Source organism: Trinickia sp. (genome assembly GCF_051953405.1).
Classification (GTDB): Bacteria; Pseudomonadota; Gammaproteobacteria; order Burkholderiales; family Burkholderiaceae; genus Trinickia.
This window is the reverse complement of sequence record NZ_JBQCIV010000123.1, coordinates 1-43,580: the sequence shown is the minus strand read 5'-3', so window position 1 is coordinate 43,580 and position 43,580 is coordinate 1. Positions and strand designations below refer to the sequence as shown.

Annotated in this window: 42 protein-coding genes and 4 pseudogenes; 23 read left to right on the top strand and 23 right to left on the bottom strand. The window is 65.3% G+C overall.

The features are described 5' to 3' along the window. Window positions 1-112 precede the first annotated feature (112 nt). Window positions 113-310 (bottom strand): hypothetical protein, encoded by a 198-nt coding sequence (locus ACTHN9_RS21595; RefSeq protein ID WP_440538813.1) that lies wholly within the window; start codon window positions 308-310, stop codon window positions 113-115. A gap of 368 nt (window positions 311-678) precedes the next feature. On the opposite strand from ACTHN9_RS21595, the gene ACTHN9_RS21590 reads away from it, so the two are divergent. Both ACTHN9_RS21590 and ACTHN9_RS21585 read left to right on the top strand, forming a co-directional pair. Further along, window positions 679-1,161 carry a hypothetical protein gene (locus ACTHN9_RS21590; protein ID WP_440538812.1) on the top strand — a complete coding sequence of 161 codons (483 nt, stop codon included), beginning with the start codon at window positions 679-681 and terminating at the stop codon, window positions 1,159-1,161. Window positions 1,162-1,246: 85 nt separating this feature from the next. Further along, complete coding sequence (locus tag ACTHN9_RS21585) at window positions 1,247-2,305, top strand: DUF1963 domain-containing protein (protein WP_440538811.1); 1,059 nt, start codon at window positions 1,247-1,249, stop codon at window positions 2,303-2,305. 103 nt (window positions 2,306-2,408) lie between these two features. Here ACTHN9_RS21585 and ACTHN9_RS21580 read toward each other — a convergent pair whose 3' ends face one another. After that, window positions 2,409-2,930, bottom strand: a complete 522-nt coding sequence (locus tag ACTHN9_RS21580; RefSeq protein WP_440538810.1) for a hypothetical protein — start codon at window positions 2,928-2,930, stop codon at window positions 2,409-2,411. 175 nt (window positions 2,931-3,105) lie between these two features. Between ACTHN9_RS21580 and ACTHN9_RS21575 the strand changes: the two genes are divergently transcribed. Next, on the top strand, window positions 3,106-3,699 hold the full coding sequence (locus ACTHN9_RS21575) for a putative colanic acid biosynthesis acetyltransferase (RefSeq protein WP_440538809.1): 594 nt from the start codon (window positions 3,106-3,108) through the stop codon (window positions 3,697-3,699). A gap of 159 nt (window positions 3,700-3,858) precedes the next feature. Next, window positions 3,859-5,574 (top strand): FAD-dependent oxidoreductase, encoded by a 1,716-nt coding sequence (locus ACTHN9_RS21570; RefSeq protein WP_440538808.1) that lies wholly within the window; start codon window positions 3,859-3,861, stop codon window positions 5,572-5,574. A gap of 12 nt (window positions 5,575-5,586) precedes the next feature. Here ACTHN9_RS21570 and ACTHN9_RS21565 read toward each other — a convergent pair. Continuing rightward, window positions 5,587-6,603: pseudogene (locus tag ACTHN9_RS21565) on the bottom strand (glycosyltransferase); the annotation flags it as partial. Between the two features lie 10 nt (window positions 6,604-6,613). Further along, complete coding sequence (locus ACTHN9_RS21560; RefSeq protein WP_440538818.1) at window positions 6,614-7,903, bottom strand: hypothetical protein; 1,290 nt, start codon at window positions 7,901-7,903, stop codon at window positions 6,614-6,616. Between the two features lie 468 nt (window positions 7,904-8,371). Here ACTHN9_RS21560 and ACTHN9_RS21555 point away from each other — a divergent pair. Then, window positions 8,372-9,475, top strand: a pseudogene (locus ACTHN9_RS21555) (acyltransferase family protein); the annotation flags it as partial. Window positions 9,476-9,486: 11 nt separating this feature from the next. On the opposite strand, the gene ACTHN9_RS21550 reads toward ACTHN9_RS21555, so the two are convergent. Further along, window positions 9,487-10,737 carry a glycosyltransferase gene (locus tag ACTHN9_RS21550; protein ID WP_440538807.1) on the bottom strand — a complete coding sequence of 417 codons (1,251 nt, stop codon included), beginning with the start codon at window positions 10,735-10,737 and terminating at the stop codon, window positions 9,487-9,489. A 265-nt stretch (window positions 10,738-11,002) separates the two neighbouring features. On the opposite strand from ACTHN9_RS21550, the gene ACTHN9_RS21545 reads away from it, so the two are divergent. Then, window positions 11,003-12,244 (top strand): oligosaccharide flippase family protein, encoded by a 1,242-nt coding sequence (locus ACTHN9_RS21545; protein WP_440538817.1) that lies wholly within the window; start codon window positions 11,003-11,005, stop codon window positions 12,242-12,244. A 650-nt stretch (window positions 12,245-12,894) separates the two neighbouring features. Further along, window positions 12,895-14,634 carry a S10 family peptidase gene (locus tag ACTHN9_RS21540; protein ID WP_440538816.1) on the top strand — a complete coding sequence of 580 codons (1,740 nt, stop codon included), beginning with the start codon at window positions 12,895-12,897 and terminating at the stop codon, window positions 14,632-14,634. A 90-nt stretch (window positions 14,635-14,724) separates the two neighbouring features. Here ACTHN9_RS21540 and ACTHN9_RS21535 read toward each other — a convergent pair whose 3' ends face one another. Then, window positions 14,725-15,513: a sulfite exporter TauE/SafE family protein gene (locus tag ACTHN9_RS21535; RefSeq protein WP_440538806.1), complete on the bottom strand. Its 789-nt coding sequence runs from the start codon at window positions 15,511-15,513 to the stop codon at window positions 14,725-14,727. Between the two features lie 394 nt (window positions 15,514-15,907). Between ACTHN9_RS21535 and ACTHN9_RS21530 the strand changes: the two genes are divergently transcribed. Continuing rightward, on the top strand, window positions 15,908-17,038 hold the full coding sequence (locus tag ACTHN9_RS21530) for a glycosyltransferase family 4 protein (protein WP_440538815.1): 1,131 nt from the start codon (window positions 15,908-15,910) through the stop codon (window positions 17,036-17,038). A 3-nt stretch (window positions 17,039-17,041) separates the two neighbouring features. Here the strand turns inward: ACTHN9_RS21530 and ACTHN9_RS21525 are convergent, their stop codons facing one another. Together ACTHN9_RS21525 and ACTHN9_RS21520 are read right to left on the bottom strand one after the other, a co-directional pair. After that, window positions 17,042-18,517: a sodium:solute symporter family protein gene (locus ACTHN9_RS21525; RefSeq protein ID WP_440538805.1), complete on the bottom strand. Its 1,476-nt coding sequence runs from the start codon at window positions 18,515-18,517 to the stop codon at window positions 17,042-17,044. Beyond that, window positions 18,514-18,729: a DUF3311 domain-containing protein gene (locus ACTHN9_RS21520; RefSeq protein ID WP_440538804.1), complete on the bottom strand. Its 216-nt coding sequence runs from the start codon at window positions 18,727-18,729 to the stop codon at window positions 18,514-18,516. The genes ACTHN9_RS21525 and ACTHN9_RS21520 overlap by 4 nt, the downstream gene beginning before the upstream one ends. Window positions 18,730-19,194: 465 nt before the next feature. On the opposite strand from ACTHN9_RS21520, the gene ACTHN9_RS21515 reads away from it, so the two are divergent. Genes ACTHN9_RS21515 through ACTHN9_RS21505 form a run of 3 tightly spaced genes read left to right on the top strand, consistent with a single transcriptional unit; the run spans window position 19,195 to window position 20,812 of the window. Continuing rightward, window positions 19,195-19,824: an RNA polymerase sigma factor gene (locus ACTHN9_RS21515; RefSeq protein WP_440538803.1), complete on the top strand. Its 630-nt coding sequence runs from the start codon at window positions 19,195-19,197 to the stop codon at window positions 19,822-19,824. Window positions 19,825-19,850: 26 nt separating this feature from the next. Further along, window positions 19,851-20,291, top strand: a complete 441-nt coding sequence (locus ACTHN9_RS21510; protein ID WP_440538814.1) for a hypothetical protein — start codon at window positions 19,851-19,853, stop codon at window positions 20,289-20,291. Beyond that, a complete protein-coding gene (locus ACTHN9_RS21505) occupies window positions 20,288-20,812 on the top strand; it encodes a periplasmic heavy metal sensor (protein ID WP_440538802.1) in 525 nt (174 codons plus the stop codon). Before ACTHN9_RS21510 ends, ACTHN9_RS21505 begins: the two co-directional genes overlap by 4 nt. A gap of 32 nt (window positions 20,813-20,844) precedes the next feature. Here the strand turns inward: ACTHN9_RS21505 and ACTHN9_RS21500 are convergent, their stop codons facing one another. Then, window positions 20,845-21,330, bottom strand: a complete 486-nt coding sequence (locus tag ACTHN9_RS21500; protein ID WP_440538801.1) for an aminoacyl-tRNA deacylase — start codon at window positions 21,328-21,330, stop codon at window positions 20,845-20,847. A 236-nt stretch (window positions 21,331-21,566) separates the two neighbouring features. On the opposite strand from ACTHN9_RS21500, the gene ACTHN9_RS21495 reads away from it, so the two are divergent. Continuing rightward, window positions 21,567-21,941: a YbjQ family protein gene (locus tag ACTHN9_RS21495; RefSeq protein ID WP_440538800.1), complete on the top strand. Its 375-nt coding sequence runs from the start codon at window positions 21,567-21,569 to the stop codon at window positions 21,939-21,941. A 7-nt stretch (window positions 21,942-21,948) separates the two neighbouring features. On the opposite strand, the pseudogene ACTHN9_RS21490 reads toward ACTHN9_RS21495, so the two are convergent. After that, window positions 21,949-22,104, bottom strand: a pseudogene (locus ACTHN9_RS21490) (VapC toxin family PIN domain ribonuclease); the annotation flags it as partial. 145 nt (window positions 22,105-22,249) lie between these two features. On the opposite strand from ACTHN9_RS21490, the gene ACTHN9_RS21485 reads away from it, so the two are divergent. Together ACTHN9_RS21485 and ACTHN9_RS21480 are read left to right on the top strand one after the other, a co-directional pair. Continuing rightward, on the top strand, window positions 22,250-23,638 hold the full coding sequence (locus ACTHN9_RS21485; RefSeq protein WP_440538799.1) for a DUF1800 domain-containing protein: 1,389 nt from the start codon (window positions 22,250-22,252) through the stop codon (window positions 23,636-23,638). Window positions 23,639-23,641: 3 nt separating this feature from the next. Beyond that, a complete protein-coding gene (locus ACTHN9_RS21480) occupies window positions 23,642-24,790 on the top strand; it encodes a DUF1501 domain-containing protein (protein ID WP_440538798.1) in 1,149 nt (382 codons plus the stop codon). 5 nt (window positions 24,791-24,795) lie between these two features. Here ACTHN9_RS21480 and ACTHN9_RS21475 read toward each other — a convergent pair whose 3' ends face one another. The 4 genes and pseudogenes from ACTHN9_RS21475 to ACTHN9_RS21460 form a co-directional block, all read right to left on the bottom strand. After that, on the bottom strand, window positions 24,796-25,515 hold the full coding sequence (locus ACTHN9_RS21475; RefSeq protein WP_440538797.1) for a Crp/Fnr family transcriptional regulator: 720 nt from the start codon (window positions 25,513-25,515) through the stop codon (window positions 24,796-24,798). A 74-nt stretch (window positions 25,516-25,589) separates the two neighbouring features. Further along, window positions 25,590-26,234: pseudogene (locus ACTHN9_RS21470) on the bottom strand (2-hydroxychromene-2-carboxylate isomerase); the annotation flags it as partial. A gap of 198 nt (window positions 26,235-26,432) precedes the next feature. Further along, window positions 26,433-27,113: a 3-oxoacid CoA-transferase subunit B gene (locus tag ACTHN9_RS21465; protein WP_440538796.1), complete on the bottom strand. Its 681-nt coding sequence runs from the start codon at window positions 27,111-27,113 to the stop codon at window positions 26,433-26,435. 94 nt (window positions 27,114-27,207) lie between these two features. Beyond that, window positions 27,208-27,972, bottom strand: a complete 765-nt coding sequence (locus tag ACTHN9_RS21460; RefSeq protein WP_440538795.1) for a CoA transferase subunit A — start codon at window positions 27,970-27,972, stop codon at window positions 27,208-27,210. Between the two features lie 270 nt (window positions 27,973-28,242). On the opposite strand from ACTHN9_RS21460, the gene ACTHN9_RS21455 reads away from it, so the two are divergent. From ACTHN9_RS21455 to ACTHN9_RS21440, 4 genes are all read left to right on the top strand, one after another. Further along, window positions 28,243-29,448: a paraquat-inducible protein A gene (locus ACTHN9_RS21455; protein ID WP_440538794.1), complete on the top strand. Its 1,206-nt coding sequence runs from the start codon at window positions 28,243-28,245 to the stop codon at window positions 29,446-29,448. Next, a complete protein-coding gene (locus ACTHN9_RS21450) occupies window positions 29,445-30,755 on the top strand; it encodes an MlaD family protein (protein WP_440538793.1) in 1,311 nt (436 codons plus the stop codon). The genes ACTHN9_RS21455 and ACTHN9_RS21450 overlap by 4 nt, the downstream gene beginning before the upstream one ends. Next, window positions 30,752-31,357 (top strand): PqiC family protein, encoded by a 606-nt coding sequence (locus tag ACTHN9_RS21445; protein WP_440538792.1) that lies wholly within the window; start codon window positions 30,752-30,754, stop codon window positions 31,355-31,357. The genes ACTHN9_RS21450 and ACTHN9_RS21445 overlap by 4 nt, the downstream gene beginning before the upstream one ends. A gap of 156 nt (window positions 31,358-31,513) precedes the next feature. Then, on the top strand, window positions 31,514-34,159 hold the full coding sequence (locus tag ACTHN9_RS21440; RefSeq protein ID WP_440538791.1) for an ATP-binding protein: 2,646 nt from the start codon (window positions 31,514-31,516) through the stop codon (window positions 34,157-34,159). Between the two features lie 18 nt (window positions 34,160-34,177). On the opposite strand, the gene ACTHN9_RS21435 is transcribed toward ACTHN9_RS21440, so the two are convergent. From ACTHN9_RS21435 to ACTHN9_RS21420, 4 genes are all read right to left on the bottom strand, one after another. After that, window positions 34,178-35,092: an anti-sigma factor family protein gene (locus tag ACTHN9_RS21435; protein WP_440538790.1), complete on the bottom strand. Its 915-nt coding sequence runs from the start codon at window positions 35,090-35,092 to the stop codon at window positions 34,178-34,180. After that, window positions 35,079-35,756 (bottom strand): RNA polymerase sigma factor, encoded by a 678-nt coding sequence (locus ACTHN9_RS21430; protein WP_440538789.1) that lies wholly within the window; start codon window positions 35,754-35,756, stop codon window positions 35,079-35,081. The genes ACTHN9_RS21435 and ACTHN9_RS21430 overlap by 14 nt, the downstream gene beginning before the upstream one ends. A 194-nt stretch (window positions 35,757-35,950) precedes the next feature. Next, window positions 35,951-36,352: a cupredoxin domain-containing protein gene (locus ACTHN9_RS21425; protein WP_440538788.1), complete on the bottom strand. Its 402-nt coding sequence runs from the start codon at window positions 36,350-36,352 to the stop codon at window positions 35,951-35,953. Beyond that, complete coding sequence (locus tag ACTHN9_RS21420; RefSeq protein WP_440538787.1) at window positions 36,349-37,320, bottom strand: metallophosphoesterase family protein; 972 nt, start codon at window positions 37,318-37,320, stop codon at window positions 36,349-36,351. Before ACTHN9_RS21420 ends, ACTHN9_RS21425 begins: the two co-directional genes overlap by 4 nt. Window positions 37,321-37,552: 232 nt before the next feature. On the opposite strand from ACTHN9_RS21420, the gene ACTHN9_RS21415 reads away from it, so the two are divergent. After that, on the top strand, window positions 37,553-38,233 hold the full coding sequence (locus ACTHN9_RS21415) for a DUF2239 family protein (RefSeq protein ID WP_440538786.1): 681 nt from the start codon (window positions 37,553-37,555) through the stop codon (window positions 38,231-38,233). Between the two features lie 23 nt (window positions 38,234-38,256). Here the strand turns inward: ACTHN9_RS21415 and ACTHN9_RS21410 are convergent, their stop codons facing one another. Together ACTHN9_RS21410 and ACTHN9_RS21405 are read right to left on the bottom strand one after the other, a co-directional pair. Further along, window positions 38,257-38,550: a hypothetical protein gene (locus ACTHN9_RS21410; RefSeq protein ID WP_440538785.1), complete on the bottom strand. Its 294-nt coding sequence runs from the start codon at window positions 38,548-38,550 to the stop codon at window positions 38,257-38,259. A gap of 181 nt (window positions 38,551-38,731) precedes the next feature. Continuing rightward, window positions 38,732-39,733 carry an LLM class flavin-dependent oxidoreductase gene (locus tag ACTHN9_RS21405; RefSeq protein ID WP_440538784.1) on the bottom strand — a complete coding sequence of 334 codons (1,002 nt, stop codon included), beginning with the start codon at window positions 39,731-39,733 and terminating at the stop codon, window positions 38,732-38,734. A 311-nt stretch (window positions 39,734-40,044) separates the two neighbouring features. Here ACTHN9_RS21405 and ACTHN9_RS21400 point away from each other — a divergent pair, with 311 nt between their 5' ends. Both ACTHN9_RS21400 and ACTHN9_RS21395 read left to right on the top strand, forming a co-directional pair. Beyond that, a complete protein-coding gene (locus ACTHN9_RS21400; protein ID WP_440538783.1) occupies window positions 40,045-40,419 on the top strand; it encodes a type II toxin-antitoxin system RelE/ParE family toxin in 375 nt (124 codons plus the stop codon). Next, on the top strand, window positions 40,403-40,732 hold the full coding sequence (locus tag ACTHN9_RS21395) for an XRE family transcriptional regulator (RefSeq protein WP_440538782.1): 330 nt from the start codon (window positions 40,403-40,405) through the stop codon (window positions 40,730-40,732). The genes ACTHN9_RS21400 and ACTHN9_RS21395 overlap by 17 nt, the downstream gene beginning before the upstream one ends. 63 nt (window positions 40,733-40,795) lie before the next feature. Here the strand turns inward: ACTHN9_RS21395 and ACTHN9_RS21390 are convergent, their stop codons facing one another. The 3 genes from ACTHN9_RS21390 to ACTHN9_RS21380 form a co-directional block, all read right to left on the bottom strand. Next, on the bottom strand, window positions 40,796-41,161 hold the full coding sequence (locus tag ACTHN9_RS21390) for a hypothetical protein (protein ID WP_440538781.1): 366 nt from the start codon (window positions 41,159-41,161) through the stop codon (window positions 40,796-40,798). Between the two features lie 79 nt (window positions 41,162-41,240). Next, window positions 41,241-41,519, bottom strand: coding sequence for a hypothetical protein (locus ACTHN9_RS21385; protein WP_440538780.1), 279 nt, complete (start codon window positions 41,517-41,519; stop codon window positions 41,241-41,243). Beyond that, window positions 41,519-42,004 carry a DUF2778 domain-containing protein gene (locus ACTHN9_RS21380; protein ID WP_440538779.1) on the bottom strand — a complete coding sequence of 162 codons (486 nt, stop codon included), beginning with the start codon at window positions 42,002-42,004 and terminating at the stop codon, window positions 41,519-41,521. The genes ACTHN9_RS21385 and ACTHN9_RS21380 overlap by 1 nt, the downstream gene beginning before the upstream one ends. Before the next feature lie 347 nt (window positions 42,005-42,351). Between ACTHN9_RS21380 and groES the strand changes: the two genes are divergently transcribed. Both groES and groEL read left to right on the top strand, forming a co-directional pair. Continuing rightward, entirely contained in the window at window positions 42,352-42,642 is a 291-nt protein-coding gene (gene groES / locus ACTHN9_RS21375) for a co-chaperone GroES (RefSeq protein WP_102648303.1), read from the top strand. Between the two features lie 47 nt (window positions 42,643-42,689). Further along, the coding region (groEL, locus tag ACTHN9_RS21370; protein WP_440538778.1) for a chaperonin GroEL at window positions 42,690-43,580 on the top strand (891 nt) is incomplete at its 3' end.

Genomic DNA, 43,580 nt, shown 5'->3' with positions numbered 1-43,580 from the left:
GGACGTCGGCAGGATGCAGCTTGTAGAGCGGCGACACGAACACGTCGGTCGGTTTGGGGATTAAGACGCCCGAATCGGCCATGATGGGGTTCTTCTTTGTTCTGTTTGTGTTTTAGGTGGCTTGCGCGATGAAAGGCTCGTCGGCGCGATGGGTCACAGCGATCTCGGTATCGTGACCAACGCGCGGCCGTTTTGCATCGGCTGCTGCGCGTTCCATTGCGTAAAGCCGCGGACTCTCAGGCGCAATCCGGTTCGATGGAATCGGATTACCGATTGCGCTGCCACCGTACGATGTCGCGTCGTAGAGCATCGTGGCCCTCATCTCGCCTTTCCATTTATTGCAAGCTTGTTCTTTTAACGCAAAGGCGAGATTCTAATCGATGGTTGCCGAGCGGCAAATCGGTGCATCGAAAAACAACTTCGTTTTCGTGCAACGACCGGACACAACGATTTGCGTGAGGCAAAAAATTCCGCGATCTAAGATTTCCAGGATGAATGCGGCGGCATTTTTTGCCGATATCGCCGCCCCTCGGCGCGAAACTGCCTTTCGTCGGTTACCAATGGCGCCTCGTTCCTTGCAGGAGCGATTCCCATTCGAACGGCGTTCGTTGGGCGGTGGCGGATATCGTTGATTGATAAAATCGCGCGGATCGCGTGCCGAGGGTATGAAAAGACAAAATGACGATGACGATACAAACTGCAGAGTTCACGAATGCGATTGGCAAACAGGCCGACACCGAAGTCGTCAAGAGCCTTTTGCGCAAGCTGGGCGTTGAACGCAGGATAACCATCGGGGTCGATGAAACCGACATCTATATCAACCATACCGATGCCGGGGTGTCATTGCTATTCGAAAGCGAAAGCTATGTGAGCGCGAAGCACCCTGTCGGCTTTCCTAGCGACGCACCGGTACTTACCGCAATCTTTCTCTACGGTCTCGACCACGATGAGTTCTCGGCATACGAGGGAGACCTTCCAGGCGGACTGCTGCTCTCCGACAGCAGGGAGCAGGCGAGGTCGAAGCTCGGTACCTCCGCAAAATTCAATGCGGATAGAAATTCGGAGTTTTGGGAATTCGCTGGCAACATTCGTTTTTTCGTTCATTATGCACAGGGCCAGGGGCTGATCCGGCTGGCCCAGTTTGGAATTTTGTGGCGATGACCGCGGATACCGCCCCTGCCTTGGGGACGGTGACGATGGCAACGAGGACGGGCTCTGACAACCGGAAACGGAAAGCGATTGAACGATGAGCAAACCCCTGCCGCGCACCCGTGACGCGCTCCTTCGCTCTCTTCGAGAGACCGATCTACCGGAGGACTGGGTGTTGCATCTCGCGGCCCACGCGCGGCCGGCCCTGCTATTGACCACCGAGCCGACCGAGCCGCGCACGGAACCCGCGGGAACGAGCCGGCTCGGCGGCGCACCCGACCTGGCCGCCGGAGCGATATGGCCGCCGTGCCCGCCCTATCCGGACGCGGCGAAGCGCAGCGCCGCGCACCGGCGCCGCGCCGAGCAACTGTTGAAGGATTCGCAGCGGCCAAAGTCGTGGATGACGCCCGAACAGGGCGAGCGGTTCAGCCAGGATGAATGGGCGCGTGCAAATGCGATGAACCAGCCATTCCCGCTAGCCTTCTTCGGGCAATTCGACCTCGCGGCGCTATCGCGGTTCGAGGGGTTCGATCCGATGTTGCCCAAAGAGGGGCGACTCCTTGTCTTCTACGATTACTGGGAGCTGCCTGAAGACTTTACGCCCGAAGCGAGTGTCGGCTGGCGAGTCATCTGGGACAACACCCCAGCCGAATCGCTGGTGCCGGCGGTCATCCCCGACACCCTCGCGGCTATCTCTTGCGACGACTGGGCCGCTATCTTTAAGCCGGCGCCCCTTTTCGCCGTACCGGTGGTGACGCCGATTCCGCCGAACGATGCGCTCTGGGACGCCTTCGATCTTAGCGACGAGGGGCTGTGCGACATCTACTGCGACTGGCTGTCGGAATTCGGCATGCCTGACGAACCAGGCGGAGAAAACCACCAGCTTGGCGGTTACCCGCGCGCGCTGCAAAACGGCTTGCAGGCGCGCAGCCAGCTTGCCGCTAACGGCATCTATTGCGGAAATAGCGAGGCTTGGCGCACCCCCGAGGCGACGGCGCTGCTTCCCGGCGCCAAATCCTGGCGGCTTCTGCTCCAAATCGGCGTCGACGCGAACGCGGGGATGCAAGGGCCCGGCGCCTTTTTCGTTGTGATGCAAGAAGAAGATCTTGCGGCTCGCCGCTTCGATCGAGCGCGGGTGACTTATCAATGCGATTAAGCCGGTCCTCCGTTCGAAGACGTGGCATTCGCCGGCAAGTAGCAGCACACGTGCTCCTATCCTATGGGCTGGCGCCGACACGGACGCCGTACTCGCGGCATCTCTACCACGGCATCCTATAGATTTGCCCCGCAGCCTTGCCGACATCGCCCGAGCCGCGATAGATCGAAAGCGCCGATTCCGTTGGCGAATGCGTGCCAGGGTCGGCTTTGTCGACCCTTAGGTTTGCCGCCGGTTCTTCGGTGTGCGCGCCCGGTCGCGTTGCTCGATGCGCGAGCGCTGGCCCAGGCCCATCGTCCTGGTTCGCCAGCGCGCCGCGCGGCACACGTTCCGTGTGCCTCAGCGCGCGTTCGTCGCTCCGTGTGGCATCGAAGGCCGCATCGTATGGATCGCCGGCGGCGGCGGGCGCACCCAGCAGCGCTTCGGGCTCTCCGCCCAGTCCTTCGAGTCGGTCCGCCTCGGCGCGCGCGGCCGCATCTCGGTCTTCCGGTGCCAATCGTTGCGCGCGCGTATCCGGTTCGCCGCGCACGTTTGCCGGCTGTTGCGCGCGAACCGTACGCGTCTCCGATACGAGCATGAAAGCGCCGAACGCGGCGACGAGGATCCATCGAGTACCGATACGCATGGGCGCCTCTCGCGCATTGACCCGCATGTCGTCCATCCTCCCGCATGAACCACCGCATGCGCCGCCAAAAGATCGTCAGTCGCCGCCACCGGAGCCTGTCGGTGCACGCAGCGCACCGAGCCGCGCCCGATAATCGTCGATGACCTCCATCCGATTGCCAGCAATACGAACCGATATGAACCACCCAATCGAACCCGTCGCGTGCGCGAGCGCTCCTCCCGTCATCGACCTGAGCCGGGCCGGCAAAGGCAATTTCGTCGCGAAACGAGGCCCGCTCGTGCAAGCGCTGTGGTTCGTCGTCGAAGCCTGCGTCATCAATAACAAACTCAACCCCAGTTCGACCTTGCGCGTCGCGCTGCTGCGGCTATTCGGCGCGAAGATCGGCAAAGGCTGCCGCTTCGTTCATCCGCTGCGCGTGAAAGCCCCTTGGAATCTCGAGGTGGGCGAGCACTGTTGGTTCGGTGTCGACGTATGGCTCTACAACCAAGCATCGATTCGCATCGGCTCGCATGTCTGTCTCTCGCAAGGCACATTCTTGACGACCGGCTCGCATGACGCGAGCAAGACCATGGATTTGCGCGTCGCGCCGATTGTCATCGAAGACGGGGTTTGGATCACTTCCCGATGCGTCGTTCAAATGGGCGTGCGCATCGGCCGCTCGGCGCTCGTCACGCCGCTCTCGGTCGTCCATCGCTCGCTCGAACCGGGCGGCGTATTCGGCGGCAATCCTTGCCGCTATCTACGCCCTCGCTTTCCCGCCGAAGGTTGAAGCGCGCTGCGTAGGCCTGGCCGTGCGTCCGATGCACGCGATGCGATTGCGCGTTCGCAAGCTCGATGCGCGTCGTTGCCGCGGTGGCGGTCGTCGCCGAACTCTTGTCGGGAAGACGCAGCCGGTTGACCTGAAGATTGAGGAAACGATGGAGCAACCATGTTTATCGATACGCGCGGCATCGACGAGGGCCGGGAGATCGAAGCGACGGTATGTATTGTCGGCGCGGGCGTGGCCGGCATCACACTCGCACTCGAACTCGATCGCTGCGGGATCGATACCTGTCTGCTCGAAAGCGGCGGGTTCAAGCCCGACGACGACACGCGCGATTTGTATCGCGGCGAGAACGTGGGCCTGCCGTATGCGTTCGCCGACGGCAGCCGCAGCCGCTACCTAGGCGGCAGCAGCACTTGCTGGGGCGGCTGGTGCCGGCCGCTCGATCCGTGGGATTTCGAGGCGCGCGACTGGGTGCCGGGCAGCGGCTGGCCTTTCGGAATCGACGAACTCGTGCCGTATTACGCGCGCACGCACGCGCTGCTCAAGCTCGGGCCGAACAACTTCGATCCGGCCTTCTGGGTGCCAGCCATCGGACGTGCCGACGTCAAGCGGATTCCCCTCGTCACGGGCAACGTGCGCGATACGATCGCGCAATTCAGTCCGCCCGCGCGCTTCGGCAAACTCTATCGCTCGGACCTCGAACGCTCGCCCCATATCCGCGTCTTCCTGTACGCGAACGTCGTGCACATCGATACCGACGTCGACGCGTCCCACGTCACGCGCGTCGAAGTCGCGACGCTGTCCGGCCGGCGCGTGACCGTCGCGGCGAAGCGTTTCGTCCTGGCCGCCGGCGGCATCGAAAACGCGCGCCTGCTGCTGGCGTCGAATCGCGTACAAGCGGCGGGTCTCGGCAACGCGCGCGACAACGTCGGCCGATACTTCATGGATCACCCGCGCATCCTGTCCGCGAGCGTGCGCTTTGCCCCCGCCTGGGCGCGCAACAAGCTCTACGACATCAAGTACCACTATCAAAACGCGGCCGTCTCCGCCTACGGGACACCCGTCTCGTCGCAGTTCGCGTTGACGCCCGCGATGCTGCGTCGAGAACGATTGCTGAACGCGCGCGTCTGGTTTTTCTCGCTCTTTCATGGCGAAGGCAGCGAAGGCGCGGAGGCGCTGATCCGCTGCAAGCAGGCATTGCTGCACAAGGATCAGCCCGGTTGGCGCTGGACCGACGATCTCGCGACGATGCTTAGGCATCCTATCGATACGGCTGGCTTCGGGTTGACGCGACTGTTGCAGCCGCGCGCGCTGATCCGCGACGTCAAGCTGCAAGCGATCGTCGAAGCGCAGCCGAATCGCGAGAGCCGCGTCACGCTCGGCGATCGGTGCGATCGCCTCGGCATGCCGCGGGTGAAAGTCGCATGGCGGCTCACCGAACTCGAGCAACGCACGTTCGATCGCGCGTTCGCATGCTTGGCGCAGGAACTGCGCGCGAGCGGCGTGGCGCAGGTGGCGCTCGATCCGCCGCTCGAGGGTCGCGCGTGGCCCGCGACGCTCGAAGGCACGTGGCATCACATGGGCACGACGCGGATGCACGATTCGGCGAGCGAAGGCGTCGTCGATCGGCATGGCAAGGTGTTCGGTATCGACAATCTGTTCGTGGCCGGGAGTTCCGTTTTCCCCACCGTGGGGGCGAATTTCCCGACGATCACGATCGTCGCGCTCGCCTTGCGCCTGTCCGAACACCTAGTGCAATCGCTCTTGCGCGAGCACGTCGAGCAATCGCCTCACATGCGCGTCGATGGTGAAGCGCGTGTCGAAGGCCATCCTTGCACGCTCGCGCATGCGGGCGGCACCCTGCGCGTCGAGCGCTAGCCAGCGGCGCAGATTGGCGATCGTGCCTTCGACGGTATCGGTCGCGACGAAACCCGCTTCGTCCGCGTCTATTTCGCGACAGATGTTGATCTTGTCGGAGATGAGGACAGGGGTTCCGCTGGCCAGCGCTTCGGTGACCGCCACGCCGAAGTTTTCTTGATGCGACGGCAGCACGAACGCATCGCTCGCGCCGAGCGCTCCCCACTTCAGCTCTCCCTGAACGAGGCCCGTCCAGGTCATTCGCTCTTCGATGCGCAGTGCGCGGGCCAGCGTGTGCAAGTCGCGAACGGTCGCCGCATCGCCGGTGCCGGCCACGACGAGATGCAATCGTGGCTCGCTTGCCGCAACCTGCGCGAACGCGCGAAGCAGGAGGTCGCACCCCTTCTTCGGATGCAGGCGCCCGAGAAAGAGGAGCACCCGCCGCGCAGCCAGCGCCGGATAGGCGCATAAGAACCCCTCGCGCAAACGTGCGAGGTCGCCCGGGGGCGAGGCCGCGCCGAATGACACGACCCGTTCGCGCGCCCGATAGAGCCAAAACGATTCGCGTGCGAGACGGCGCTCTTGCTCCGTCGTAAAGAAGACAGCGCGCGCATCGCGCAGCACGCGATACTCGCCCCAGGGCCAATAGAGCCATTTCTTCGCGTGCTTCAGCGGAAACGAGCGCTTGAACCACGGGTCGAGCATCCCATGCGTGAAGACGTAGTAGGGAATGGGCAAGCCGCGCAAGGCATGGCGTGTCGCGAGGCCGTGGTATTGCCACAGGCCGTGCACGAGAACGGCATCGAAGCGCGGGGCATGCTCGCGTAACCACATCGGCGCTCTGGGCGCGAGACCGTAAGTCCCGCGCCCCGGGCCGAGCGCTGCGACGGGCACGGGTGCGTTCGATACCGCCGCAGCGCCTGGGGCATCGAGCGTGGCGATTTCGACGTCGTGCCCGAGTCGTGCGAGCGCCAGCGAGGTCTGACGCACGCCTTCCACGGGGCCCCCGGCGGCGGGATCGAGCGTGGGCAGAACCTGCAAGAGTTTCATATCGAACGCTTTAGGCGAGTGCGTCGGCGGATTCGCGAGCCGACGCGCTCCCGCGTGCCGTGCGGGCGGGAGCGCGTGCTTCGAGCGCGGCCAATTGCGCGCGCAAGGCGATCATGAGTCCCAGCGCGATGCCGAAGATCAGCCCGGAAAATCGCGGCCCGAGGGGATTGCCCCCAATGGAGGCGGCGGGCAAGGCGGCGCTCAGCAAAATCGCGCGTCCGAGGGCAGGCAGTTGCGGGGTGTCGGGCGCATGGATCCGCCAACGCCGATAGGCGCCCGTGCAGCGCACGAGGGCACAGAGCAGCGCGAGCGGGAAGGCGACCCCGAACACTAGGCCGCCGGCGAAGAATTGATAGACCCAGAAATTATGTCCGGCGGCCCAGTCGCGCTCCGCGAAAAAGTCCTTCTTGCTGATCTGCCCGGCGAGATCGGGCAGGTAGGCGGGCGCATAGCCGTAATCGTGGCCGTAGCCTTTGCCTAGGAGCAACGACGACGGCGAGGCGACGACTTGATCGTATTGATCGCGCATTTCGGCGAGGCGCGTGATCGTGGTCGGGTCTTCGCCTGTCTGCGTGCCGGCTTTGGCGAAATCGATGCGCTGCACCCAGTGCTCGGCGACGCCGGGGAACCAAGCGGCAGCGCAGATCGCCATGGCGCCGAGCACGATCGCGGCCAGCGCTGCGCGAAGCGCGGCGCGCGCGGCATGGCGCGCGCTTGGCGCGGCCATCCACACGGCGAGCGCGAACAAGAGCCCGGTGCCGATCAGCAACGAGCGCGTGACGCTCAACAGCTCGATGACGACGGTTGCCATGAACAGTCCCAGCGTGAGCGTGCTGTAGCGCTTGGCGACGACGAACTCGTGCAGCAGCACGCCCTGCAAGCCGAGAAACGTGACCGACACGATCCGGTAGCGTACGTCTTCGAGCGGGCCCGCGATGACGAGGCCATACAAGCATGTGAACGCCAGGCTCACGCCGTTGGCCCAAAACATCGCCTTCTCGAACTGCGCCAAGCGCGCTTCTTGCCAAGGACGACAAGCGGCGGCGAACCCCAGTTGAAACAGGGCGAAGGGCAACAGCACGCGCAGGTACCGTTGCAGCTCGTTTTGCTGCACGCATTGCGTGACGACGCTCGCCGGGACCGCGAGGATCAGCGCGCCCATCGTTAGGGCGCGTAACCCGTCGTGCCCTCGCGGCCGGGGCCCGATCAGGACGAGGACGAGGCCGGCCAGCAGGACGGGCACCGTCAACGCGATTTGCGCGAAGTGGCCGTCGCCGGTTGCCGCGCCCTTGTAGTCCATCGCGAGCGGGAACACGAACAGCCAGATCCATAAATGCGCATAGGGATTGGATGCGGTTCGCCGCGTGCCCGATGCCAATCGGTACCGCGCTCGTTCGATGTCGGATCGGTTCATCTTCGTTGGCGCCGTTCGCTGACAGCCTCGGGCGCGATTCACGAGCCGACTATACCGCTCGGTTTTTGCGCCGAGCAGCGGCTTGGCGGCGCTCGACTAGCGTTCGGCGGAAGCGGACGCTAGTCGGCGACGGGCGCCGCAAACCGATGCGGCGGGGTGGGGCGCGGGCGACTGGCGTGCGCGCGGCTCACGCGGTTGTCGGCTGGCGCCGCGATATTGGCGGATACCGGCGCAGGCTGGGGCCGAAGATCGAATGGCCGAATCGCGGCGGGGGGCGCCGTAGGCGTTTCAGCGGGTATCGCAGTCGATATCTCAGTCGGTATCTCAGCGGGTACGGCAGGAGGGGAATCATCGATGATCACGAATCCGTTCGGGGGCGCGAAAGCCATCGTTCGTTCGCGGGCAGTCGAACTCGACTTTTTGCGCGGCGTCGCGATCATCGCCGTGATGGGTTATCACTTCCGCTCGGTCGATCCCGGTTCTGCGGTGGTGTCGATCGCACAGTATCCGTTCACGCATTTCGGCCGCGAAGGCGTCAACTTGTTCTTCACGTTGAGCGGTTTTCTCGTCGGCGGGCTCCTGCTCAAGCAATATGCCGAGCACGGCGAAATCGACGCGCGCCGCTTCATCGTGCGGAGAATGTTCAAGATTTGGCCGGCCTATTACGTGCTGATCGCGTTTCATGCGCTCGTGCGACGGCACCCGCTCGATAGCTTTCTCGTGCAAAACCTCACGCACTTGCAGAACTACCTGGGCACCTCGATTTCGCAAACTTGGAGTCTGGCTGTCGAGGAGCATTTCTATCTGCTTCTTCCGGCGGTACTGTTGCTGTTCGTGCGATGGCGTCTTGGCATGCGCACGATCCTCGCCACGCTCGGGCTCGTCTGCCTGACGGTGCTCGCGCTGCGCTCGATCGCCGTCGCGCACGGCCGGCTAGACGCCGCGTTCGCCTATACGCAATACCGCATCGACAGCTTGCTCGCGGGCGTGATGCTCGCCGCCGTGTACTGGATGGCGCCGGATATTTATCGCCGGCTCGCACGGCGCACGTGGCTGCTCGTCGTGCTCGTCGTCGGTTTGGTGGCTTGGCTAGGATTCGGCACGCCGCATGACGCACTCGACGAAAGCATCGGCTATACGATCCAGTCGATCGGCTTCGTCGCCCTCATCGTGCTGCTGCTCGAGCATGCCGGGACGATTCGCGACGCGCTTTGGTTTCGAGCGATTGCATGGATCGGCGTGTATTCGTATGGGATTTACCTGTGGCATTCGATCGCGCTCGCGCCGGGCGACATGCTCATTGCCAAGGCGACTTCGGCGGGGATGCCGCGCTTGATCGTCTGGGGCGGTGCGCTCGTCCTGCAGGCGACGATCGCGATCGGCGTGGGTTACGTCACGACCCGGGCGATCGAGTTCCCATTCCTGAGATTACGCAATGCGCTGTTCCCCGCGGCGCGCGAGGGGCGCGGTTATGCGTCGGACCGGGGCGACGAGGCGCCCGCTGTCGCCGCTTCGCGCAACGTGCGCTTGAACGCATCGAGCGTATTGCGTTCCAGCAGCGCGCCATGGGTGCCGGCGCTCGTGCATTCGCCGACGCGCGCCGCTTGTGCCAGCGCTTCGTCGATACCTCCGGCGATGGCCTCGGGCGAGAGTCCATCCAACACGGGCCCGAACGTGCCGTCGGCGCAGAACCAGCCGATCAATCCCTCGGATGTCGCCACGACGCGCTTGCCGAACCGGTAGGCTTGCACGAGTACACCGCTCATGCCGTAGTGGCCTTTGTAGCCGAGCCAGACTGCGTCGCAGGCGCAGAACAGATCGCACTCCAGTTCGTTCGCGATGAAACGGTCGATGACGATCGGTTCCGGCTTCAGCTTGTTGGCGTGCGCACGTAGGAACGCGCGCGTGCGTTCGTCCTGTTCGCCCGCGACGACCAGCGTCGGCGGCCGCGCCATCTGCTCGAGTGCGATGACGAGTTCGCGGATGCCTTTTCGCTCGGTAATCGATCCGTAGAGGAGCAGATGTGGCCCTTGCCCGAAGCGTAGACGCGCGCATGCCGCCACGGGATCGTCGGCCTGCGCTTCGGGACATGGGTCGGCTAAGTAGGCGATGGGGGCGCGGGCACGCGTCTTATACCCCTTCGCCGGCAATGCGCGGTCGCTCCATTCGGGCAAGGTCGGGTCGATCGAAAGTAGGGTGAGTAGCCCCGGCGTCCCGATGGCGCATCGAAAGAGTCGTGCCTTGACCGCATTGACGATCGGACGGCGGGGCGCTTCGATCCCGACCGACCGGTGGTGGAAGGTGGCGCGCATCGTAATGCCGATCCAAGGCGTGTCCCCGAACGGCGATCCGAGGAACGGCAGGGCATAGAGAAAGTAGTCGACGTACGGGGACACGACGAGTGCGATCGTCGTATGCGCCGCTATCTGGCGATACGCGTGCGCGAAATAGCGATGATGCCGCGCGTAGGAGAGGCGCTCGAGCTGCGCCGCGAACGAGCGCTCACGCGGCGGTGGCGCCACGAAGGCAATGGCTAGCCCGGGATACTTCCCGTCGACGATCGCGCGGGCCAATGGGTGGCTTTCGTTGCCCGGCACCGTCGCGATGATGCTCCTCATGCCCTCGTCGGCGTACGCCTGCGCCGCCCATTGCGCGTATCGCCAACGATGGCCCGTGAAGTCGGGTTCGATGACCAGCACGATCGACGGACGCGATTTCATTAGTCAGCCACTCCCAGCCGCCACACTAAACGACGACAAGCACTGTGTCGTCAGTTTGCGCATACGGACGTGCCGCCGCCAACAATGCCGCGCGCGTTGGCGGATCGAGCCTACGAGATGGCGCGTTTCGGCGGCGCGGCCGGGTTACTTTGTCGTTCGCCCCACGACGCCACGAGGCTGCGGCGCCGCGCGGCGAACGATGCGTTCAACCAAGCAGGTTTCGTCCAACGTGAATACATTGCGCGACAACCGAGCGCAATCGGCGATGCCGAGGCGGCTCGCCCGATGGTCGATGCGGGCGGGCTTCGCGCCGGGTGCGGCCACCTGGGTGCTGGCGCAGCAGGTCGTCGTGCGCGGCCTCGTCGCCATCAAATTCCTTGCCATCGGGCGCATGCTGGGGCCCGCGGCGATCGGCAGCGTCAGCGTGGCGCTGCTCGCCGTGGCGATGGCGGAATCGCTGTCCGACACCGGGCTCGCTCAGGCCGTCGTGCAAGGCGAGGACGCGCCGACGCGAGACGAACTCGGGGCCGTCTTGACCACGCTCGTCGTACGCGGTCTCGGGGTCGCGCTCGTGCTCGTGGCGTTGGCGCCACTCATGGCCAGCCAGTTTCATTTGGGACGGGCGCTCTTGGTGCAGATGGCCGCGGCCCTCCCGCTCGTGCGCGGCATGGCGTCGCCGACCTACTACGTCGCGCAGCGCGACCGGCAGTTTTCTCGAATCGCGGCAATCGAGATCGGTGCTGCGCTGACGGATTGCTTGGCGGGGCTCGCGTTCGCGCTTCTGAGCGCCGGAGCCTATTCGGTGCTCGTCGGCATGCTGCTCGGCGAGGCGCTCAAAAGCGCCCTGACGTGGGCAACGCTGACGCCCCGCCCGCCGCTCGCGCCGCGCTGGTCCGGCATCGGTCATTACATCGGCTTTTCGCGTTGGATTTGGGCGAGCAGCGTCGTCAACCTGATCCTCAATCAGTTCGACAAAATCGTCGTGGGCCGAATGCTCGGGCCGGCGCAGCTCGGCGCGTACCAGATGTCGTCGCGCCTGGCGCAACTGTTGCTGGCCGACGCGGCGATCGCGTTGTCGCAGTATCTCTTTCCCACGTTCGCCGCGCGTCATCGCGCCGATGCGCAAGCGGCCGCTCGTTCGGTGAAGCGATGGCTCGCGTTGGGCGCAGGCGCGGTGGTGCTCGTCGTCCTCGCTTTGCGCGCGCTGGCCGGCCCGTTGTTCGCGCTCGTGCTGGGTCCGCAATGGTGGCCCGCCGTTCCGCTATTTCGCATCTTCGTCGTCAATATGGCGCTCGGCGCGCTCATCGCGATGCTCGTAGCGTATCTGCGCGCCCGCGGCGATGCCCGCGCAGCGGCGCAGGCCTCCGCGATGCAAATGGTTGTGCTGGTCGTCGTGGTGCCGCTGGCCGTACGGCATGGGGGGGCCGTCGGCATCGCTTGGGCGATGACGGCTGGTCTCGCCACTGCCGGTCTTTGGATGTTCTATCGCGCGCTCGCTTCCAAGTAGTTTGGAGTCCTAACGGTGCCGTTGCCCGCGGAGATCGCCGGCACGCGGCGCTTGCTGTTCCCACGAGCGCCGCGCCGTGGGTTCGCGCGTCGATGCGTTTGCGCTACGAAATATCGTGGCTTCGAATGGCGTGGCCCAAGAAGAATATCCGACTCGAAATCGGCAATCAAGAATGACGGGTCGGTATATAGAAATAGAAGTTCGACTATTTATAAGCGTCATCGTCAAATTATTTTCACTTTTTTTGTTCGTTTTTTGTCGGCGAAATGTTGCGGTCTGGTCTCTGTATAGGCGTAGAGAGGGGCGCTCATGGAGTCTTGACGGAAATCGATTGATATTCATCTATTGAAACAGAACGGTTGATCTGGAAGCGAGGCTTCGATGCTTCGGGGGATCGTATTGCCCGAATAATCGACCTCGAATATGAAGACGGCATGACCCGCCGATTAAGGCGGAATCGAGCGCGTGTCGAGTCGTGAGCGGTCGGGCCGAGCGCGACCCGAATAGGCCGTGAGCGATTGCGATGCGGTGAATCCATCGGCACACGCGTCTGAAGGCGGTGGTGTCCGAGGTGCGGTCATATCAAGGCGACAATAAACATGAAGAACGAACTTAGGTGGTCGAGAAGCGATGCGGCGCCACGTGCCGCGATGCCGGGCAAGTGGGTGCCGCTTGCGGCAGCAGCCTTGGCTGCGACCTTACTGGCCGGATGCGGCGGCGGCGACGCCTCGCCGGCGGGAGGCGGCACGGCCGCCAACTCGTCGGCTGCACCGGCCGCATCGAACTCGGGTTCGGGATCGACGCCGAACGCGCAAACGCCGCCCGCCGATCAGGCATTGACGGACACGGATGTCTACGGCACCGGCCCCAACGATTCGGTGGCGGATGCCAACGAGGCCGTGGCGGTCTCGCATCACACGGTCACGATCGGCGGAAAGTCGATTTCGTACACGGCACGCGCCGGTCACTTGGCGACGATCGATGCCTCCACCTCGCAACCCAATGCGAAGATGTTCTACGTGGCCTACACCGCCGACAATCCCGACCCGAGCAAACCGCGCCCCGTTACGTTCTTCTACAACGGCGGGCCGGGTTCGTCATCGGTCTATTTGCTGCTCGGTTCGTTCGGCCCGAAGCGAATCCAGTCGTCGTTCCCCAACTTCACGCCGCCGGCCCCCTACACGCTGCTCGACAATCCCGACAGCTTGCTCGATCGCTCGGACCTCGTTTTTATCAACCCGGTCGGCACGGGCTATTCGACGGCTATCGCACCGTTCAAAAACAAGGACTTCTGGGGCGTCGATCAGGACGCGCACTCGATCGATCGGTTCATCCAGCGCTACCTGACGCTCTATAACCGCTGGAATTCGCCGAAGTTCTTGTTCGGCGAATCGTACGGCACAGCGCGCAGCGCAGTCGTTTCGTGGGTGCTGCACGAAGACGGCGTCGAGCTGAACGGCATGACGCTGCAGTCGTCGATCCTCGATTATTCGAACGCCGTCAGTGCGATCGGCTTGTTCCCGACGCTGGCCGCCGACGCGTACTACTACAAGAAGGACAGCATTTCGCCTCCGCCCACCGATTTGCCCAGCTACATGCAGCAAGTCATGAACTATGCGACGAACACGTTGATGCCGCTCGTACAGGCGCCGAATCCGGCCGACAGCGGTTTCGTCAATACGCGCTTGAACATGACGCTGCCCGTGGCGCAGCAGATGCAGCAGTATCTCGGCGTCGATCCGATCACGCTGATCCAGGAGTACGGCAACCCGGCCGGCTTCGGTAACTTCTTCGGCACGCTCGTGCCCGGAACGGCGATCGGGCAGTACGACGGGCGCGCCACGTCCATCAATACGGGTATCGGCCCGTTCATCCTGCCGAACGCGGGCGGCAACGATCCGTCGATTACGAACGTCGCCGGCGTGTACACGGTCGAATGGAACGACTATCTGCGCAATAGCTTGAAGTACACGTCGACGTCGTCGTTCGTCGATCTGAACGATCAGGTCTTCAACAATTGGGACTTCAGCCACGTCGATCCGACGGGCGCGGCGCGGGGCGGCGGCAACACGCTCTACACGGCCGGCGATCTAGCCGCGACGATGACGCTCAATCCCGACCTGAAAGTGTTCTCGGCCAACGGCTATTTCGATGCGGTCACGCCGTTCTTCCAAACGGCGCTCACGCTCGCGAGCATGCCGATCGATCCGTCGTTGCAGTCGAACATCATGACGCGCCGTTATCCGTCGGGTCACATGATCTACCTCGACAATGCGTCGCGCACGGCAATGAAGGGCGACTTGGCTAGCTTCTACGACGGCGTGATGGCGAATCGTCCGGCGCTCATGCGCGTCTTGAAGCGGCAGCAGGAGGACAAGATGCGCAACTGACGATGCGCGAGTGGGGCGCCCGGCCGGCGCAACGGCTGGGGCGCGCGGCGCGCCGGTTGCCTGTTGCTCTATGGGGCTGCGCGCCGCGTCCTAGGCCCAGGCGAGCCGTACGCCCACGAGCACGAGCACCGCGGCCAGCAGATTGCGCAGCAGTGCCTCGGGCGCACGGGCGGACAGATGGCTGCCGAGCACGATGCCCGGCAGGGAGCCGATCAGCAGCGAGAGCAGCATGGCGATATCGACCGAGCCGAGCAGCCAGTGTCCCATTCCGGCCACGAGCGTGAGCGGCACCGCATGGGCGATATCCGAACCGACGATGCGCGATGTCGCCAAGGCAGGGTAAAGCAGCAGCAAGACGGTCACGCCGATCGCACCGGCGCCCACCGAAGTGAGCGAGACGAGCGCGCCGAGCACGGCGCCCGTCAATATCGTCAGCGAGGCGGTGCGCGCGGGGCCGGTGCTGCGCGGCGTGCGCGCCGCGAGTGCGGCGAGCTTGGGACGGAAGATGAGCGCGATCGAGGTGACCAGCAGTGCGATGCCGAGCACGTGCTGGATCAACGACATCGCCGCCGGCGAATGTAGGCCGTAACGCTGCAATAGCCACAGGGTGAGTGCGGCGGCGGGCACGCTGCCGCAGGCGAGCCGGCCAGTCACGCGCCAATCGATCGAGCCCTTTAGCCCGTGTACGAGCGTGCCCGTCGCTTTGGTGACGGCGGCATAGAGCAAATCGGTGCCGACGGCCGTGGCCGGGTGCACACCGAAGATCAGCACGAGCAGCGGCGTCATCAACGAACCGCCCCCCACACCCGTCAATCCCACGAGAACGCCGACACCGAGGCCGGAAGCGGAGTACAGCAGATTGATGTGGGGCATGAGCATCGTGCGAACCAGGTCGGCGGCGCGGCCGGAGAATAGGAGTGACGATTGTAAGCGGGGCCCCAAAGCTTCGTTAGAATCATCGGCCATATCGTTAGCACGTGGCGCGATAACGGCGGGAATGGCGGGAATGGCGGGAATGGCGCCGCCGCCGGGATGCGCGCATTCGGGCATGGGCGGCGCGCTTCGGGGTTCGCTACGGCTGCTCGCTCAACCGCGCCCCGCGCGCGCGGCGCAAGAGAGCTAGAAGATGTCGCACGCGGGCCACGGTGGGCGCGATACCGTTCGCTCGGTACCCGATCGTCGCTTCGTTCGGGTAGGGCTTCGTCGGGACGAGGCAAGGATGCCGGCCCGGTGGAGATCGGCAACCGATACGCGCAGCGCGCGCACGCCTGTCATGCGCATTCTTCAGTTGGTACTCGCACCGCGGCTGTCCGGCGCGGAAATGCTCGTCAAGGGACTGGCGATCGCCCATCGTCAGGGCGGCCATGCGGTAGGGATCGCGTCGTTGCTGCCGGCCGAAAGCGATTTCGCCGATGCGGCCCGCGAACTCGCGGCGCATCGCGTGGAGTGTCGGTTTCCGTCGCGGCGCTACGAGCACGTCGCGCGGCTCGTATTTCTGTATCGAACGATCCGGCGCTTCGCGCCCGACATCGTCTTCGCCCACACGACCATCCCCGCGCTCTATGCGCGAGCGCTGCCGCTGTCGGTGCCGATCGTTTTCGTCATGCACTCCGGCACGAACGATTTCGCGGAAAACCCCTGGCTATGGCGCGCCGAGCGTGTGTTGTCGCGCCGAGCCCGAGCGGTGATTGGCGTCTCGCAGCGCAACGTCGATCAATATGCGGCCACGATCGGATCCAAACGCGCATCGTTCGTGGTGCCGAACGGCGTCGACGTGGACCGTTTCCGCGGAAACGTCGGAAACGTCGGAAACGTCGGAAACGTCGGAAACGTCGGAAACGTCGGAAACGTCGGAAACGTCGGAAACGTCGACGCTCGCCGGGAGCAGTGCGTGGTGCAAATCGGGCGCTACATGCCGGAGAAGGGACAACTGGAAACGGTGCGGGCGTTGCACGACCTGCTCGTTCGCGAACCCGACGCACCGGTGCGTTTGCATCTGTGCGGTGTCGTCGAAGATCGCGCCTATCATGCGCGCTTGGTTTCGCTGGTCGGCACGCTGGGCATGGCCTCGAAGGTCCTGATCGACGGCCCGCGCACGGATGTGCCGGTCCTCTTGGCGCAGGCCGACGCGTTCGTCATGCCCTCGCGTTTCGAAGCGCACAGCATCGGATTTCTGGAAGCACTGGCCTCGGGCATCCCCGTGGTGGCGAACGCGATCGATGCGTTCGACTTCGCCCGCGGCTACCCGGGTGTGCAGTTGGTCGATACGACGAACGCCGAGCGCTTCGGCCGCGCGTTGACCGTCGCGCTCGGGCAGCCGCGCTCGGCGCGGCCGCTCGACGGCCTGACGCTCGACGATATCGCTGCGCGATACCTTGCGATCGCGCAGCGTGTCCTGGCGTAAGCTTTACGACGTCCGCGCTTGCGAGTGCTCGGCGGCGCGAGGTTGCGTGACGGCACTCACCACCACGAGCACGACGATGTTCAGCGCCAGCGCGACGAGCCCGATGTTCACGTCCTTGAGCTTATCGGGCAAGAACGGGAACCACTGCGCGATGCTCGCGTGAGCGAGCGTCGTATAAGCGACGACAGCCACCCCCGCGACGATCCCGGCGAACGCGCCTTGCTTGGTGACCCAGTTGCGCGCAGCCAAGCTCGTGACGACGGCCGGGAAGAGCTGCGTGACGAAGCTGTACCCCATCAACAGCAGCGCCACGATCGTTTCGCCGCCGCGCAGCGTGAAGAAGACCGCGACGAGCGCGATCACGGGCACGAGCACGCGCGCGAGCTTCGCGACGGTGGCATCGGGCGCTTGCCGGTCCACGGCGCCGCGATAGACGTCGTTGGCCAAAAGCGTCGCGGCCGCGTTCAAGATCATCGAGCCCGGCACGAGTGCCGTCAGCACGCCGGCCGCGCCGATCACGCCGACGAACCACGGATCGAACGCTTGCAGCGAAAGGTGAAAGAGCGACAAGTCGATGTTGCTGCCTTTCAGGCCCGGTACCTTCAGCGTGGCGGCGAAGCCGACGAAGAACACGAACAGCAGGATGAGCTGATAAAGCGGCAACACGGCCGCATTGCGGCGGAAGATGCGCTCGTCGCGCGCGGTGAAGATCGAACCGAACGTATGCGGCCACATGAAGAAGCCGAGCGAGGTGAGCAGCACCGTGGATTGGAACCAGGCGACGCTCGAACCCTTTGCCGGGAACGTGAGGAAGCCGGGCTTGGCGGTGTCGATCGCATGGAACATCGACGAAAAGCCGCCATAGAAATGGATCGGCAGGTACACGCCGAGGAAGATGACGATCGCGAGAATCATCAGGTCTTTCAGGACCGAATTCCACGCGGATCCGCGCACGCCGGAGACCGTCACATAGGCCGTGACGACGATCGCGCCGATCCAGATTGCCGCCGTCGGCGAGATCGCGCCGTAAGACGCCGTCGAGACGATGATGCCGAGCCCCTTGAACTGCAAGACGAGGTAGGGCACGAGCGCGACGACATCGACAACGGCGACGAGTACGCCGAGCGAGGGGCTGGCATACTTGCTCGCGAGAAAGTGCGGCTGGGAGACGAGGCGATGCGATTTCGCGTAGCGCCAGATCGGCGGCAGCAGCCAATACGAGAGGATGTAGGCGAGCGTGGCGTACGAAAGGATGTAGTAAGCGGCGGCGCCCTTACCGTAGGCGAAGCCGCTGCCGCCGAGGAACGTGAACGTGGTATAGATTTCGCCGGCCATCAACAGAAAGACGAAGGCGGTGCCGAAGCTGCGGCCGCCGACGGACCACTGCTCGAGGTTCATGTCGTGACCGCGGCGGGCGCGTACGCCGAGCCCGAGCGCGACAAGTGTGATGGCGGCGATGATGAGAAGCGCACTGCTCATGACCGTGCCTCCTCGGCGCTTTGGCCGGACGTGCGATTGATCGGATCCAGCAGATAGACGAGCCCCATGATCACCGCACTCATGACGACCCAAAACACGATCCAAGCAAGCACGAGCGGCATGCCGAGCACCAGCGGCTCGACACGGTTGACGAATGGGACGCCGAGCAAGATGCCGATGAACGGCAGCGCGGCGAGTAACCGAAGAACCATGAAAATCACTCCTGTCAACGAAACACCGGGTCTCCCCTAGTTTTGCTCGCGGCCCCTTCCGGGGCTTGCGCGGCGCTAGTTTTCGGGGTGCTCGGAACGAAGGATGGTGCGGGCAAACGACGGTCTAGCGCTCTGACTCTATGCCGTTTCCAATTGCGCCGTAAACCATTTCAAAAAAATGTGCGATGAATAGGGCGCATGTTGCGATAGCCTGGCGTGACGGTGTGCGACGGGTTTTGCCGCCGCCGTCCGTTTAAGGGTGGAGCGGGGCGGGCGTGGGTGAGCGGCCGGCGTCGACAGGCCGAATCCGAATGAGTGGACAGGGGCGATGACAACGGGAATTCGTAGACATGCGAGCGGGGCAGCAACGGTTGCGGTTGCGGCCACGCTCGTGCGGCGCTGCGGCATCGGATCGGCGGCTGCGCGCACGGCCGGCCGGCTCGTCCATGATGGGGACGGCAAGCGTTGAGCGAGCGCGATCCCGATGCCGAACTCGTCGAGCGCGTCGCGCGTAACGATGCCTCGGCGGTCCGCCAACTGGTGGCGCGCAAACTGCCGCGCCTGCTTGCGCTGGCCGCTCGCATGCTCGGCGATCGGATGGAGGCCGAAGACGTGGCGCAAGAGACGTTCGTGCGCGTATGGAAGCAAGCGCCGCATTGGCGCGAGGGCGAGGCGCGCTTCGACACATGGCTGCATCGCGTCGCGATGAACCTGTGTTACGACCGGTTGCGCATGCGGCGCGAGACGCCCGACGATACAGCGGCCGATGCGCTCGCCGACGAAGGCGAGCTGGAACGGACGGGCAGCCCCGAGGCGGCGCTCGAGGCGCGTCAGCATGGCGCGCGCGTGCGCGAGGCGCTGGCGGCGTTGCCGGCGCGCCAGCGCGAAGCGCTTGTGCTGACCTACTACCAGGAGCTGTCGAATGCGCAGGCGGCGAGCCTGATGGGCTTGAGTGTCGATGCACTCGAAAGCTTGCTCGTGCGGGCGCGGCGCAGCGTGCGCGCTCGGTTGGCCGAAGACGCGTCGTCGCCGGCGACGGCGGGCGAGCGCAGCGCACGCGCAACCGAAACGGCTCCCGCACCGCGGAAACGATGACTTGCAAGGATCGATCGATGACGACGATGACTCCCGAACGCTTCGCCCAGATCGTCGACGCCTACGGCGCCGACCCGCGCCGCTGGCCCGACGCGGAACGCGCCGCGGCGCGCGCGTTCGCGCAAGCGCATCCGAGCGAGGCGCAGCCTAGGCTTTCGGCCGCCGCCATGCTCGATGCGTGTCTGGCGGCCGATGCCGTCCAGCCGGCGAGCCATTCGCTGCAGCGCCGCATCGTTGCGTCGGCAGGCGCGCCGGGTCGCCGTCCCCCGCGTGGCGCGCGTGCGCTCCGGTGGTGGCTGCCGGGGGCGGCGCTCGCGGGCGCCGGTGTGGCGGGCCTAGTGGCGGGGGCGCTCGCGATGTCGTGGCTGTCGGTCTCGGCCGAGCCGACTAACGCGTTGCACGAGCCTTCCTATCTGTCGACGGCATTCGGATTCGATGCGGCTGGCGCGGACGGGAGCATCGAATGACGACGCGCACAATCAAGGCGTTGTGCATCGGCTCCGTGGTGCTCAACGTATTTCTCGTCGGCGCGATCGTCGGCGGCACCTATCGCTGGTTCACGTCAGAGCGATTGTCGCCGGCTGTTTCGCCGCGGGCGGGCGCCGGGGTGCCGCAGGCGTTGCGCTACGCGGCGCAGGATCTTTCGCCCGAACGCCAGCGTCAGTTCGTCGATGCGTTGAAAGCGGCACGCCGCGATGCGCGACCGCTCGCGCAGCAGGCGCGCGACGGGCGGCGCGAGGTTTTGCGGCTCGTGGCCGCGCCGCAGTTCGACCGGCAGGCGCTAGAGGGAGCCTTGGCCAGCACGCGCGACGCCGACCGTGCGCTGCGCGTGCGCATCGAGACGGCCGTCGCCGATTTTGTCGCGAGCTTGACCCCGGCCGAGCGCGTCGCGTTCGCGCAGGGGTTGAAGCTGCGCGGGCAATGGCGTGAGCCGAAGCCGCCCGCGCAACCGCCGCGCGCGCCGGACGGGACGTCGGACGCGCGTTGACCGGCAAGGCGGCTAGCCTGCCGAATACCGCGCTACATCGAGATGCCTTGCATCCGATGGGCGAAGCGCGCCCGTTCGGCGCGATCCATCAACGCGAGGAATTGATCGACCTGCATCCGGATCAATTCTTCGTGGTCGCCGGCTTCGAAATAGACCTCGGGCTGCTGCGTGAGGCTTTCGTCGAGATAGGTGAGCATGCCGTACTCGGTGCATACGGGCGGCAGCGCGCCGGGCTCGCAATCCTTGAACAGCTCGCGCATGTCCGTTTCGCTGGCGAGCGTCAGATGGCGGCCCGTCATTTCCCAGATCTCGGATAGCCTGACGGCGTGAGTCGACGGCAACACGGCCGCCACATAGCCTTTCTCGTCTTCCAGCAGAACCGTCTTGGCTAGACGTTCGCCGGGCACGTGCGCGGCCGAGGCCGTTTCGATGCTCGAGTGGCTGTAGGGGTGATGGAGGACTTCGTAGCGGCAGCCCTTATTCTGCAGGCATGCCTCGAGGGTGGCAGACATCGACATGGCGGACCTCCGTCGGAGGGAAAGAACGAATCGGCCGCGCCCGGCGTATCCGCGACGCGCGAGGGCGGCGTTCTCATAGAATAGGCTGTTTGTGGGGCTATGCCGGGAAATGTCGTGTGCCCGGTGGCGTGGCGCTGGGGCGCGTGCGGATTCGGGTACCGATCCGGGCCGCTGCTTCGGTAGACCAGACGAAGCCGAGACGAAACTGAGACGAAGACGAAAGGAAGCCACGAATCATGAACGATCCGCTCTCATCCTTGCACCGTTCGCAGCGCATTGGCCGCGAAGCCGTCACGACGGCGCTCGAGTTGCCGGGCTGCCGCATCGAGCGCTCGCTCGGTGTGGTGCGCGGCATCGTCGTGCGCTCGCGCTCGGTGATCGGGGCAGTCGGCGCGTCGCTGCAGACCTTGTTCGGGGGCAACATCACGCTTTATACGTCGCTGTGCGAACGAGCGCGGGCGGATGCGTACGAGCGCATGGTCGAGCATGCGGCCGAACTGGGCGCGAACGCGATCGTCGCGGTGCATTACGACGCGACGGAGATCGCGGCGGGGGTGACGGAAGTGCTGTGCTACGGCACCGCGGTGCAGGTGCGGCCGTCGGGGGGGTAACTCGACCCTATGCGTTAAACGGATTCAAAACGCGGGCGCCTGTGCCGGCAAAATCATCCACATTTCGCGTCACCACCGTCAGACCGTGAATCAACGCTGTCGCGGCAATTAACCTGTCCAGCGCGTGCTCCGGATGCGGTACGCGCAGGCGCCCCCAGAGTTGCCGATTTCGAACCGGGCGCTTCGTGTTATCCGTCCCACTGATCAGTACCGACCTGCAAGAAAATTTCCTCGCGCACCGACGGGTAACCGGTTCGCGTTCCGTTTAAGCCGTGTACCGCACCTGATCGACACGTAGCGAGGCGACCATGACCGAATCACCGCACCTGAACGAGGCGGCTATTGCGCTGAACCGCTTCGGCCTCGGCGCGCGCGGCGACGAAACGCCGCCGCCCGACCCGAGCGCCTGGCTCCTCGCGCAGTTCGATCGCTACGATCCGAAGCCGGCCGCCTGGGCGCGGTTGCCGGCTTCTTTGGCGCTCGTGCAAGCGCTCGGCGCCGCCCGGCAACAAGTCACGGCAGGTGCCGATCAGGACGCCAAGCTCGAAGCCAGGAAGATGCTGCGCACGCAAGTGCGCGACGACTACCGCGACGCGGTGGACGCCCGCGTGCAAAGCGCACTCGCGACCGAGACCCCATTCGTCGAGCGGCTTGTGCATTTCTGGAGTAATCACTTCGCGATTTCGACCGAGAAGCCGCAAGTCGCCGCGCTCGCGGGGGCATTCGAAGCCGAGGCGATTCGCCCGCACGTCCTCGGCCGCTTCGAAGACATGCTGCTTGCCGTCGAACGCCATCCCGCCATGCAAGTCTTCCTCGATCAAGCGCGCTCGGTCGGCCCGGACAGCAAAGCCGCCATGCGCGCCGACGAGCGAGACCCCAACCATAAGCGCGGGCTCAACGAAAACCTCGCCCGCGAAATCATGGAATTGCACACGCTCGGCGTGCGCACGGGCTACACGCAGGCCGACGTCACCGAGTTCGCGCGGGCATTGACCGGTTGGACCATCGTCGGCCCTAAAGGCATGGGCGGCACACCGGGGGCATTCGTCTTCCGCCCCGGGCTGCACGAGCCCGGCGAGCGCACCATCATGGGCCGCGTCTATGCCGAACGCGGCGAGGCGCAAGCGCAGGCGGTGCTGCACGATCTGGCCGGCGCCAGCGCCACGGCGAATCACATCGCCGGCAAGCTCGCGCGCCACTTCGCCGGCGACAATCCGAGCCCGGCCCTCGTCGCTCGGCTGGCTCAGACCTTCCAGGCCAGTTCGGGCGATTTGCCGAGCGTGTACCGCACGCTCGTCGCATCGCCCGAGGCGTGGACCCGTAGCCTCGTGAAGTTCAAGACCCCCTGGGATTGGACGATTTCCACCTTGCGCGGCCTTGGCGCGCAGGAACTCGACGGCGTGAAGGCCGCCCCGATCCTCGCGCAACTCGGACAACCCGTTTGGCGCCCCGGCTCGCCGGCCGGTTACGACGACATCGCTGCGAGTTGGGCCGCGCCCGATGCGCTCATGCGGCGCGTCGAACTCGCGCAGCGGATCGCGGCGCGCGTCGGCGATCGCGTCGATGCTCGCACGCTCGGTCCGAAGCTGACCGTGGGGTCCCTCGATCCTGCCACGGCGCAGGCGGTTTCGCGTGCGGAAAGCGCACAAACGGCGCTCGCGCTGCTGCTCGTATCGCCCGATTTTCAAAGGAGATGAGCCATGATGTCTCGCCGCCAGTTCTTGAGCGCGACGGCCCTGGGCGCAGGCGCCATGTTTGTCGCCCCGCGGATGGTGTTCGCCAGCGTCGAATCGGAACGTCGCTTCGTCTTCATCATTGCCCGCGGCGCGGCCGACGGATTGCACATCGTCGTGCCCTACGCCGACCCCGCCTATGCGACGCTGCGCGGCCCGATTGCCGTCGATACATCCAGCGCGACTCGGCTCGACGGCACCTTCGCGCTGCATCCCTCGCTGCAACGCACGGCGCAGTTCTACGCGCAAAAGCAGGCGTTGTTCGTGCACGCGGTCGCCACGCCGTATCGCGATCGCTCGCACTTCGACGGGCAGAACGTGCTGGAGACGGGCGGCAGTGCGCCTTACAGCTTGCGTGACGGATGGTTGAATCGGCTGGTGGGGCTCGTGGGCCGGAGCCGAGCGGAGGCGATCGCGTTCGCCCCGACCGTTCCGTTGGCGCTGCGGGGCCAATTCGACGTGGCGTCGTACGCGCCGTCGGCGCTGCCGAGCGCGTCCGACGATTTGCTGATGCGCGTCGGCGCCCTCTACGAGCACGACGCGCAGCTCGGCCCGCTATGGCAATCGGCGATGTCTGCCCGCGACATGGCGGGCGGCACCCGGGCGCGCGGCGATGCCGCCGGTATCGGCAAAATGGCCGCGAGCTTTCTCGCGAAGGCAGACGGGCCGCGGATCGCCATGATCGAAACGCTCGGCTGGGATACGCACAGCGGACAAAACCCGCGCCTGGCCACGCAGCTCAAAGCCCTCGACGCGATGCTCGACGCCCTGCACGAGGGCCTGGGCCCCGTGTGGGACAAAACGACGATCGTCGTGGCGACCGAGTTCGGCCGCACGGCCGCCGTCAACGGCACGGGCGGCACCGATCACGGCACCGGCACGGCTGCGATGCTGCTAGGCGGCGCCATTCGCGGCGGGCGCGTGCTGGCCGATTGGCCCGGCCTACGGCCTTCGGATCTCTACCAAGGCCGCGACTTGCGCCCGACGACATCGCTCGACGACGTCATCGCCGGCGCCGCGAGCGAAACCTTCGGCCTCGATCCGCACCGCACGGCTGCGCTGCTCTTTCCGCAGACGAAGGAGGCGAAACCCGCCACCGGACTCGTCGCGGCGTGAAGGGTTTAAGCGCCGTAGTTGCGCAGCCGCTCCAGATCGACGACGGTGATGCCGCCGTATTCGAGCCGAACGACGCCGTCCTGTTGCAGCGCCTTGAGCGCTTGATTCGCGACTTGACGCGTGATGCCGGACAGCAAGCCCAATTCTTCCTGCGTGATTTCCAGGTAGTCGCCGCCGCCGGGGTAGAGCACCGGATTGAACAGCGAGGCGATGCAGCGTGCCAGACGCGGCGTCGCATCGAGCATTCGGTCGTATTCGAGCAGCGCCATGAAATGGGCTAGGCGCTCGTTGAGTTGGCGCACGAGGAACCGATTGAACACGACGCTGTGCTCGACGAGCCACATGAACGTCGCACGGTCCATGAATGCCATGCGCGTGTTGCGCAGCGCGACGATGTCGTAGCGGCGCGGCTCGTTTTTGAGCACGGTGCCTTCGCCGAACCAGCCGCCCGCGGGCACGCCGGTGAACGTGACGCTGCGCCCCTCGCGCGAGACCGTGCCCACTTTCACGAGGCCGGTGACGACGCCGGTCCAGCTCTCGAGCACGGTGTTCTTCGGACAGATGCAGGCGCCGCGCGCGAACGTCTTTTCGACGATGCCCGCGCAGGCGCGCTCGGCCTCGTCATCGGGCAGATCGAGCGACCAGGCCGCAATGTGCGCCAGCCGCGCACGGGCAATCCCGGGGCGGCCTTGGTCGGCGTCGCGATCGTCGCTGCGCGTCGTCATCGGCGCGTGGCCGTGCTTGCTGCGGGCGGGGGCGCTTGCTCGGCCCGATGGTCCGGCGTCGTTGCCGGTGCCGCCCCGCGCTGTACGCCGACAGCGAGCGTGCTGACGCGTCGCACCTCGGGCGAATCGAGCCACGCGTGCGATCCGACGCACTCGACGAAGAGGTCGGTCGCGTCCTCTCCCCAAAACAGCTCGCCGTCGAGCGCAAACGTCGGCACGCCGAATACATCGAGCGAGATCGCGCGATCGGTGTTGCGCCTGAGCGCCTCTTTGACGACCGGCGCTTCGACCGCACCGACGCCCTCGGGATAACCCATCGCATCGCAAAGCGCCGCGAAGCCCTCGGCCGTGCCGACATCCTGACCGTCCCGCCAGATATAGCGGAAGATGCGGCGGACGACATCGAGCGAGCCGCCCATCGCGATGGCGAGCCGCAGTGCCTTGATCGGGTTGAAGGGGTGGGCCGGCGGCATGCGATAGGCGATGCCGAGCTTTTGCGCGCGATACAGCGCATGCCGATAGGTGAAGACGCGCTTGGCCGCGATTTCGGCCGGGCCCCGTTGCCCCCAATGCGCGAGCAACGCGCCGAGCACGATCGGTCTGGGTTCGATGGTCAGCGAGGCAGGCAGCTTCTCGAACTGCTCGAGCTGAAGATAAGCGAAGGGCGACACGAAATCGAAGAACCATTCGGCGGTGCGTTCGGCGGCTGGCGTGGACATCGTATGAATTTTCCTCGAAGCGGCAAATCGGCAATCGGCAATCGGCAATCGGCAATCGGCAATCGGCAATCGGCAATCGGCAATCGGCAATCGGCAATCCGGCAATCCGGCAATCCGGCAATCGGCAATCGGCAATCCGGCAATCCGGCAATCCGGCAATCCGGCAATCCGGCAATCCGGCAATCCGGCCCGCGGGCTTCAGCCCGCCAGTGTGCGCAGGGCCGGCGAAACGGCGAACGGCGCGGCGGTCATGGCCCGCACGTCGTCGAGTGTCGCATGCGAAATGATTTCGCGCAGGACGAGACCGGCTTCCGCGACATCGAACACGGCGTGTTCGGTGACGATCACCTTGACGCAGCCTCGCCCCGTCAACGGAAGCGTGCAACGAGGCAGGATTTTCGAGCGTCCGTGCTTGTCCGTATGCGCGAGCGCCGCGATGACTTTCGGCGTGCCGTAGCACAAATCCATCGCACCGCCGATGCCGGGCCACCATTTGCCGTCCCGTTCGCAGGCCCAGTTCGCGAGATTGCCGAGCGCATCGACCTGCAGCGCACCGAGGATCGTCACGTCGAGATAGCCGTTGCGCATCGCGCCCAGCGACGTCGCCAGATCCATGAGCGCGGCGCCGGGCGGCAACGTGATGGGCTCCGTGCCGGCGTTGGTCAGGTCGCTGTCGAGCGCGGCAAGCGCGGGCGGGCCGCCGAAGCCGAACGCGCCGTTCTCCGTGTGCAGGATGATGCCGGCGTCGGGGGCAAGATAGTGGGCGGTGAGCGTCGGGATGCCGAGCCCGAGATTGACGACTTCGCCGGCACGCAGCTCTTGAGCGCAGCGGGCTGCAATTCGTTGTTTCGGGGCGGCAAGATGAGCGGATTGAAGCATGGTAGGTCTCCTCGGTCGCATGCCTGCGCGCGGCCGGCGCGAACCGTGACGGAAAGATCGGTGACGGAAAGATCGGTGGCGGGCGTCGGCCGGCTTACGCCGCGGCGTCTTGGGGCAAGCGGCCGAGCTTGGCCCATTGCGTCTTGTACAGCGTGTGTTGCGCGTCGAGCGTGAGGCCTTGCACGACGGCATCGACGAACACGCCCGGGCAGCCTACCCGCTCCGGTGCGATTGCGCCGACCTCGACGATCTCATTGACTTCGACGATCGTGTAGCGGCCGGCCATGGCGATGTCGCGCTGATTTTGCAGCGACGTGCCGCGAAACTCGACGTTCCCGAACGTATCGGCGCGCCATCCCTTGATGATGGAGACGTCCGCCGTCAACGGCCGCTCGAGAAAGAACTCGCGGCCGTCGAGCGCGATTTTGTCTTTGGGCGCCTCGCGCGCCGGAAACACCCCGGGCTGATCGAGGATGCCGATGCCGACGGGCACGAGCACCCCGCCGAGCCCCATCGCGCCGGCCCGGACTTTCTCTGCCCACGTGCCCATCGGAAAGAACTCGGCCACGCGCACGGCATCGTTCAAATACGCCACGGTCGATTCGGCTGTCGTCCCCACGTGCGTCCCGATGAACTCGGTCAACTGGCCCGAGGCGAACAGCCGTGCCTTCAGGAAGCCGCCGCGTAGACCCGGCGTGTTGGCGATCAACGTCAGGTTGCCGATCTCGCTCGCGAGCAGCGCCTCGATGCAGCAGGCGGCTTCGCCCGCGCCGACGAACTCGCCGAGCATGAGGCGCATCCCGGAGCGCAGGGGCGCGAGTGCTTCATCGATCGATTTGACTTTGTTTGCGTACGCCATCGTCATCTCCTTCCGTCCGTGTGCGGCCTCTTCGAAGCGGCCGGCGGGCCCTCGTGAACCGCTCCGGGGCAGTGTAGGCGGGCCCCCGTGCGCCGGTTGTCTTGTAGATGACACTTCGCGGCGGGCCTCGGGAACGCAGCGTGCTTGCTCCGACGTTTGTCTCCTTCGTCCCTGTTTCCGGGAAGGCCCCATGACGGTACGTTATTCCGGTTATTCCGGCGGGTCCGCCGCACGGCGGGCGTCGCCTCGGCCATCGAGGAGCGAGGCGTCATGACGCTCGGCTGTCCCGAATGCGGTGCGCTCGAAGACAGCTCGGCGCTGGCCGGTCGCATGCTCGCGCGCTGCCGAGTCTGCCATTACCCGCTCGAGCGGGCGAGCGGCCGCTCCGTCGGCGCGGCGCTGGCGTGCTCGCTGACGACCTTCATCCTGCTGCTGCCCGGCAACTTGTCGCCGCTGATGACGGTGCATTTGCTCGGCGCCGAACGTTCGGCCGTGCTCGGTTCGGGCATCGCATCGATGTGGCGCGAGCACTTCGAACTGTTGGCCGTCGTGCTGGGCTTGACGGGCATCGCCTTGCCGCTCGCGCGCTTTTCCGCGCTCTCGCTCGTGTTGGCGGCGGTGCTGTGGGGATGGCGCCCGCGCTGGCTGGGGCGCTGCTATCGCTGGACGTTGTGGCTCGATGCCTGGGCCATGCCCGACGTCTATCTGATCGGGTGCTTCGTGGGCTATACGCGCGTGACGCAGCAACTGACGGGGTCGATCGACGCGGGCGGCTACTGTTTCGTCGTCGCCGCGTTCATGTCGATGCTCACGCGCGCGACGCTCGATCGACGCACCGTGTGGCGGGCCATCGCGCCCGAGCGCCACGTGGCGCCCGGCGAGCGCGTGCTCTCGTGCACGGCTTGCGATTTGATCGCGCCGGTCGAACACGCAGGGCGTCCGTGTCCTCGGTGCGGCCTGAAGCTGCGCAAGCGAAAACTCGACACCGTGTCGCGGGCCGCGGCGCTGAGCGTGGCGGCGTTCGTGCTCGCGTTTCCCGCGAACCTGTATCCGATGACGATTTCGTATCAGCTCGGTCACCCGGTGACGCATCGCATCATCGATGGTGTGTGGGAGCTGTTCCAAGCGGGCCTGTGGCCGCTCGGCATCCTGATCTTCTGCACGAGCATCGCGATCCCGTTTGCGAAGCTCGCGGGCATGGCGTGGTTCATCGCGTCGGTGCTGCGCCGCTCGGACCGGCATTTGCGCGCGAAGACGTTTCTGTATCGGCTCATCGACGAGCTGGGGCGTTGGTCGAACGTCGACGTCTTCACGATTGCCGCGTTCGTTCCGCTGATCCGCTTCGACGGCGTGGCCAATGCGCTGCCCGACGACGGCGCCACGGCATTCGCGCTTGTCGTCATCCTGACGATGGCGGCGTCGCGCGCGTTCGATCCGCGCCTGATGTGGGATGCGGCGCAAGCGAGGCACGCGTGAACGAGCAACTCGAGAAGCGCACCGAAGCCGCGGATGTCCGGCAAACGCGCTGGCCGGGGTGGATCTGGGCCATCCCGATCGCCGCGCTCGGCGTGGCCGGTTGGCTCGGCATTCGCGCGCTGGTGCATGGCGGCGAGACGGTGACGATTGTCTTCGACGATGCGTACGGCATGAAGGCCGACGACACCGAAGTCTCTCTGCACGGCGTGAAGGTGGGCGAAGTGCGCGACGTATCGCTCGACGACGACGGGCGGCACGTCGATGTACAAGCCGAGATCGATCGCAGTGCCAAGCCCTTTCTCCGTGCGGGTACGCGCTTTTGGGTCAAGGGCGCGCAGTTCGATTTCAACGATCCCTCCTCGGCGAAGGCCTTGATCGGCGGGCCCGAAATCGTCATGGAGCCGGGCCCGGGCGCATCGACAAATCATTTTGAAGGCAGCGATCGCCAGTATGCATTGGGGGCCGCGGTCGTGAAGTACGTCGTTCGTTTCCCGGGCGCCGTCGGCCAACTCGACGAAGGCGCGGCCGTGCGGCTACGCGGCTTTCGCGTGGGCGAGGTCGAGCACGTTGGGATCCATTTCGACGCGCGCACGGGCACGCTCGATACGCCTGTCGAGATCGCGCTCGATGCGACGAAGCTGGGGCTGGCCGATACCGCCAAGCCGGCAGATGGGCAGTGGCGTTCCGTTGTCGACGACATGCTGCGGCGTCTGATCGCCTCCGGCTTGCGGGCAAGGCTCGTTCAAGATCCGCCGCTTGTCGGTTCGCACGGCGTTGAACTCGATTTCGTGCCGGGCGCGCCGAGCGCGACGTTGGCGGCGCGCGACGGCGAAACCGATATTCCGAGCGTGTCGTCGGGCAACGTCGATACCTTGTTGGCGAAAGCGGACGACATCATGTCGAAGGCCGATCGCGTCATGACGAAGATCGACGCCTTACCGATCGAGCAGACCGGCGAGGACATCCGTCGGATCGCGGCGCGCATTCGGACGTTATCGTCCTCGCCGCGCATTGCCGACAGCCTCGATCACCTCGACCGATCGGTGGCCCAGGTCGATCGAACCTTGAGCGAAGTCTCGCCGCAGATCGGACCGCTCGTCGCTCAGTTGCGTCAAACGGCGCACGAGGCCGACAACGCGGTGGCAGCGGCCAATCGCACGATCGGCGGCGATCCGATGCGTCAGAACGATTTGCCGGAAACGTTGCGCGAGCTGTCGGACATGGCCCGCTCGGTGCGCGCGTTCGCCGATTATCTCGATCGCCACCCCGAGGCGCTCATACGCGGTAAGGGAGGGAAAGGGCAGTGACACCGAGAACGACGATGGGGCTCCTGTGCGCGGTGGCGTTGGCGGCTTGCGGCCACAGCCCGCCCACCCGGTATTTTTCGCTCGACGCCGTGCCGCCCAGCGCACCGCTTGCCACGACGCGCATGGCGCCGGTGCAGTTGGGCGCGGTGCGCGTGCCGGCGACACTCGATCGCCCCGAGATCGTCGCGCAGGACCGGACGCATCGGCTGACCGTACGCGAGGACGATCGCTGGGGCGCGCCGCTCGCGCCGATGATCCGGCGCGCGCTGGCGCAGGATTTGCTGCAGCGCTTGCCGCCCGGCACCTTTGTGCTACCGGGCGCGCCGGCACCGGCCGGGGCGCGCGGCATCGTCGTCACGGTGCTCGACCTACGCGCGAACACCGACGGCCGCATGACGTTCGAGGGCAGTTGGACGCTGACCTCGGGCGAGGCGGCGACCGCCGTGATGACACAAGAGGTTTCGCTGACGGAGCCGATGGCGTCGGCCGATTCGCCCGCGATCGCCGATGCGCTGAGCCGCGTACTGGGACGATTGGCCGACCGCATCGCAGCCTCGCTCGCGCAACCGCAACCGCAACCGGCCGCCGTGCCGAAAAACTGATCCGGTCCGAATAGATCGCCTTCCGTGGGTCCGATGCTTGCTGCAAGCCAGCATGGAAACGGGCGATCCGCCCTATCATCGGACGAAATCTTCGCGATCGACCGATTGGGAATCCGTTTCCCGAACGCGCGGCCGTCGCGCCATGAGGAATTGGGTATGGCGGTAGCCGAACAACCTTGTTTGTCGCAGCACCACGCGCACGGCCACTTCGTCCGCTTTTACCAAGCCGATTCGTTGCTGGTCGACGAAGTCGCGCAATTCGCCCAGCGCGCGCTGAGCGCGGGCGGATGCGCGGTCGTCATCGCCACGCGCGTGCATGCGACAGCCATTGCGTCGCAGTTGCGCCGCCTCGGCGAAGCGGGCGAACCCGCTTGGCATCCGGGCCAGTTCGTCGCGCTCGATGCCGAGGAAACGCTCGCGCGTTTCATGGTCGACGGCTGGCCCGACGAGCGCCTTTTCATCGCTTCGGTCGGCGCCGTCATGGCGGCTGCGACGGCGGGCGGCGCACCCGTGCACGCCTTCGGCGAGATGGTTGGCGTGCTGTGCGAGCGTGGCGAATTCGAGGCGGCGTTGCGCTTGGAGCAATTGTGGAACGAACTCGGACGCCGCCATCCTTTCACGTTGTTCTGCGCGTATTCGCAAACGCTCTTTTCGCAAGCGGAGCACAGCGCGTTGTTCGAGCACGTATGCGCCGCGCATACGCACGTGTTGCCAAGCGAATTGCTGACCGGTTCCGACGATCGGCAAGCACACCAGCTCGTGGCGCTCTGGCAGCAAAAGGCGATGGCGCTCGAGCGCGAGGTCGAACGCCGTAGCCGCGCGGAAGCGGCGCTCATCCAGCGCGAACGCGAACTGGCCGATTTCGTCGAGAACGCCGCCGAGGGATTGCACCGGATCGCGGGCGACGGCACCATCGTGTGGGCGAACGCGGCCGAGCTGGACATGCTCGGCTACGAGCGGCACGAGTATGTGGGGCACCACATCGCCGAGTTCTATGTCGAGCGCACCGTGATCGAGACGATCTTGGAGAAGCTGGCGGCGGGCGAGATTATTCGCGACGAACTGGTCCGTTTGCGTTGTCGCGACGGCAGCGTGAAACACGTGTTGCTGCACGCCAATGCGATGTTCGAACAGGGCAGGTTGCTGTACACGCGCGGCTTTACGCGCGATGCGACCGATCGCATCAAACGTCAGGCGGCCGAACGCCAGCGCGACGCCTTGTTCATGAACGCTCCCGTTGCCGCTGCCTTGCTGAGCGGCCCGACGCACGTGTTCGAATTGGCCAACCGGCGCTTTCGCGAACTGGCGGGCTGCGTCGAACTCACGGGCCGACGCTATGCCGACGTCTTTCCCGAAGCGCAACACGGCGGCGAGATCGGGGCCCTGCTTCACGCGGCGTTCGAACGTGGTACGCCCGTCGTGCGCGAAGACTTCCGTATCGATGTGACGCGGCCCGACGGCGCGTTCGAACCGCGCTATTTCACGTTTCATTTCGAACCGCTGCGCTTGGGCGGGCCGACGGTGGAAGGCATCATTGCCGTCGCCGTCGAAGTGACCGAGCAAGTGCGTGCCCGCGCCCGCTTCGAGAAGTCGCACGCCGAACGCGAACGCCTCGTCGCCGAACTGCGCGAGGCGGGGCGCGCGAAAGACGAATTCCTGGCGATGCTCGGCCACGAGTTGCGCAACCCGCTCTCGCCGATCGTCACGGCGTTGCGGCTGATGCGCATGCATCCCGAAGGCGGCACGGCGCGCGAGCAGAACATCATCGCGCGGCAGGTCGATCATCTCGTGCGGCTCGTCGACGACCTGCTCGATATTTCCCGCATCACGCGCGGCAAGATCGCACTCAAGAAGCGAAGCGTACCCGTTGCCGATGTGTTGACGAACGCCGTGGAAATGGCGAGTTTTCTGCTCGAGCAGCGCCAGCACCGGTTAGCGCTCGATATCGAGCGCGACCTGGTGTGGAACGTCGATGCCACGCGGCTCGCACAGGTCGTGTCGAATCTGCTCACGAATGCCGCGCGCTACACGGCGCCGGGCGGTCACATCGAACTCGTGGCCAAGCGCGAGGGGAACGGCATGATCGCCGTCAGCGTGCGGGACGACGGGATGGGGCTCGCGCCCGACATCTTGCCGCGTGTGTTCGATCTGTTCTTCCAGGGCAAACGCAGCCTCGACCGAGCCGAGGGCGGGCTCGGCATCGGCTTGGCGCTCGTGAAAAACCTTGTCGCGATGCACGGCGGGGCCGTCAGCGCGGCCAGCGACGGTCCGGGGCGCGGCAGTACGTTCACGATTCGCGTCCCCGGCGAACGTGTCGCGGCGGGCGAGCGCGCGGGGAACGCGAACGGCCGCGACGACGTGGCGGCCGTCGCCGACGACATCGCCCCCCTTCAGCGGACGACGATGAGCACGGCGGGGCGGCGCGTTTTGCTCGTCGACGACAACATCGATGGCGTGCAGGCCCTTGCCGAGCTATTGAAGGAATGCGGGCATCACGTCGAGGCGGTCTACGATCCGGCGTCGGCGTTGCACGTCGTGTCGCGCTTCGCACCGGAGGTCGCGGTCATCGATATCGGCTTGCCCGTCATGGACGGTTACGAACTCGTGCAGCGTCTGCGCCGCGAGCGGGTAGGCGGCGAGTGTCTCTTCGTCGCCTTGACCGGCTACGGGCAGGACACCGATCGCAAGCGCAGCCGGCTGGCCGGATTCCATCATCACTTCGTCAAGCCGCTCGATCCCTCTAGGCTGCTGCGGTTGATCGATACCTTGTCGCCGCCGAGGCAAACGAGCGGCGCGTCCTGACGGTGGCCGGCCGTTGGCTCACTGCGGCGGGCCGGAGGGCGTTCGGCTCAAGCGTGCTTCGAGCGCGCTGCGCAACCGCGCGAGCACGGCCGGCTCGGCGTCGCTGACAGCCCACCAGCGCATGCCTTGCCCGCGCCAACTCGCGAGCGCGTAGCCGTCGCTCGTCAGCGCGGCGGCGCCGGGCAACCCCGCGTTCGACTCCGGCATCACGTACACGTCGATGACGTGCTTGCGGTACCGATAAACGAGCACGCCGACGCGACGATGGCCGATGTAATCGAGCCGGCCGCCTGTCAGTGCGAAGCCCTCGTCGGCCAAGTCCTCGACGGGCGGCGCATAGTCGAGCCGACCGTTGAACCAGGGTTTGACCGTATGTTGATCGGACGAGACGACATCGACGTCGCGACCCGACAGTTGCGCGCGCACGTGGCTGGCGACGAGTTCGTCGACGAACTCGGCGTTGGTCCTTGCGGGACGGATGACGACGAGCGAGACGGTCGCGGCCAGCGCGAGGGCGGCGACAATGCCGATCGGCCATCCGAGCGCAGCGCGAGGACCATATCGGCTACCGGCGCGCGTGCCCGAGCCAGCGCCGGCTCCTGCACCGGCGCCTGCCTTTGCGCCGGCTCGTGCGCCGCGCGGCCAGCCCCATGCGGCCCAGCGCCAGCCGGGCGCTTCGGCGGCGGCCGCCGTTTCTTCGTCCCACATCGATTCCGTGGCCGGCAGCGTGGCGAGGATGCGCGCGCGCAAGGCATCGGGCGCACGAAAGTACGCCGCGGTGCGGGCGGCTTGGCTGACAGCCTGCAGCGCTTGCGCTTCGCGCCGGCACTCGGCGCACGTCGCCAGATGCTGTTCGACGCGCAGTGCCTCCACGGCCGACAGTTCCCGATCGATGGCGGCGCTAAGGAGCGGGCGGGCTTCATTGCAGTCCATCAGGGCTCTCCTTGGCGATCGTGTCCATTGCGCCGGGTCGCTCGTCGCGCAACGGCGCGAGCAGGGCGGCCAGTTTTCGGCGTCCGCGCGCGAGGCGCGACATGACGGTACCGAGCGGCAAATCGGCGACGACGGCGATATCGCGGTAACTCATATCTTCCAGTTCGCGCAGGATCAGCACCTCGCGAAACTCCACCGGTAGCTTTCCCAACGCCTCGTGCACGAGCCGCGTGTGCTCGCCTTGCAGCAGCAACGTTTGCGGATCGGCGAATGTGGCGCACGTTTCCTCGAACGCGCTCGTTTCATCGAATTGCTCGTCGAATGGCGCGACTTCGAGCGAGTTCGCGCGGCGCCGCCACTCGGTGTACCACGTGCGCCGCACGATCGCGAGCAGCCACGGCCGGGCGTTCTCGCCGCGGAAGGTGTCGAAGAAGCGGAACGCGCGGACGAACGCTTCCTGGACGACATCGTCGGCGTCGCCGGCGCTGCCGCTGAGCCAGCGCGCGAGGTTGTACGCCGCATCGAGATGCGGCAGTGCGAGTTGCTGGAAGCGGCGGCTGCGCTCCGCCTCGCCCCGCGCGTCGCGAGCGGCGCCTTCGTTCGACGCTGGATGCGCCTCCCTCTCGGGATTCGCGGGTAGATCGGGCTTGTCGATTTCGGCCACCGGGGGCGCCTCCTGGGTTGAGCGCTGCGCTACCGAAGATGCGCCGAGTTTATTCCCGGGTGGCCTCGTTGCGTCGGTCTGCGGCTCGCGAGGCGGTGGCTCGGACGACGACTCGGCGTAGCGGCGAGCCGCCGCCCCTGCCGCCCGGCTCGCGCGAACGAGGGCCGACCTGGCCGTGGCTGGGCAGGCGGGTTTCATTTCACGGTGATCTTGCCGACCATCATCGGATGGATGCCGCAAAAATAGGCGTACGTGCCCGGTTTGCCGAGGATGGCGGAAAACGAATCGTCCGTATCGAGCGCTTGCGACGGTTTGAACGCACCGGCCGCGCTGACGATCGTATGCGGTTCGTCGTCGCGATTGGTCCAGACGATGCGGGCGCCGACGGGCACGGTGATTTCTTTCGGCGAAAACGCGAAGTCGTGGATCTGGACGCGATAGGTCGGGCCGCCGGTATCGGCCGCGGCCTGCTCGCCAGTAGCGGTCGATGCCGCGAGCGCGGAGCCGGCGAGGCTCAACGCGGCTGCAGCGACAACGGCGGGTGCGACGACTCTCGCACGCAGCAACGCGCGGCAAACGCGAGCGAGGGTTTTCATGACAGCGCCTCGTCGGTCAGCGCGAGCGTGCGGCCCGCTTGGACGTGGCGCACCTCGCGCACGCCGAGATAGGACGAAAGCTGGCCCGGCGGCACGTCCTTGAGCGGCCCGGGCCCAGGGCCCACACCCGGTGCGGGCTGCGGATAGGCGGTCGAGCGCGCCGTATAGAACGTGACATTGCCTTCGACCTTTTGCTGAATTTGATGGATGTGGCCGTTCAACACCGTGACCGAGCCGAAGCGACCTAGCATCGAAAGCGCGTCGCCCGCATCGTCGGTGCCCCAGCCCCAGGCGGGGTAGAGCGACCACAGCGGCATGTGGGCGAAGACGACGATCGGCGTTTCCGAGGTGCGCGCCGCCAGGTCCTGTTTTAGCCAGGCGAGCTGATCGGGCCCGAGCCAACCCAGGCCGCCGCCTTTCAAATCGAGCACGTTCACGAGCGCGACGAAATGCACGCCGCGATGATCGAAGCTGTACCAGCCGCCCCGCGTTTGCTTTTCGCCGAAGCGCTCGAAGAACGCGCGACCGTTGTCGCCGATGACGTCGTGCTCTCCCGGTACGAAAAACGCCCGGCGCGTGCTCGAGCCGCGTACGAGCTGATCGACCGTATCGAACTCGGCGGGCCGAGACAGATGGGTGAGGTCGCCCGTGTGGACGACGAAGTCGGGCTGCACGCGTTGCGCATCGATACGCGCGAGCGCCGCTTTGAACGTAGCCGTGACGTCCGGGTTCGGCGCTTTCGTGAAGCCGATGTGCGAGTCGCTGATTTGCACGAAGCTGAAGGATGCGTCTTTCATCGCGCTCGCCGCGTCCTCGGCGTTGGCCTCCCCGCCAAGCGTGCGAGCTTGCAAGATGCCGGCGTGCATCGTCCAGAGCGTCCCGGCGCCGGCCCATGCCATGCATTTCAGAAAGCGGCGGCGGTCCGTCGCCGTGCGGTCGTGGCTGTCGTCATCGTGATCCATCATCATCTCCTAGGGAGTCAGCGCGGGTGGTGTCTGTCCTGGCGGGGCGGCATGTCGCGGCACGCGCGCCCTCGGAGAGCGTTACTCGATGACATCGACCGATATTCCCAAGGCGAGGGAAAGAAGGTGAGAGCGGCGGCGGCCGGCACGAAGAGATATTTCACCCGGATGTTATTGATTTCCTTATTTCACCCGGGTATTATTCGCGTCATCTGCTGAATTCATTCTGGAGTCATTTATGACGCACCACCCCGAGCCTTCCTTATTCACGCTGTTCGACGGACAACGTCACTTGGCCTCCGGTACGCTGCCGACGGTGGCGCTCGTCGGCAAGCGTGCGGCCGAGCGAGGGGCCGCGGGTCCGATTTTGATTTTCGAGAACCGGACCGGGCGTTCGGTCGACGTCGATACGCGCGGCTCGGACGAGCAAGTGCGCGAGCGCTTGAGTCGCGAGCCGGGCGCCTGCGCGCCGATTGAGGACGGCGCACCAAGAGACGCCGATGCGCCCGCCGATGCGCCCGCCGATGCGGGAGACGGTGGTGCCCCGAGAGGCCGCGGCCGGCCGAAGCTGGGCGTGGTGGCGCGCGAAGTGACGCTGTTGCCGCGGCATTGGGAATGGTTGGGCGCGCAACCGGGCGGCGCCTCCGTGGCGCTGCGCAAGTTGGTGGACGAGGCGCGCCGCAAGCATGCGCAGCGAGACGAACGGCGCGCCGCGCAAGAGCGGGCCTACCACTTCATGTCGGCGATCGCGGGCGATCTGCCCGGTTTCGAAGAAGCGTCGCGGGCGCTGTTTGCCGACGATGCACAGCGTTTCGATGCGCTCGTTGCCGAATGGCCTGTCGATATTCGGCGTCATGTCGGATGGCTTGCGTTCGGCGATCCGACACAACCGACGCCGGCTGCAGCGGCGGGCGGCTGAGCGACGCGACTGCGATTGCCGCGCTATTTCGGTTTGGCGCTGCTCGCGGGCGGCCGGCGCGCGATCGGGTCGTTCGTGGGCTTTTGAGGCCGCTTGATCGGCATATTGTCGGGATTGCGCGCATCTGCACCGCTCACGGGCGCTTGCGGCGGCTGCACCATGGATGCGCCGACATCCTGTGCCGCTCGCTGAGCCCATCCCGCACTCGCGACGCAAGCACCAATCGAGGCGCACGCGAGCGCCGTCAACCGCGCGGCGAACCGGGTCTTTCGCTTGATCGAATTCAACGTTGGCTCCTCGGCGGTCGGTGCGCTCATGCGATGCCGCGCCGCCGCCTATCGAGCTTATCGGCAGCAAATCCGAGGCCCGTGCCGTGCGGCGATCGATCTTCGTTCGACTGTCGTTCGCCGCGTCGCACTTGTGCCCCGTGCGGCGACCACCCGATGGCCAGCCCCGCATCGAGCCGCTGGCGGCGCGTTGCGCGTGGTTGCGTCGCGATCAACGCTCGGACCCGCCCCCCATCGCGTCGCGCACTTGAGCGCCGATTTCATACGACCGCAGCCGGGCCGCGTGATCGTAGATTTGGCCGGTGAGGATCAGTTCGTCGGCTTGCGTTTGGGCGATGATCGATTCGAGCGCTGCGCGCACGGTATCGGGGCTGCCGACGGCGGCGCACGCGAGAGCGTGCCGAACGCCCGCCAATTCGACGTCCGATGCGTTCAATTGATCGACCGGCGGCGGCAATTGCCCAGGGGTGCCGCGGCGCAGCGCGATGAATTGCTGCTGCAGCGAGGTGAAGAGCCGCTCGCCTTCGGCGTCGGTCTCAGCGGCGAATAGGTTCACGCCGACCATTGCGTAGGGCTTATCCAGCACGGCCGAGGGACGGAACTGCGAGCGATAGACGTGCAGCGCCGTGAGCAGATGATCGGGGGCGAAGTGCGACGCGAAGGCGAAGGGCAGGCCGAGCCCCGCGGCCAATTGCGCCGAAAACAGCGAGGAGCCGAGCAGCCAGAGCGGGACGTTCAAACCGGCGCCCGGCACGGCGCGCACGCGCTGGCCGCTGCTGGGCGCCGCGAAGTAACGCTGTAGCTCGACGACATCTTCGGGAAACCGTTCCGCACTGTCGTGCATATCGCGTCGCAGCGCGCGGGCTGTCGTTTGATCGGTGCCGGGGGCGCGGCCGAGGCCCAGATCGATTCGGTCCGGGTACAGCGAGGCGAGGGTGCCGAATTGTTCGGCGATCACGAGCGGCGCGTGATTGGGCAGCATGACGCCGCCGGAGCCAACGCGGATCGTCTTCGTGCCGCCGGCAATGTGGCCGATGACGACGGCCGTGGCCGCGCTGGCGATGCCGGGCATGTTGTGGTGCTCGGCCAGCCAGAAGCGGCGATAGCCCCAGCGTTCGGCATGCTGCGCGAGGTCGAGCGAGTGGCGGAAGGCATCGGCGGCCGTTTGTCCGAGCGGGATGGGGGAAAGGTCGAGAACCGAGAACGGGATCATCGTGGGAAGCGCTGACGGGGCCATCGACGCAGGGATGCACGGGCGGGCGTCGATGCCCGTTCAGCGGCAGCAAGGAAAAAGGAGAGGGCATTGTGCCAAACGACCGATATCCCCGCTGGCGGCGTAGCGAAAGCCATGGGGGTGGTAGGGGCAAGTGTGACGACGAACCGATCAACGGCGTCAACTATACCCTTGACGGAATATTCCATCGAAGGTATGGTTCTTCTGGCCTAATGGTCCTTTCCGAGAAACCCAGAGATTCTAGTGAGGTAGGTCATGCGAATCGATCGGACTGGGTCAAGGAAACCGTTATGGCGTGGGAAGTTGAGTATTGCGACACATTCGGCGATTGGTGGGAGGACTTGAGGGAGGCGGAGCAGGAGTCCGTTGCGGTATCGGTGGCGCTGCTCGAGCAGTGCGGTCCATCGTTGCCTTACCCGCATTCGAGCGGAATCAAAGGTTCTCGCCATGAGCACATGAGGGAGCTGCGCATTCAACATGCAGGCCGCCCATATCGTGTGCTGTATGCGTTCGATCCTCGACGGGCCGCGATTTTATTGCTAGGCGGCGACAAGACTGGCAACGGTCGATGGTACGACATCAACGTGCCCAAGGCCGATGCGTTGTACGACGAGCATCTGGTTCAGGTAAGAAGTAAGGGAGCCGATCATGGCAAAAAAGTTTGATGAGTTGCGGGGCAAGATGTCGCCGCAAGCGCAGGCGCGGGTGACTGCCCGCGCAAAGCAAGCGATGGACGAAATGGCGTTGAGCGAATTGCGGCGAGCCAGGGGGCTTTCTCAAGAGGCATTGGCCATCGTGCTGCACGTGAAGCAGCCAAGCATCGCCAAGTTGGAGCAGCGTACGGATATGTATGTCTCGACGTTGCGTTCGCATATCGAGGCAATGGGCGGGCAGTTGGAGATCGTCGCCAGGTTCCCTGAGGGCGCCGTGCGGATTGCTAACTTTTCGTCCCAGGGGTTTCAGGACAACCCAGTTTGACCCGCGATCGTCGATCCGTGCCGTGAGGCGGCGGATCGACAAGGACCGGGACTGGCCGTCCCCCTAGGACTGAGCGCACGAAAAATTGCCGTTGCAAAAGTACTGCAGCAAGCCCCACGATAGCGCGACCCATGCCACGCCCACGCCTTGCACGCACAACCCCACGGCGAAGGCACGCGCGTTGCCGTTTTTGATGGCCTGCAAGCTCCATCGCAACGACACCGCGAACGCGAGCACATAGACGATCGGCGCCAGGGCAACGTTCCAAAGCCACCGGTTGTTCTCCGAGCCTGGGCTGTCGAACAGCATCGGGGACAGCAGCAGCGAAAGGCCGGCGGCCGCGACCCCGAGCGCGCAGATCCCGGTTGTCGCCGCGGCAAGCGCGCTCACCGTCCATTGGGCCGGCGTTCGTACAGATTGCTCGGTCATTGCGTGTTGGCCTCTGATTTGTTGGAATGCGGCCATCTTGCCATCGAAGCGGCTTGTCCGACAATTTTAGTTCTAGGCGCTACGAACGGCGAGCGAGCCGCCAGCGCCGGAATGACACGTTCGCGAGCCATACGATCACAGCGGCGACGACAACCGACAAGGCAATGATGACGAGCAATCCAATCGTTTCGATATCGTCGGCGTTTTGCACCGTATCGATACTGAGCTTGCGCATGACGAACGCGATGGATGCCGGCAGCGGCGGGAAATCGTAGGGCAGATTGCTGATGAACCGTGAAAGGAGGAAGCCGATCACGATTGTCGCTAACGCATTGACGCCGTAGCGGACAGCCTTCATTAACGAACCTCCACCGTACCGTACGCCTTCACGGTTGAGCCGGGAACCGCGAGCGTCGGTCCTGTGCGTCGTAGGTACGCGCTGAGTTGCTTGAACTTCGCCGGGCTTGTGACAGCGATGCACGCTTCGCTCCGGCGTTGCGGACCGATAGGATGCAGCCTGAACATTCCGCGTCGCACGCCGTTGACATAGGTTATGTCGTCGATCTTGTCGTCCTTCCGATATAGGGCGAACCACTCGGATCGGTCCGTTCCGTAGCCGTGAGTCAAAAGATAGTCGTAAAGCCAGCCGAGGTGTCCGCCGGACTGTCGGTCGATAATGTAATAGGTTCCTTGCGGCAGCGGCCCCGAATCGGCGTGATCAACCGCAGCGGGATTGTTGCGGTCGGCGGGCATGCCAGAGAAGGCAGCGAGGGCGCCAACCCCAGGGCATGTGAGCGTGGTAAGTGGCTGGTTGTTTAGCAAGAACGTGCAGTTGATAGGCATTGCCGGGATTGCGTAGTCGATCGGATCGGCAATATTGGCATGGGGCCCGGTTCGCCAGCAATGATAGGGGTTGTTTACCTACCCGTGTTGACAGGGTGTTGACGTCGTACCCCATGCGGCCCTATTACTTGACCCCATGCTAGGTTTATGTGCGCCGGTTTGCCGGGTTTGTCTGCGCGCCTACATTAGCCCCAAAAAATCTGCCGCCCCCCTCCCTTGAAATTGCCAACCCCCGTCCATATAATTAGCACTCGCTGCACTTGAGTGCTAACAGTTTCGTCCGGGTCGCCGGCAAGGCGGCCCTCAACTTAAGCGTTTTTCAGTCTCAAACCCAGAGAGGAGTAAGCATGAACCTTCGTCCTTTGCACGATCGCGTCATCGTGAAGCGTTTGGATCAGGAAACCAAGACCGCCTCCGGCATCGTGATCCCTGACGCCGCCGCCGAGAAGCCGGATCAAGGCGAAGTGCTCGCGATCGGGCCGGGCAAGCGCAACGACAAGGGCGATCAAATCGCGCTCGACGTCAAAGTCGGCGATCGCGTCCTGTTCGGCAAGTACGCAGGCCAGACCGTCAAGGTCGACGGCAACGAACTGCTCGTGATGCGCGAAGAAGACATCATGGCCGTCGTGCAGAAGTAATTTCCGTCCAGGTCGATATTTCCCAAAGAATTTCAAGGAGTTAGAAGATGGCAGCTAAAGACGTCGTATTCGGCGACAGCGCTCGCGCCAAGATGGTCGAAGGCGTGAACATCCTTGCGAACGCGGTGAAGGTCACGCTGGGCCCGAAGGGTCGCAACGTCGTCCTCGAACGCAGCTTCGGCGGCCCGACGGTCACGAAGGATGGTGTGTCGGTCGCCAAGGAAATCGAGCTCGAAGACAAGCTCCAGAACATGGGCGCGCAAATGGTCAAGGAAGTCGCTTCCAAGACCAGCGACAACGCCGGCGACGGCACGACGACGGCCACGGTGCTGGCTCAGTCGATCGTCCGCGAAGGCATGAAGTACGTCGCATCGGGCATGAACCCGATGGACCTGAAGCGCGGCATCGACAAGGCCGTGCAAGCCGCCGTGGAAGAGCTGAAGAAGATCAGCAAGCCCTGCACGACGAACAAGGAAATCGCCCAAGTCGGCTCGATCTCGGCGAACAGCGACACGTCGATCGGCGATCGCATCGCTGAAGCCATGGACAAGGTCGGCAAGGAAGGCGTGATCACCGTCGAAGAGGCGAAGGGTCTCGAGTTCGAGCTCGACGTCGTCGAGGGCATGCAGTTCGACCGCGGCTATCTGTCGCCCTATTTCATCACCAACCCGGAGAAGATGCAGGTCGAGCTTAGCGACCCCTACATCCTGATCCATGAGAAGAAACTGTCGAACCTCCAGGCGATGCTTCCGGTTCTGGAAGCCGTCGTTCAGTCGGGCAAACCGCTTCTCATCATCGCTGAAGACGTCGAAGGCGAAGCTCTCGCAACGCTCGTCGTCAACAAGCTGCGTGGTGGCCTGAAGGTCGCTGCCGTCAAGGCTCCGGGCTTCGGCGATCGCCGCAAGGCCATGCTGGAAGACATCGCTGTCCTCACGGGC

Bases quoted from the DNA above. Each gene is read 5' to 3' on its own strand.
- ACTHN9_RS21595 (WP_440538813.1), bottom strand. From the start codon at position 310: ATGCTCTACGACGCGACATCGTACGGTGGCAGCGCAATCGGTAATCCG.
- ACTHN9_RS21590 (WP_440538812.1), top strand. From the start codon at position 679: ATGACGATGACGATACAAACTGCAGAGTTCACGAATGCGATTGGCAAA.
- ACTHN9_RS21585 (WP_440538811.1), top strand. From the start codon at position 1,247: ATGAGCAAACCCCTGCCGCGCACCCGTGACGCGCTCCTTCGCTCTCTT.
- ACTHN9_RS21580 (WP_440538810.1), bottom strand. From the start codon at position 2,930: ATGCGTATCGGTACTCGATGGATCCTCGTCGCCGCGTTCGGCGCTTTC.
- ACTHN9_RS21575 (WP_440538809.1), top strand. From the start codon at position 3,106: ATGAACCACCCAATCGAACCCGTCGCGTGCGCGAGCGCTCCTCCCGTC.
- ACTHN9_RS21570 (WP_440538808.1), top strand. From the start codon at position 3,859: ATGTTTATCGATACGCGCGGCATCGACGAGGGCCGGGAGATCGAAGCG.
- ACTHN9_RS21560 (WP_440538818.1), bottom strand. From the start codon at position 7,903: ATGGACTACAAGGGCGCGGCAACCGGCGACGGCCACTTCGCGCAAATC.
- ACTHN9_RS21550 (WP_440538807.1), bottom strand. From the start codon at position 10,737: ATGAAATCGCGTCCGTCGATCGTGCTGGTCATCGAACCCGACTTCACG.
- ACTHN9_RS21545 (WP_440538817.1), top strand. From the start codon at position 11,003: ATGCCGAGGCGGCTCGCCCGATGGTCGATGCGGGCGGGCTTCGCGCCG.
- ACTHN9_RS21540 (WP_440538816.1), top strand. From the start codon at position 12,895: ATGCCGGGCAAGTGGGTGCCGCTTGCGGCAGCAGCCTTGGCTGCGACC.
- ACTHN9_RS21535 (WP_440538806.1), bottom strand. From the start codon at position 15,513: ATGCTCATGCCCCACATCAATCTGCTGTACTCCGCTTCCGGCCTCGGT.
- ACTHN9_RS21530 (WP_440538815.1), top strand. From the start codon at position 15,908: ATGCGCATTCTTCAGTTGGTACTCGCACCGCGGCTGTCCGGCGCGGAA.
- ACTHN9_RS21525 (WP_440538805.1), bottom strand. From the start codon at position 18,517: ATGAGCAGTGCGCTTCTCATCATCGCCGCCATCACACTTGTCGCGCTC.
- ACTHN9_RS21520 (WP_440538804.1), bottom strand. From the start codon at position 18,729: ATGGTTCTTCGGTTACTCGCCGCGCTGCCGTTCATCGGCATCTTGCTC.
- ACTHN9_RS21510 (WP_440538814.1), top strand. From the start codon at position 19,851: ATGACTCCCGAACGCTTCGCCCAGATCGTCGACGCCTACGGCGCCGAC.
- ACTHN9_RS21505 (WP_440538802.1), top strand. From the start codon at position 20,288: ATGACGACGCGCACAATCAAGGCGTTGTGCATCGGCTCCGTGGTGCTC.
- ACTHN9_RS21500 (WP_440538801.1), bottom strand. From the start codon at position 21,330: ATGTCGATGTCTGCCACCCTCGAGGCATGCCTGCAGAATAAGGGCTGC.
- ACTHN9_RS21495 (WP_440538800.1), top strand. From the start codon at position 21,567: ATGAACGATCCGCTCTCATCCTTGCACCGTTCGCAGCGCATTGGCCGC.
- ACTHN9_RS21485 (WP_440538799.1), top strand. From the start codon at position 22,250: ATGACCGAATCACCGCACCTGAACGAGGCGGCTATTGCGCTGAACCGC.
- ACTHN9_RS21480 (WP_440538798.1), top strand. From the start codon at position 23,642: ATGATGTCTCGCCGCCAGTTCTTGAGCGCGACGGCCCTGGGCGCAGGC.
- ACTHN9_RS21475 (WP_440538797.1), bottom strand. From the start codon at position 25,515: ATGACGACGCGCAGCGACGATCGCGACGCCGACCAAGGCCGCCCCGGG.
- ACTHN9_RS21465 (WP_440538796.1), bottom strand. From the start codon at position 27,113: ATGCTTCAATCCGCTCATCTTGCCGCCCCGAAACAACGAATTGCAGCC.
- ACTHN9_RS21460 (WP_440538795.1), bottom strand. From the start codon at position 27,972: ATGGCGTACGCAAACAAAGTCAAATCGATCGATGAAGCACTCGCGCCC.
- ACTHN9_RS21455 (WP_440538794.1), top strand. From the start codon at position 28,243: ATGACGCTCGGCTGTCCCGAATGCGGTGCGCTCGAAGACAGCTCGGCG.
- ACTHN9_RS21440 (WP_440538791.1), top strand. From the start codon at position 31,514: ATGGCGGTAGCCGAACAACCTTGTTTGTCGCAGCACCACGCGCACGGC.
- ACTHN9_RS21435 (WP_440538790.1), bottom strand. From the start codon at position 35,092: ATGGACTGCAATGAAGCCCGCCCGCTCCTTAGCGCCGCCATCGATCGG.
- ACTHN9_RS21425 (WP_440538788.1), bottom strand. From the start codon at position 36,352: ATGAAAACCCTCGCTCGCGTTTGCCGCGCGTTGCTGCGTGCGAGAGTC.
- ACTHN9_RS21420 (WP_440538787.1), bottom strand. From the start codon at position 37,320: ATGATGATGGATCACGATGACGACAGCCACGACCGCACGGCGACGGAC.
- ACTHN9_RS21415 (WP_440538786.1), top strand. From the start codon at position 37,553: ATGACGCACCACCCCGAGCCTTCCTTATTCACGCTGTTCGACGGACAA.
- ACTHN9_RS21410 (WP_440538785.1), bottom strand. From the start codon at position 38,550: ATGAGCGCACCGACCGCCGAGGAGCCAACGTTGAATTCGATCAAGCGA.
- ACTHN9_RS21405 (WP_440538784.1), bottom strand. From the start codon at position 39,733: ATGATCCCGTTCTCGGTTCTCGACCTTTCCCCCATCCCGCTCGGACAA.
- ACTHN9_RS21400 (WP_440538783.1), top strand. From the start codon at position 40,045: ATGGCGTGGGAAGTTGAGTATTGCGACACATTCGGCGATTGGTGGGAG.
- ACTHN9_RS21395 (WP_440538782.1), top strand. From the start codon at position 40,403: ATGGCAAAAAAGTTTGATGAGTTGCGGGGCAAGATGTCGCCGCAAGCG.
- ACTHN9_RS21390 (WP_440538781.1), bottom strand. From the start codon at position 41,161: ATGACCGAGCAATCTGTACGAACGCCGGCCCAATGGACGGTGAGCGCG.
- ACTHN9_RS21385 (WP_440538780.1), bottom strand. From the start codon at position 41,519: ATGAAGGCTGTCCGCTACGGCGTCAATGCGTTAGCGACAATCGTGATC.
- ACTHN9_RS21380 (WP_440538779.1), bottom strand. From the start codon at position 42,004: ATGCCTATCAACTGCACGTTCTTGCTAAACAACCAGCCACTTACCACG.
- groES (WP_102648303.1), top strand. From the start codon at position 42,352: ATGAACCTTCGTCCTTTGCACGATCGCGTCATCGTGAAGCGTTTGGAT.